52 protein-coding genes (2 of these 52 cut by a window edge) are annotated in these 57,671 nt (G+C 59.8%); 1 reads left to right on the forward strand and 51 read right to left on the reverse strand.

Annotated elements, in window-relative coordinates:
* From fliA to flhA, 4 genes are all read right to left on the reverse strand, one after another.
* Positions 1 to 492 carry the 5' portion of an RNA polymerase sigma factor FliA gene (gene fliA / locus AC1ROI_RS24330; RefSeq protein WP_007894214.1) on the reverse strand. 249 nt of this gene lie to the left of the window's left edge, so only the first 492 of its 741 coding nucleotides appear in the window; it begins with the start codon at positions 490 to 492; the stop codon falls past the left edge of the window.
* Complete coding sequence (gene fleN / locus AC1ROI_RS24335; RefSeq protein ID WP_003222917.1) at positions 489 to 1,319, reverse strand: flagellar synthesis regulator FleN; 831 nt, start codon at positions 1,317 to 1,319, stop codon at positions 489 to 491. The genes fliA and fleN overlap by 4 nt, the downstream gene beginning before the upstream one ends.
* Positions 1,320 to 1,435: 116 nt before the next feature.
* Positions 1,436 to 2,770, reverse strand: a complete 1,335-nt coding sequence (gene flhF, locus AC1ROI_RS24340) for a flagellar biosynthesis GTPase FlhF (protein WP_010456940.1) — start codon at positions 2,768 to 2,770, stop codon at positions 1,436 to 1,438.
* 11 nt (positions 2,771 to 2,781) lie between these two features.
* Complete coding sequence (flhA, locus tag AC1ROI_RS24345; protein WP_010456941.1) at positions 2,782 to 4,911, reverse strand: flagellar biosynthesis protein FlhA; 2,130 nt, start codon at positions 4,909 to 4,911, stop codon at positions 2,782 to 2,784.
* A gap of 231 nt (positions 4,912 to 5,142) precedes the next feature.
* Between flhA and AC1ROI_RS24350 the strand changes: the two genes are divergently transcribed.
* Entirely contained in the window at positions 5,143 to 6,489 is a 1,347-nt protein-coding gene (locus AC1ROI_RS24350) for a YncE family protein (protein WP_102593838.1), read from the forward strand.
* 139 nt (positions 6,490 to 6,628) lie between these two features.
* On the opposite strand, the gene AC1ROI_RS24355 is transcribed toward AC1ROI_RS24350, so the two are convergent.
* The 47 genes from AC1ROI_RS24355 to AC1ROI_RS24585 form a co-directional block, all read right to left on the reverse strand.
* Positions 6,629 to 7,291, reverse strand: a complete 663-nt coding sequence (locus AC1ROI_RS24355) for a hypothetical protein (RefSeq protein ID WP_042933033.1) — start codon at positions 7,289 to 7,291, stop codon at positions 6,629 to 6,631.
* A 175-nt stretch (positions 7,292 to 7,466) separates the two neighbouring features.
* Positions 7,467 to 8,606, reverse strand: coding sequence for a flagellar biosynthesis protein FlhB (gene flhB / locus AC1ROI_RS24360; RefSeq protein ID WP_083375988.1), 1,140 nt, complete (start codon positions 8,604 to 8,606; stop codon positions 7,467 to 7,469).
* A gap of 3 nt (positions 8,607 to 8,609) precedes the next feature.
* Entirely contained in the window at positions 8,610 to 9,395 is a 786-nt protein-coding gene (fliR, locus tag AC1ROI_RS24365; protein WP_077748632.1) for a flagellar biosynthetic protein FliR, read from the reverse strand.
* Between the two features lie 3 nt (positions 9,396 to 9,398).
* Positions 9,399 to 9,668, reverse strand: coding sequence for a flagellar biosynthesis protein FliQ (gene fliQ, locus AC1ROI_RS24370; protein ID WP_010456946.1), 270 nt, complete (start codon positions 9,666 to 9,668; stop codon positions 9,399 to 9,401).
* Positions 9,665 to 10,423, reverse strand: a complete 759-nt coding sequence (gene fliP / locus AC1ROI_RS24375) for a flagellar type III secretion system pore protein FliP (protein WP_010456947.1) — start codon at positions 10,421 to 10,423, stop codon at positions 9,665 to 9,667. The genes fliQ and fliP overlap by 4 nt, the downstream gene beginning before the upstream one ends.
* Positions 10,423 to 10,863, reverse strand: coding sequence for a flagellar biosynthetic protein FliO (gene fliO / locus AC1ROI_RS24380; RefSeq protein WP_010456948.1), 441 nt, complete (start codon positions 10,861 to 10,863; stop codon positions 10,423 to 10,425). Before fliO ends, fliP begins: the two co-directional genes overlap by 1 nt.
* A complete protein-coding gene (gene fliN / locus AC1ROI_RS24385) occupies positions 10,864 to 11,322 on the reverse strand; it encodes a flagellar motor switch protein FliN (RefSeq protein WP_042933032.1) in 459 nt (152 codons plus the stop codon).
* A gap of 65 nt (positions 11,323 to 11,387) precedes the next feature.
* On the reverse strand, positions 11,388 to 12,356 hold the full coding sequence (gene fliM / locus AC1ROI_RS24390; protein ID WP_010456950.1) for a flagellar motor switch protein FliM: 969 nt from the start codon (positions 12,354 to 12,356) through the stop codon (positions 11,388 to 11,390).
* A 9-nt stretch (positions 12,357 to 12,365) separates the two neighbouring features.
* The gene (gene fliL, locus AC1ROI_RS24395) at positions 12,366 to 12,863 is read right to left on the reverse strand and encodes a flagellar basal body-associated protein FliL (protein WP_077748629.1); all 498 of its coding nucleotides are present in this window, start codon (positions 12,861 to 12,863) and stop codon (positions 12,366 to 12,368) included.
* Between the two features lie 210 nt (positions 12,864 to 13,073).
* A complete protein-coding gene (locus tag AC1ROI_RS24400; RefSeq protein WP_102593839.1) occupies positions 13,074 to 14,450 on the reverse strand; it encodes a flagellar hook-length control protein FliK in 1,377 nt (458 codons plus the stop codon).
* A 105-nt stretch (positions 14,451 to 14,555) separates the two neighbouring features.
* Entirely contained in the window at positions 14,556 to 14,903 is a 348-nt protein-coding gene (locus tag AC1ROI_RS24405) for an Hpt domain-containing protein (RefSeq protein WP_010456953.1), read from the reverse strand.
* A gap of 30 nt (positions 14,904 to 14,933) precedes the next feature.
* Positions 14,934 to 16,640: an ATP-binding SpoIIE family protein phosphatase gene (locus tag AC1ROI_RS24410; protein WP_102593840.1), complete on the reverse strand. Its 1,707-nt coding sequence runs from the start codon at positions 16,638 to 16,640 to the stop codon at positions 14,934 to 14,936.
* A gap of 5 nt (positions 16,641 to 16,645) precedes the next feature.
* Complete coding sequence (locus tag AC1ROI_RS24415; RefSeq protein WP_010456955.1) at positions 16,646 to 16,951, reverse strand: STAS domain-containing protein; 306 nt, start codon at positions 16,949 to 16,951, stop codon at positions 16,646 to 16,648.
* A 211-nt stretch (positions 16,952 to 17,162) separates the two neighbouring features.
* Positions 17,163 to 17,612, reverse strand: coding sequence for a flagellar export protein FliJ (gene fliJ, locus AC1ROI_RS24420; protein ID WP_010456956.1), 450 nt, complete (start codon positions 17,610 to 17,612; stop codon positions 17,163 to 17,165).
* Between the two features lie 6 nt (positions 17,613 to 17,618).
* Complete coding sequence (gene fliI, locus AC1ROI_RS24425; RefSeq protein WP_077748627.1) at positions 17,619 to 18,977, reverse strand: flagellar protein export ATPase FliI; 1,359 nt, start codon at positions 18,975 to 18,977, stop codon at positions 17,619 to 17,621.
* Positions 18,967 to 19,767 carry a flagellar assembly protein FliH gene (gene fliH, locus AC1ROI_RS24430; RefSeq protein WP_010456958.1) on the reverse strand — a complete coding sequence of 267 codons (801 nt, stop codon included), beginning with the start codon at positions 19,765 to 19,767 and terminating at the stop codon, positions 18,967 to 18,969. The genes fliI and fliH overlap by 11 nt, the downstream gene beginning before the upstream one ends.
* Positions 19,768 to 19,774: 7 nt before the next feature.
* Positions 19,775 to 20,794: a flagellar motor switch protein FliG gene (fliG, locus tag AC1ROI_RS24435; protein WP_007894195.1), complete on the reverse strand. Its 1,020-nt coding sequence runs from the start codon at positions 20,792 to 20,794 to the stop codon at positions 19,775 to 19,777.
* Positions 20,787 to 22,574 (reverse strand): flagellar basal-body MS-ring/collar protein FliF, encoded by a 1,788-nt coding sequence (gene fliF, locus AC1ROI_RS24440; protein WP_010456960.1) that lies wholly within the window; start codon positions 22,572 to 22,574, stop codon positions 20,787 to 20,789. The genes fliG and fliF overlap by 8 nt, the downstream gene beginning before the upstream one ends.
* A 14-nt stretch (positions 22,575 to 22,588) precedes the next feature.
* Positions 22,589 to 22,918: a flagellar hook-basal body complex protein FliE gene (fliE, locus tag AC1ROI_RS24445; protein WP_010456962.1), complete on the reverse strand. Its 330-nt coding sequence runs from the start codon at positions 22,916 to 22,918 to the stop codon at positions 22,589 to 22,591.
* 130 nt (positions 22,919 to 23,048) lie between these two features.
* Entirely contained in the window at positions 23,049 to 24,428 is a 1,380-nt protein-coding gene (locus tag AC1ROI_RS24450) for a sigma-54-dependent transcriptional regulator (protein ID WP_010456964.1), read from the reverse strand.
* Between the two features lie 5 nt (positions 24,429 to 24,433).
* A complete protein-coding gene (locus tag AC1ROI_RS24455) occupies positions 24,434 to 25,639 on the reverse strand; it encodes a sensor histidine kinase (protein WP_172962161.1) in 1,206 nt (401 codons plus the stop codon).
* 128 nt (positions 25,640 to 25,767) lie between these two features.
* Complete coding sequence (locus tag AC1ROI_RS24460; protein WP_010456968.1) at positions 25,768 to 27,243, reverse strand: sigma-54 dependent transcriptional regulator; 1,476 nt, start codon at positions 27,241 to 27,243, stop codon at positions 25,768 to 25,770.
* Positions 27,244 to 27,416: 173 nt separating this feature from the next.
* A complete protein-coding gene (gene fliT, locus AC1ROI_RS24465) occupies positions 27,417 to 27,713 on the reverse strand; it encodes a flagellar protein FliT (protein ID WP_077748624.1) in 297 nt (98 codons plus the stop codon).
* A 10-nt stretch (positions 27,714 to 27,723) separates the two neighbouring features.
* On the reverse strand, positions 27,724 to 28,119 hold the full coding sequence (fliS, locus tag AC1ROI_RS24470) for a flagellar export chaperone FliS (RefSeq protein WP_010456972.1): 396 nt from the start codon (positions 28,117 to 28,119) through the stop codon (positions 27,724 to 27,726).
* 128 nt (positions 28,120 to 28,247) lie between these two features.
* Entirely contained in the window at positions 28,248 to 29,678 is a 1,431-nt protein-coding gene (gene fliD, locus AC1ROI_RS24475; protein WP_102593841.1) for a flagellar filament capping protein FliD, read from the reverse strand.
* Positions 29,679 to 29,760: 82 nt separating this feature from the next.
* Positions 29,761 to 30,126, reverse strand: a complete 366-nt coding sequence (locus AC1ROI_RS24480) for a flagellar protein FlaG (protein ID WP_010456977.1) — start codon at positions 30,124 to 30,126, stop codon at positions 29,761 to 29,763.
* Positions 30,127 to 30,199: 73 nt separating this feature from the next.
* Entirely contained in the window at positions 30,200 to 31,051 is an 852-nt protein-coding gene (locus tag AC1ROI_RS24485) for a flagellin domain-containing protein (RefSeq protein WP_008072599.1), read from the reverse strand.
* A gap of 253 nt (positions 31,052 to 31,304) precedes the next feature.
* Positions 31,305 to 31,574 (reverse strand): hypothetical protein, encoded by a 270-nt coding sequence (locus AC1ROI_RS24490; RefSeq protein ID WP_083375983.1) that lies wholly within the window; start codon positions 31,572 to 31,574, stop codon positions 31,305 to 31,307.
* Positions 31,571 to 32,863: a motility associated factor glycosyltransferase family protein gene (locus tag AC1ROI_RS24495; RefSeq protein ID WP_102593842.1), complete on the reverse strand. Its 1,293-nt coding sequence runs from the start codon at positions 32,861 to 32,863 to the stop codon at positions 31,571 to 31,573. The genes AC1ROI_RS24490 and AC1ROI_RS24495 overlap by 4 nt, the downstream gene beginning before the upstream one ends.
* 96 nt (positions 32,864 to 32,959) lie before the next feature.
* Positions 32,960 to 33,886: a ketoacyl-ACP synthase III gene (locus AC1ROI_RS24500; RefSeq protein ID WP_010456985.1), complete on the reverse strand. Its 927-nt coding sequence runs from the start codon at positions 33,884 to 33,886 to the stop codon at positions 32,960 to 32,962.
* A gap of 228 nt (positions 33,887 to 34,114) precedes the next feature.
* Complete coding sequence (gene pseI / locus AC1ROI_RS24505; RefSeq protein ID WP_083375981.1) at positions 34,115 to 35,167, reverse strand: pseudaminic acid synthase; 1,053 nt, start codon at positions 35,165 to 35,167, stop codon at positions 34,115 to 34,117.
* Entirely contained in the window at positions 35,160 to 36,665 is a 1,506-nt protein-coding gene (gene pseG, locus AC1ROI_RS24510) for a UDP-2,4-diacetamido-2,4,6-trideoxy-beta-L-altropyranose hydrolase (protein ID WP_102593843.1), read from the reverse strand. Before pseG ends, pseI begins: the two co-directional genes overlap by 8 nt.
* Positions 36,662 to 37,357, reverse strand: coding sequence for a pseudaminic acid cytidylyltransferase (pseF, locus tag AC1ROI_RS24515; RefSeq protein ID WP_010456991.1), 696 nt, complete (start codon positions 37,355 to 37,357; stop codon positions 36,662 to 36,664). The genes pseG and pseF overlap by 4 nt, the downstream gene beginning before the upstream one ends.
* Before the next feature lie 37 nt (positions 37,358 to 37,394).
* Positions 37,395 to 38,564 (reverse strand): UDP-4-amino-4,6-dideoxy-N-acetyl-beta-L-altrosamine transaminase, encoded by a 1,170-nt coding sequence (gene pseC / locus AC1ROI_RS24520; RefSeq protein ID WP_102593844.1) that lies wholly within the window; start codon positions 38,562 to 38,564, stop codon positions 37,395 to 37,397.
* Between the two features lie 103 nt (positions 38,565 to 38,667).
* The gene (locus tag AC1ROI_RS24525; RefSeq protein WP_102593845.1) at positions 38,668 to 41,601 is read right to left on the reverse strand and encodes a TIGR00180 family glycosyltransferase; all 2,934 of its coding nucleotides are present in this window, start codon (positions 41,599 to 41,601) and stop codon (positions 38,668 to 38,670) included.
* Positions 41,602 to 41,652: 51 nt separating this feature from the next.
* On the reverse strand, positions 41,653 to 42,390 hold the full coding sequence (locus AC1ROI_RS24530; protein ID WP_010456998.1) for a cephalosporin hydroxylase family protein: 738 nt from the start codon (positions 42,388 to 42,390) through the stop codon (positions 41,653 to 41,655).
* 17 nt (positions 42,391 to 42,407) lie between these two features.
* A complete protein-coding gene (locus tag AC1ROI_RS24535) occupies positions 42,408 to 43,478 on the reverse strand; it encodes a class I SAM-dependent methyltransferase (RefSeq protein ID WP_102593846.1) in 1,071 nt (356 codons plus the stop codon).
* A complete protein-coding gene (locus AC1ROI_RS24540) occupies positions 43,468 to 44,325 on the reverse strand; it encodes an NAD-dependent epimerase/dehydratase family protein (RefSeq protein WP_010457003.1) in 858 nt (285 codons plus the stop codon). The genes AC1ROI_RS24535 and AC1ROI_RS24540 overlap by 11 nt, the downstream gene beginning before the upstream one ends.
* Positions 44,322 to 45,548 carry a class I SAM-dependent methyltransferase gene (locus tag AC1ROI_RS24545; protein ID WP_102593847.1) on the reverse strand — a complete coding sequence of 409 codons (1,227 nt, stop codon included), beginning with the start codon at positions 45,546 to 45,548 and terminating at the stop codon, positions 44,322 to 44,324. The genes AC1ROI_RS24540 and AC1ROI_RS24545 overlap by 4 nt, the downstream gene beginning before the upstream one ends.
* Positions 45,545 to 46,105, reverse strand: a complete 561-nt coding sequence (locus AC1ROI_RS24550) for a dTDP-4-dehydrorhamnose 3,5-epimerase family protein (RefSeq protein ID WP_010457005.1) — start codon at positions 46,103 to 46,105, stop codon at positions 45,545 to 45,547. The genes AC1ROI_RS24545 and AC1ROI_RS24550 overlap by 4 nt, the downstream gene beginning before the upstream one ends.
* Positions 46,102 to 47,184 carry a CDP-glucose 4,6-dehydratase gene (rfbG, locus tag AC1ROI_RS24555; protein ID WP_042932659.1) on the reverse strand — a complete coding sequence of 361 codons (1,083 nt, stop codon included), beginning with the start codon at positions 47,182 to 47,184 and terminating at the stop codon, positions 46,102 to 46,104. The genes AC1ROI_RS24550 and rfbG overlap by 4 nt, the downstream gene beginning before the upstream one ends.
* Positions 47,166 to 47,939 carry a glucose-1-phosphate cytidylyltransferase gene (rfbF, locus tag AC1ROI_RS24560; protein ID WP_008072576.1) on the reverse strand — a complete coding sequence of 258 codons (774 nt, stop codon included), beginning with the start codon at positions 47,937 to 47,939 and terminating at the stop codon, positions 47,166 to 47,168. Before rfbF ends, rfbG begins: the two co-directional genes overlap by 19 nt.
* 265 nt (positions 47,940 to 48,204) lie before the next feature.
* Positions 48,205 to 51,777: a glycosyltransferase gene (locus tag AC1ROI_RS24565; RefSeq protein ID WP_102593848.1), complete on the reverse strand. Its 3,573-nt coding sequence runs from the start codon at positions 51,775 to 51,777 to the stop codon at positions 48,205 to 48,207.
* 95 nt (positions 51,778 to 51,872) lie between these two features.
* Entirely contained in the window at positions 51,873 to 53,438 is a 1,566-nt protein-coding gene (locus AC1ROI_RS24570; RefSeq protein WP_010457009.1) for a flagellar hook-associated protein 3, read from the reverse strand.
* A 13-nt stretch (positions 53,439 to 53,451) separates the two neighbouring features.
* Positions 53,452 to 55,512: a flagellar hook-associated protein FlgK gene (flgK, locus tag AC1ROI_RS24575; protein WP_010457010.1), complete on the reverse strand. Its 2,061-nt coding sequence runs from the start codon at positions 55,510 to 55,512 to the stop codon at positions 53,452 to 53,454.
* Positions 55,513 to 55,535: 23 nt separating this feature from the next.
* A complete protein-coding gene (flgJ, locus tag AC1ROI_RS24580) occupies positions 55,536 to 56,831 on the reverse strand; it encodes a flagellar assembly peptidoglycan hydrolase FlgJ (RefSeq protein ID WP_077748611.1) in 1,296 nt (431 codons plus the stop codon).
* Between the two features lie 11 nt (positions 56,832 to 56,842).
* Positions 56,843 to 57,671, reverse strand: partial view of a flagellar basal body P-ring protein FlgI gene (locus AC1ROI_RS24585; protein ID WP_010457013.1) — the 3' portion only. Its footprint extends 260 nt past the window's final position; 829 of the gene's 1,089 nt are visible here — the last part of the coding sequence; its start codon lies beyond the right edge, outside the window — the gene reads right to left on this strand; its stop codon occupies positions 56,843 to 56,845.

Raw genomic sequence — 57,671 nt, forward strand, 5'->3', positions numbered from 1 at the left:
CTCGTGCAGCCCTTCGTGTTCGCCGTCCTGCAACAGATCGTCGAAACTGAATAACCGGCTGCCCAGGGTGTCGTTCAAAATCCCGTAATAATCGTCGAGACTCAATTGGAGTTCGGCCGCAACTTCATGATCTTTAGCGTCACGACCGGTTTTAGCTTCAATCGAGCGAATTGCGTCACTGACCATGCGGGTATTGCGGTGAACCGAGCGTGGCGCCCAGTCACCCTTGCGCACTTCATCGAGCATCGCGCCGCGGATTCGAATGCCCGCGTACGTCTCGAAACTCGCGCCTTTGCTGGCGTCATATTTGGTCGATACTTCCAGCAGGCCGATCATCCCGGCCTGGATCAGGTCTTCAACCTGAACACTGGCCGGCAGACGCGCCAGCAAGTGGTAAGCAATGCGTTTGACCAGTGGCGCGTAACGCTCGATCAGCTCGTACTGCGCGTCACGTGCCGACTTCTTGTAGAGGTTGTAGCCACTGGCTGTCATAGGACGGGTCCTGCGGTCTGTTGCACGAGGCGCTCGACGAAAAACTCCAGGTGCCCACGCGGGTTGGCAGGCAGCGGCCAGGTGTCGACCTTCTGCGCGATGGCCTTGAACGCCAGGGCGCACTTGGAACGCGGGAAGGCTTCGTAGACGGCACGCTGTTTCTGCACGGCCTTGCGCACGCTTTCGTCGTAAGGCACCGCGCCGACGTATTGTAAGGCGACGTCAAGGAAGCGGTCCGTGACCTTGGTCAACTTGGCGAACAGGTTGCGACCTTCCTGCGGGCTCTGGGCCATGTTGGCCAGGACGCGGAAGCGGTTCATGCCGTAATCGCGGTTCAGCAGTTTGATCAGCGCGTAGGCGTCGGTGATCGAGGTCGGCTCGTCGCACACCACCAGCAAGACCTCTTGCGCTGCGCGGACGAAACTGACTACCGAGTCACCAATACCTGCAGCGGTGTCGATCACCAAGACATCGAGGTTGTCGCCGATATCGCTGAAGGCCTGGATCAGACCGGCGTGTTGAGCCGGGCTCAGATGAACCATGCTCTGTGTGCCGGACGCGGCCGGGACAATGCGAATACCGCCAGGGCCCTGCAACAGAACGTCGCGCAGCTCACAGCGGCCTTCGATCACGTCGGCCAGGGTACGTTTGGGTGTCAGCCCCAAGAGGACGTCGACGTTCGCCAGCCCCAGATCGGCGTCCAGCAGCATGACGCGCCGGCCGAGCTCAGCTAGAGCCAGGGACAAGTTCACTGACACGTTAGTCTTCCCGACGCCACCTTTGCCGCCGGTCACCGCGATCACCTGTACGGGATGCATGCTGCCCATGTTATTTCTTTACCTTGTCTTGCATAGACGGAGGCCACATTACTGGCTGCGCGCTCAATAACTGAACAATGCATGGCAGACCATCGATGTAGGTACAAAAACGGTTCATTAGCACCTCAGCCAACCTGCTTGGTCGGGCTGTGGTAAATATCAGCGAACATGTCAGCCATGGCTTCTTCGCTGGGTTCTTCTTGCATTTGCACGCTGACGGCACGACTGACCAACTGATGACGACGCGGCAGATGCAAATCATCCGGAATACGCGGGCCATCGGTCAGGTAAGCCACCGGCAATTCATGACTGATCGCCAGGCTCAACACCTCGCCCAGACTTGCCGTTTCATCCAGTTTAGTCAGGATGCAGCCAGCGAGCCCGCAGCGCTTGTAACTGTGATAAGCGGCCGTTAGAACCTGTTTCTGGCTGGTGGTTGCCAGAACCAGATAATTTTTTGACTTGATGCCCCGTCCGGCCAGGCTTTCGAGCTGCATGCGCAGGGCTGGATCGCTGGCCTGGAGGCCGGCGGTATCGATCAGCACCACGCGCTTGCGCAGCAAGGGGTCCAGCGCCTGCACCAGAGATTGGCCCGGATCGACGTGGGTTACCGACACGTTGAGAATCCGGCCCAGGGTCTTCAATTGTTCCTGAGCACCGATACGGTAGCTGTCCATGCTCACCAGCGCGATGTTTTGCGCGCCGTATTTGAGCACGTAGCGAGCCGCGAGCTTGGCCAGGGTGGTGGTCTTGCCCATGCCGGCAGGGCCGACCATGGCAATCACGCCGCCCTCTTCCAGTGGTTCGACTTCCGGTGTGGCAATCATCCGTGCCAAGTGCGCCAGTAACATGCGCCAGGCCTGACGGGGTTCGTCAATGTCGGTAATCATCGCCAGCAAGTCGCGGGACAACGGGCCGGACAGGCCGATGCGTTGCAGGCGACGCCAAAGATTGGCCTGGGCTGGACGGCTGCCTTGCAGCTGATTCCAGGCCAGGGAGCCGAGTTGTACTTCCATCAATTCGCGCAGGCTGTTGAGTTCGAAACGCATCGAATCGAACGCCCGCGGATCGACGCCGCCAGCGGCAGGTGCCGGGGCTGGTGCCGAGCGACGAGGTTCGGCATACGTCGGCTCGATCAGCGGCTCGGCGGCGGTCAACGGCAGGCCGGCGAACAATTGGCGATTGGTGGTCTTGTCGCCTTCGGTTTCGCCTTCGCCACGCAGGCTCAATTCGGCCTGGGCGGTGACGATCCGCGACTGGGTCTTGCGCAGCTCATCCTCGAGTTCCATGTTCGGAACACGCGGGGCCAGCGCCGACAATTTGTAATCCAGGGCAGCCGTCAGCTCGACACCACCGGCGATCCGGCGATTGCCAATAATGGCGGCATCAGCGCCCAGCTCATCACGAACCAGTTTCATGGCCTGACGCATATCGGCGGCGAAAAAACGCTTAACTTGCATAAACCACTACCTCAGCCGTTGGGCCCTACTGTCGCAACGATGGTCACTTGCTTGTTGTCAGGAATTTCCTGGTAAGCCAACACATGCAAACCCGGCACTGCCAGTCGGCCGAATCGCGACAGCATCGCGCGAACCGGACCGGCTACCAGCAGAATCACCGGTTGACCTTGCATTTCCTGACGCTGCGCCGCATCGATCAACGAACGTTGCAGTTTCTCAGCCATGCTTGGCTCCAGCAGAACACCCTCTTCCGAGCCTTGTCCTGCCTTCTGAAGACTATTGAGCAATATCTGTTCCAACCTTGGCTCCAGCGTGATAACTGGTAGCTCGGAGTCAGTCCCTACAATGCTTTGGACGATTGCGCGGGATACGCCGACGCGCACCGCGGCCACCAAAGCGGCAGTATCTTGACTCTTGGCAGCATTGTTGGCGATGGCCTCGGCGATGCTGCGAATGTCCCGCACCGGCACCTGTTCGGCCAACAACGCTTGAAGCACCTTGAGCAACTGCGACAGCGAGACCACACCCGGCACCAGCTCTTCGGCCAGCTTCGGCGAGCTTTTGGCCAGCAATTGCATGAGTTGCTGGACTTCTTCGTGACCGATCAGTTCGCTGGAGTGCTTGTACAGAATCTGGTTCAAGTGCGTCGCCACGACCGTACTGGCGTCCACCACGGTGTAACCCAGCGATTGCGCCTGGGCACGCTGGCTGATTTCGATCCAGACCGCTTCCAGGCCAAAAGCCGGATCTTTGGCGGTTATGCCGTTGAGCGTGCCGTAGACCTGCCCCGGGTTGATCGCCAGTTCGCGATCCGGGTAAATCTCGGCTTCTGCCAGGATCACGCCCATCAGGGTCAGGCGGTAAGCACTCGGGGCCAGGTCGAGGTTGTCACGAATGTGCACAGTCGGCATCAGGAAGCCCAGGTCCTGGGACAGCTTCTTGCGCACGCCCTTGATCCGCGCCAACAACTGACCACCCTGATTGCGATCCACCAGCGGAATCAGGCGATAGCCGACTTCCAGCCCGATCATGTCGATCGGTGTCACGTCGTCCCAACCCAGCTCCTTGGTTTCCATCGCGCGAGCTGGCGATGGCAGCAGCTCCTGTTGACGCTTGACCTCTTGCAGGGCCTGAACCTTGACCACGTTCTGCTTCTTCCAGAACAGGTACGCGCCGCCAGCAGCCAGGGCCGCCATGCTGAGAAAGGAGAAGTGCGGCATGCCGGGCACCAGGCCCATCACTGCCATCAAACCCGCCGCCACGGCCAACGCTTTCGGCGAGGCGAACATCTGGCGATTGATCTGTTTGCCCATGTCTTCCGAACCGGAAGCACGGGTCACCATGATTGCCGCCGCTGTCGACAACAGCAGTGATGGCAATTGCGCCACCAAACCGTCACCGATGGTCAACAAGGCGTAAACCCGGCCGGCATCACCAAAGGTCATGCCGTGCTGGAAGATACCGACCGCCATGCCGCCGATCAGGTTGATGAACAGAATCAGCAGGCCGGCGATGGCGTCACCGCGCACGAATTTGCTGGCACCGTCCATCGAACCGTAGAACTCGGCTTCCTGGGCGACTTCCATCCGGCGCAGTTTGGCCTGGTTCTGGTCGATCAGGCCGGCGTTCAAGTCGGCGTCGATTGCCATTTGTTTGCCGGGCATCGCATCGAGGGTGAAACGTGCGCTCACCTCGGAAATCCGCCCGGCGCCCTTGGTCACCACGACGAAGTTGATGATCATCAAGATCGCGAAAACTACGATACCAACCACGTAGTTACCGCCGATCACCACCTCGCCGAAGGCCTGGATCACCTTACCGGCGGAAGCGTGACCGTCCTGTCCGTGGAGCATCACCACTCGGGTGGAGGCCACGTTCAGCGCCAGTCGCAACAACGTTGCCACCAGCAGAATGGTTGGGAACACTGCAAAATCCAGCGGCCGCAAGGCGTAGACGCAAACCAGCAAGACGACAATCGACAACGCGATGTTGAACGTGAAAAACACGTCCAGCAGGAACGGCGGGATCGGCAACATCATCATTGCCAACATGACCAGCAGCAACAACGGCACACCCAGATTGCCCCGACTTAAGTCGGCAACGTTTGTGCGTGCGGTGCTGAGTAACTGAGAGCGATCCACCGGTTTTCCCCGTTCCTTTAAAGCAAACTTTTGACGCCTGAAGCAGGCGCAGAGCGGCTACTGCAAGAAGCCTTCCAACTTTTGCCGGAGCGGGGAATACGTAGTGGATTGCAGGCGCAACCTTTGTGACCACTGATCCAAAAAGCATTCGTACCTGTTAGTTCTGACAGTAGCCGTGTGCCGCGCATTGACCTTCAATGAAAGACCAATCGCAGCGACAGGAATTGCCCCATGAACAGCACACGCACGCCACTGACTGCACCGTCGGTGAAAGTTAATCTCGACACTCTCGACTGGAAAGACACCGGAATCAGGCTTGCCTCCCGCGAAGACTTCTTTCCCTACAATGGGGTGAACGTAACCATTGCCGACCCGTGTTTAGCCTCAGACAACGAACTGGAGCTACTGCTCGACGACAAAGTCATTGCTCGACACATCATCACAACTGCGGATGCGGGGTCGCCTTTGACGATCCATGTGAAGCCCGAGGACCTCACCGAAGGCCGACATGAACTGAGCTATCGAGTAAAAATCAACAACCAGCCATTTCAAACATGCGAGCAACGCGCAGAGATTCACGTTGCACTCAGGTCTCTGACAGACCTGCGCCTGGAAAAGGCGACCTCCCGTCACCACGGCCCATTTGCGCAGATCCAGATAAGCTACCCGCACGCTGCCCCCCTGGCGACGCGGGCGAACGACAATATACAGATGGTCCAGGGCATCCACGGCCTCACCCTCAACCGGGATGCTTCACGGCTGTATTTCGTTCAATCCCCGGATGGCAGCGTCAGTTATGTCCGCGCAATGGATACCCGTACTCAGACAATCGTTCATAGCTACTCACCTGAAACGGGAGGCGAAACGTTAGGTGGCCTAAGCCCGAACGGTGACCATGCTTACGTCAACAGTCGTTACTCGAATTACATTTGGGAGATCGACACTAAAACTCACGACATCAAGAAAGGCGCCGACCTCGAATCCGGCTCACCTTATATGGTGGTGAGTTCAAGCGGCGAACGTCTCTATGCCTGTAACACACTGGGAATCAATGGGTACTTGAAAGCAGTCGATACAAGCACTCAGTCCATTGTCCTGTCGCTGCCGATCAATCCGTGGCCTTTTGGCCTCGCTATCAATTCCAGCGGTTCGCGTGTGTACCTTGCCCACGGGGGCGACGCGGAGTCGGACTCCGATCCAACCGCTATTGACGTCATTGACACTGAAAAATTAAAAACTGTCGCAAGAATACCGATCACTGGATCTGCCTACTCGATGGCCCTGAACCAGGACAGTACTCGCCTTTATGTGGCCGATATCAGTGCTAGCGAAATTGCGGTAATTGATACGGCTACCAACAAAATCATCAATGTTGCCTGGAGCGAAAAATCGCCGAGACATGTGTCGGTGAGCGCCGACGGTAAGCACCTCTATGTCGTTACGTTTACCTCCGCGTTCATCTGGGTTCTGGATGCTGTAAGCCTGGAGGTTATCCAGAAAATCGATACAGGAAAGAACAACCTGAGAGAGGTGCTTGCGCGGCCTGACAACGGCATCTTTGTGCTTTATTTCTATTAGAACCCCAGGATAAAAGCCTACTCACCTGCAGTTTTCCAACTGCAGGTCTCCCTTCGCAACTTTTGCGTAGGGAGGTTCGAAACAGAAGGGCTCACGTCAGCGGTCGTCAGGCACAAAAACATCACACACCAGCGCTCAATCATCCCGCCGTCAGAATCTGCGCCTCACGGATGGCACCGAAATCAAGCGTTCTGCCAACCATGTACCGTGTACCTTTATTCATCTGCAATCCCTCCGCCTCCACCAACTCCTCCAAGGCATAGCCAAGTATGACGACTGTCCCCGGCGCAAGGGAATCACCCGCCATGTTGTGCCCCAGCAACAGGTCTAATGCCCATTGAAATTTAATGACCGGCAAATCACTCACCAGAATCGGGCGTTTTTTCGAATGGCGATAATCTACTGTGGCGACCACTTGCAGTTGCCCATCGACAAATGAGAATTCAGGTTTGTGAGGGCGTCGCTGCAAGACCCCGGCGGACCACTGATCGTTGTAGTTTTCTGGATCCGTAAAAAGGCGGCACAACTCCTCTGTGCTACCGATTTTTCCGGCCGAATCTTCTAAATAGTTGAAGCTGTCATGGCTGGCGAACCCTTCCAACGAGGGCCTGATGGCATTTTTTGGAAAGTTTAAATATCCAGGTATATGAGCATTGGCCATCTGCACAAAACACGCGAAATCCAGCGACATTCTGAATGTGACCGAATAACCGATAGCGCTTTCTGTCGGCTTATCCTTCAGAACACCCGAAACAAACTTCAACTCCATACCCTGCAGTTTTCGATAGAGACGCTCGGTCATGATTATTCCCTCTAGAACAGACGCAAACACCAATCCTTGGCGCTCCAGTCGAATGATCAGAACACCACTGCAAGGACGTTGATCGGGAGAATTCCCACGGGTATGACAGCGCAAGCGGGTGCTGACCGTCTACTGTCAGAACTAACAGGGTTGCAGAGTTTTCAGATGAACGGGATCAGGAATCACGCCGCAGATCCGGTGGGATCGGCAAGTTGTCCTTGAGCGGATCCGGGCGCTTGCCCTTGCCCGCGCGGTACTGGCGGATCTGGTAGACGTAGGCCAGCACCTGAGCGACCGCCAGGTACAACCCACCGGGAATTTCCTGCTCCAGTTCCGTGGAGTAGTAGATCGAACGCGCCAGGGCCGGCGATTCGAGCAGCAGCACATTATTGGCTACAGCGATCTCACGAATTTTCAAGGCCAGAAAGTCACTGCCCTTGGCCAGCAGCACCGGCGCGCTGCCCTTGTCGGGATCGTACTTGAGAGCGACGGCGTAGTGAGTCGGGTTGGTAATCACCACGTCGGCCTCAGGGATGGCCGCCATCATCCGCCGCTGCGACATCTCGCGCTGCAACTGGCGAATGCGCTGTTTGACCTCCGGCCGCCCTTCCTGATCCTTGTGTTCGTCACGCACTTCCTGCTTGGTCATCAGCAGTTTCTTGTGGCTTTCCCACAGCTGCACCGGCACGTCGACGGCAGCGATGATGATCAGCCCGCAAGCCATCCACAAAGTGCTCCAGCCGACCACTTGCAGGCTGTGAATGATCGCCATGTCCAACGGCTCATGAGCAATGCGCATCAGGTCGTCGATGTCGGCAGACAACACCGCCAGCGCCACGAACAGCACGATGAAAAACTTCGCCAGGGCCTTGAGCAGTTCGACCAGCGCCTTGGCCGAGAACATCCGCTTGAGCCCCGCACCGGGGTTCATGCGACTGAATTTCGGTGCCAGGGAGCCTGCCGCGAACAGCCAGCCACCGAGGGAAATCGGGCCGATCAACGCGGCCAGCAACAAGGTGATCATCACCGGCTGAATCGCCAGCAGGGCGATCTGCCCCGAGTGCAGCAGGAAGGCGCCCATGTTGCGCTGATCCAGAATCACCTCCCGCGACAGCGTGAAGTTCATGCGCATCAGCTCCATCATGTCCTGCGCCAGGGCTCCACCGAAAATCAGCAGCCCGCCAGCGCCGGCGAGCATGACAGCCAGGGTGTTGAGCTCCTTGGAGCGCGCAATCTCGCCCTTTTCCCGGGAGTCCTTTTTACGTTTCTCCGTGGGGTCTTCTGTTTTGTCCTGACCGCTTTCGCTCTCAGCCATGACTCAGCGTGCCCGTGCCAGTTCGCGTAACAACTGCAAGGCCTCGGAGGCCAGCGGTTGATACTGATTGATGATGTCCGCCAACCCGACCCAGACGATGAACAGCCCGAGCACCAGGGTCAGCGGGAAACCGATGGAAAAAATGTTCAGTTGCGGCGCGGCCCGGGTCATCACGCCGAACGCAATGTTGACCACCAGCAACGCGGTGATCGCCGGCAGTACCAGCAACAGTGCAGCACCCAGAACCCAGCCCAGCTTACCGGCCAGCTCCCAGAAATGATTGACCATCAAGCCACTGCCCACCGGCATCGTGGTGAAGCTTTCGGTCAGGACTTCGAAGACCACCAGATGGCCATTCATGGACAGGAACAACAGCGTCACCAGCATGGTGAAGAACTGCCCGATCACCGCCACCGAGACGCCGTTGGTGGGGTCGATCATCGACGCGAAGCCCATGCCCATCTGAATGGAGACGATCTGCCCCGCCACCACGAACGCCTGGAAGAACAGCTGCAAGGAGAAACCCAGCAACGCACCGATGAGGATCTGCTCGGCGATTAGCAGCAGCGCACTCAGATCCAGCGCATTGATCGGCGGCATCGGCGGAAGGCCCGGCGCAATCACCACTGTGATCGCCAGGGCGAAATACAGGCGCACGCGAGTGGGCACCAGGGTTGTGCCGAACACCGGCATGACCATCAGCAAGGCGCCGATGCGAAACAGCGGCAACATGAACGTCGCCACCCAGGTACTGATCTGGGTATCGGTCAGCTGCAGCAGCGACGGCATGGTTTAGCCGATGACCTGAGGAATATTGCCGTACAGCTGCAGGATGTATTCCATGAACGTCTGCACCAGCCACGGGCCGGCGACGATCAGCGTGACCAGCATGACCAGCAAGCGCGGCAGGAAGCTCAGGGTTTGTTCGTTGATCTGCGTGGCGGCCTGGAACATTGCCACCAGCAGGCCCACCAGCAGACTCGGAATCACCAGCACAGCCACCATCATGGTGGTCAGCCACAGCGCTTCGCGAAAAATGTCTACCGCCACTTCCGGCGTCATGGCGACACACCGCCGAAGCTGCTTGCCAGGGTGCCGATGATCAACGCCCAGCCATCCACCAGCACGAACAGCATGATCTTGAACGGCAGGGAAATGATCAGCGGCGAGAGCATCATCATCCCCATGGCCATCAGCACACTGGCCACGACCAGGTCGATGATCAGGAACGGAATGAAGATCATGAAGCCGATCTGGAACGCGGTTTTAAGCTCGGAGGTGACGAAGGCCGGCACCAGAATAGTCAGCGGTGCCTGATCCGGCGAAGCGATGTCGGTGCGCTTGGACAGGCGCATGAAGAGCTCGAGATCGCTGCTGCGCGTCTGCGCCAGCATGAAGTCCTTGATCGGCACCTGGGCCTTGGCCACGGCATCCTGAGCGGTGAGTTTCTCCGCCAGGTACGGTTGCAAGGCGTCCTGATTCACCCGGTCAAACACCGGTGCCATGATAAACAGGGTCAGGAACAGCGCCATGCCGGTGAGGATCTGGTTCGACGGCGTCTGCTGCAGGCCCAGGGCCTGACGCAGGATCGAGAACACAATGATGATCCGGGTGAAACTGGTCATCAGCATGACGAACGCCGGGATGAAACTCAGCGCGGTCATGATCAGCAATATTTGCAGGCTGACCGAGTATTCCTGAGCGCCATTGGCGTTGGTACCCAGGGTGATCGCCGGGATCGACAACGGATCGGCGGCGAACGCCAGCGGCGCGACCAGCATCAGAGCCAGCGTCAAGACGATGCGTAACGCACCCATTACTTCTTATCCTTCTGATCCTTGCCGAGTATCTTCAACAGATGCTGGGCAAACTCCGGGGTCGCTTTCTCGGTGGTGGTCGGCACTTCAATCGGCTCTTTAAGCACATGCAGTGCAGTGATCGTGCCGGGGCTCAGGCCAAGCAAGATCTGCTCATTGCCGACTTGCACCAGCATCAAACGGTCGCGGGGGCCCAAGGCACGGGAACCGACAATCTCGATCACCTGCCCCTTACCGGCCGGCCCGGCCTGCTGGACCCGGCGCAGCAGCCAGGCGAGGAAGAAGATCAACCCCAGCACCAACAGCAAGCCGAAGACCAACTGCGTCAGTTGCCCGGCCACACCGCTACTGACTGCCGGCGCGGCCGCCGCCGTCGCAACCGGCTCGGCGGCCAGAACGCTGAACGGCAACGCCAATAAAAACCCCAGAACCCTCTTCACTTAGCGCAGCTTCTTGATACGTTCGCTTGGGCTGATCACGTCGGTCAGGCGGATGCCGAACTTCTCGTTGACCACAACCACTTCGCCGTGGGCGATCAGCGTGCCGTTGACCAGCACGTCCAGCGGCTCACCGGCCAGTCGGTCCAGCTCGATCACCGAACCCTGGTTGAGTTGCAGCAGGTTGCGGATGTTGATGTCAGTGCTGCCCACTTCCATGGAAATCGACACCGGAATGTCGAGGATCACGTCGAGGTTCGGACCGTCCAGGGTGACCGGATCGTGGTTCTTCGGCACGCTGCCGAACTCTTCCATCGGCAGACGGTTAGACGACGAGCTGCCGACGTCAGCGGCCAGCAAGGCGTCGATATCGGCCTGGCCGGCATCACCGGTTTCTTCCAGGGCGGCAGCCCATTCGTCAGCCAGTGCCTGGTCGTCCTGGGCGTTCATATCGTCGTTCATCATTTGTCCTCGGCGGGCAACTGCTCAATCAAGAGCAGCCAATTAATAGGGGGTTGGAGCGCCAATCAGCGACGCTCGATCGGCTCGATCACCTGCAACGCGAGGTTGCCTTTATGTGAGCCCATCTTGACCTTGAAGGCCGGCACGCCGTTGGCGCGCATGATCATCTCTTCCGGCATCTCGACCGGGATCACGTCACCCGGCTGCATGTGCAGGATGTCGCGCAAACGCAACTGGCGACGGGCAACCGTGGCACCAATCGGCACGTCGACGTCCAGGACGTCCTGGCGCAGGGCGTTGACCCAGCGCTCGTCCTGATCGTCCAGATCCGACTGGAAGCCGGCGTCGAGCATTTCGCGCACCGGCTCGATCATCGAGTACGGCATGGTCACGTGCAGGTCGCCGCCACCCCCATCGAGTTCGATGTGGAAAGTGGACACCACCACCGCTTCGCTCGGGCCGACGATATTGGCCATGGCCGGGTTCACTTCCGAGTTGATGTACTCGAAGTTCACTTCCATGATCGCCTGCCAGGCTTCCTTCAAATCGACGAAGGCCTGCTCCAGCACCATGCGCACCACACGCAGCTCGGTGGGGGTGAATTCACGCCCTTCGATCTTCGCGTGACGGCCGTCGCCGCCGAAGAAGTTGTCCACCAGCTTGAACACCAGTTTGGCGTCGAGGATGAACAGCGCGGTGCCGCGCAACGGCTTGATCTTGACCAGGTTGAGGCTGGTCGGCACGTACAGCGAGTGCACGTATTCGCCGAACTTCATCACCTGCACACCACCGACGGCAACGTCCGCCGAGCGGCGCAGCATGTTGAACATGCTGATGCGGGTGTAGCGGGCGAAACGCTCGTTGATCATTTCCAGGGTCGGCATGCGTCCACGGACGATGCGATCCTGGCTGGTCAGGTCGTAGCTTTTGACGCTGCCGGGTTCGGCAGCGTTATCGGTCTGTACCAGACCATCGTCGACGCCATGCAACAGCGCATCGATCTCATCCTGGGACAGCAGGTCCTGCACGGCCATGTCGTGTTCCTACTGCAGTACGAAATTAGTAAAAAGCAGCTGTTCGATAACCACTTTGCCGAGTTCTTTCTGCGCCACTTCCTGGACGCTGGCCGTGGCCTTCTGACGCAACATCTCCTGGCCAACCGGGGTCGCCAGCGTGGCGAAGTCCTGGCCAGAGAACAGCATGACCAGGTTGTTGCGGATCACCGGCATGTGCACTTTGAGCGCTTCCAGATCAACCTGATTGCGGCCTTGCAGGGTGATGCTCACCTGCATGTAGCGCTGGCGACCGTTCACGTTGTAGTTGGCCACGAAAGCCGGGGCCATGGGCTCGAAAATCGCTGGCTGCTTGCCGACCACAGCGGTTTCGGCGGCGACAGGCTTGCTCTGGGCACTGTGCATGAAGAACCAGGTCGCCCCCACGGACATGCCGACCGCCAGCAACAGGGCCACCACGATCGCAATGATCAGCTTGACCTTGCCTTTGGTTGCGGGTTCTTTTACTACTGCGTCGCTCTTCGCCATGCCAATAATCCGTCACTATTCGGGTTTTCACAGTCGCACGGCAAGGCAAGAGCAAGTGTTATGCCAGAAGTGTCGAGGAGGTATGGGAGACAGCGAAAGGCAATCAATTGTAGAAGCGAGGCTTGCCCGCGAAACAGGCGCCGCGGTTTATCAGCCATACCGCGTCATTGTTCTTCGCGGACAAGCCTCGCTCCTACAGGAGAGGTGTGATCAGGCGTAGTAGTCGACCGCGCTGGAGCCGATCACGCTGGTAGCGGTTGCCGCCACTTCGGCGACGGCGGTTGCGACCTCTTCATCCATGGAGTCAAGACGACCTCCATTGGCGCTGGTCCGACCACCCTGCCCCTGCTGAGCCTGATCCTGGCCCTGGCCTTGCCAGCCACGAGACTGGTCGGACACATTGACGTCGACCTGGCCCATGCCCTGTTGCGCGAACATGTCACGCAGGCGTTGCATCTGACTGTCCAGCGCTTCACGAACGCTTGGATGGGCGCTCATGAAGGTAACCTGGGTCTGCTGGTCGGGAACCATGTTCACCCGGATATCGAGACGCCCCAGTTCAGCCGGTTGCAACTGGATGTCGGCCGCCTTGAGGTTGGCGCTGGAAAGGTACATGACGCGGTTGACCACTTCCTCGGTCCAGCCGCTCTGATGCATGGCGATCGGTTGGTTGACCGGCAAGGCATTCGCGGTTTTCGGGGTGGCCGCCTGGGTCAGTGCCGCCAGACGGTTGGCGAAGTCATCGACACGGGTATCGCTGCTGGCGGACGTCAAATCCTTGAGGCCGCTATCAATCAGACCGCTGAAGGCTTTCTCGCCACCCTGACTGGTGCTGTCCTTGTCGGCTTGCACGTCGAGCATGCTGGCCATGCCGGCGGCAAAGTTCTGCGCCGCCGTCAGCTCACCGTCAGCCTGGGTCTGGGCAGCCGTGGCTTTGGACTGGGCCTGGCTGCTGGCGGATACGTGGCCGCTCTGCTCCATGGCCATGCGCACGGCGGGCAATGCGTCGAGCGGATCAGCTTCGGGATCAAAATCGCCGTCAGTGGCCGTCTCCACTGGCACAGACGCGGCAACAACGGCGGCGGCAACCGGCGCTTCAGCCTGCGGCTGTGCGGTCGTGACAACTGGCGCAGCTGTTTGCGCGGCCGGTACGGTTACCGACGGCTGCACTGCCTGCATCAACGCAGGATCAAGGGCCGGGTCGAGGCTCGGATCGACAGGCGCCGTATCGGCGACCGGCGTTTCAGCCGTCTCGGGTTGGTTGTCGCTGGCAGCTGTGTCATCGCTCGGCGCCGGTTTATCGGCGGGCAAGGAATTGCCGCTATCGGCAACCGCCCGTTCCGGGGCGGCAGGCTTGTCAGTGCTGACATCCGGTTTGCCGTGGGTTTTCGAGGCATTTTCGGTAGCCGGTTTAGCCGCTTTATCGGCGACCACAGAAGGCTTGTTCCGGGCTTGATCGGCGTAAACATCAGCGAAGCTGGACGCCTTGCCCCCTGGCTCAGCGGCCAGCGCCGGGGTATTGGCGGAGGCGACTTGAGTCTTGGCCGTCGCGGCGGCCTGAAGAAGCGAATGGGGGGTAACGGGCATAAAACGGTCTCCGCTGCACTGGGATCGTAGGTACAGTTGAGTGAGTTGATTGCAAAGGTCGAGCCAGTTCGGCTCGACAAAGGTTAAAAGCGCCGGACGGTTGCGTCAGTCCGCTAGAGAGCGCTGTCGCTCCGCCTCATACAGCGGTCGGACAATGGCGAATTCGCCGTCGATTTCCCCGACCAGCTTTTCAATACCGGCGAGGCTTTTTTGCTTGGCGCGTTGCTCAAGCTCATTGCACAGCTCAGCGAGACGAACGGCCCCCATATTGCTGCTGCTGCCCTTGAAACTATGGGCGGTGCTCATGAGTTGCGCGGCATCTTCAGCCTCTCGCAACACGCACAAGCGCTTTTCGGAATCGGCAATGAAGGTATCCAGCAACATCGGATAATCACCCTCCATGACTTCTTGCAGCGCGCTCAGCACGGCACGGTCCAGATGTGTGTCAGCCACTTGCTCACTCCTTGATCAAGAATGGGTGAATTATGCCAGAGCCTCCCAGAAAAACTCTACGCGAGCACTACGACCATCGTCGGACCAGCTCGCGCTACGGCTCAATTGACGGATCAGACTGACGCCGCGCCCCGACAGACGGCCACCGTCGACGGGACGCTCCATTACCCGCGCCACATCGAAACCTTTGCCACTGTCTTCGACCCGCACAATCAGGCTGCCGCCCTTGCCCGTCGGCACGATCTGCAAATGCACCCGCACAAAGCCGTCCTGCAACGCCTCCAGCCGCTCATTGCGCGTTTGATAATAGCGCGCAAAACCCGAAGCATCGCGCTTGAGGCTTGAATCCAGACCCAGCACGCCGTGTTCAAGGGCGTTGGAATACAGTTCAGCCAACACGCTGTGGAGCGCCCCACTCTGAGCCCGCAGACCATGGACCTCAAGCAACAATTGCAACAGGTACGGCAGCGGATTGAATCGTTTGAGTGTCGCGGCGCGAAACTCGAAACTCACCGACCAGTCCAGCGGACACGACTGGCCGCTGTCGGAATACACCGGCGCCGGAGGGCTCAATTGCTCGGCCTCCAGCAGACTGATCTCGACCATGCTCACATCATCGCGGGCCTCGCCACGAAAATCTCGCAGTGCCTGCTCGATGTCCTCGAACAGCGCGTCTGGCTGACGATTGGCCGCAAACACCTGATGCAAGCGCTCTACACCGAACAACTGATCGTTGGCATCGCAGGTATCGATGACCCCGTCGGACAGCAAGAAAACCCGATCGCCAACGGCCATCGGAAACACTTCGGTGCGGTCATTGAAGGTTTGCGGGCTCAATATGCCCAACGGCAAATGCCGCGCCGTCAACGGCGTGCGCTCACCGCTGACGATGTTGTGCAGATAACCGTCCGGCATCCCGCCGTTCCAGACTTCCACCGAGCGCCGCTGAAAGCTCAGGCACAGCAAGGTGGCACAGCAGAACATGTCCACCGGCAGAATGCGCTTGAGCTTGGCGTTCATCTCACGCAGGGTTTCAGCCAGGCCATACCCTTTGGCAGTCATGCCATAGAAGACTTCAGCCAAGGGCATCGCGCCCACCGCGGCCGGCAGCCCGTGACCGGTGAAATCACCCAGTAGCACATGCATGTCGCCGGCCGGGGTGAACGCCGCCAGCAGCAGATCGCCGTTGAACAGCGCATAAGGCGATTGCAAGTAGCGGATGTTTGGCGCACTCAGGCAGCCCGAATGCGCCACCTTGTCGAATACGGCCTTGGCCACCCGCTGCTCGTTGAGCAAGTAGTCATGATGTTTGGCGATCAGGTCACGCTGCTGTAGCACCGTGGCCTGCAACCGTCGCAAGCGATCCATGGCCTTGATCTTGGCGGCAAGGATCACCTGGTTGTAGGGCTTTGCCAGAAAGTCGTCACCACCGGCCTCCAGACACCGGGCCAGGGCCTCGCTTTCGGTCAGCGAGGTCAGGAAGATGATCGGCACCAGGGTTTCCCCGGCCAACGCCTTGATCTGTCTGGCCGCTTCGAAACCGTCCATGACCGGCATCATCGCGTCCATCAGAACCAGGTGCGGCCGCTGCTGGCGAAACGCTTCGACGGCTTCGGCGCCGTTGGCGGCCGTCAATACCTGGTGGCCCTGACGACGGACGATACTCGACAGCAGCATGCGATCGGCCGCGCTGTCTTCGGCGATGAGGATGGTCAGCGGTTCAAGCGCCGGCTGCATGGCGGTCAAGTGATGTCGAACAGCTTGTCGAAATTGGAGATGGCGAGGATCTTGCGCACATCTGAATTGCTGTTAACGACGCGAATATCGGAACTGTCGCCACCGGCGTGATCACGGAGCAGAAGCAGCATCCCCAGCGCCGAGCTATCGAGATACGTGGCCTTCCTTAAGTCCACCACAACAGATTCCGGTTTTTTTTCGAGTTTCTCGTAAGACTCGCGAAACTCCTGATGCCGACCAAAATCGAATCGTCCCTCGATCGAAATCGTCAGCTTTTTCCCATCCGGAGATACATCTGTAACAACTGACATTTATCGGCTTCCTTGTCATGGGTAAACGTACGTGTACAAGGTTTAGCACTTGGCGGAGATGGGAGCAAGGCGGGAAGTTGTCGCGCCTGTCAGACCGCCTTCGCGGGCAAGCCTCGCTCCTACAGGTTATGCGTCCACATTACTCGCAAACGACACAAAACCTGTAGGAGCGAGGCTTGCCCGCGAAGAACGGTCACGCGATCCCACTGATTCAATACGGATCATGCCGCGGCAACCGCTGGGACAATTCGTCCAGCAGCTTCTGCTCGCGCTTGTCTTCGAGCTTGCGCGCCTCGTCCATGTAGCGTTGTACAAGTTTGCGCAAACCTTCGACCCGGGCAAACGCCTGCTGCCAGGACTCGCGCGCCTTGTTCAGGTTGTTCTGGTGCCAGTTCAGGCTTTGGCGCTGCTGATCGATGGCGGTGCCCAATTGCGCAAGAAATCCCTGATAGCCAAGCAACCACTGGCCGGAAACGCCAGTGCTACCGCGCACAATCCATTGCTCCTGGTATTCGAGGCGGAAGTTTTCGAGGTCGGCGAGCTTGCTTTCCGCCACACGAACCTGGCCCTGGAAGTGCCCGAGGCGCATGACCGCGGTTTTTTCGGCCTTTTCGGCCATTTCCACCACGGGTGCCAGGCGTGCCGCGCGGCTCAGGGCCATGGCCGGTTAGCCGCCCGCTGCCGGAGCGAAGATCGAGGCGAGGTGGTTTTCGCTGGCGCCCATGCCGATGTTGTCGTTCAAGCCCTGACGCAGATAAGTGGTCATGGCGGGCTGCAAGGAAATCGCGACGTCGGTTTCACGATCACCGCCCGGCACGTAGGCACCGACGCTGATCAAGTCGCGGCTCTGCTGATAGCGCGACCAGTATTGTTTGAACATCTGCGCCCGCGCCATGTGCTCGGGGCTGACCACCGACGGCATGACCCGGCTGATGGAGGCTTCGATATCGATGGCCGGGTAATGACCTTCTTCGGCCAGGCGCCGGGACAGCACGATGTGCCCGTCGAGCACGCCTCGCGCCGAGTCGGCAATCGGGTCCTGCTGGTCATCGCCTTCGGACAACACGGTGTAGAACGCGGTGATCGAACCGCCGCCCTTCTCGGCGTTACCGGCCCGCTCCACCAGTTTCGGCAACTTGGCGAACACCGACGGCGGATAGCCTTTGGTTGCGGGCGGCTCGCCAATGGCCAGGGCGATTTCCCGCTGGGCCTGGGCGAAACGGGTCAGCGAGTCCATGAGCAACAGGACGTTCTTGCCCTTGTCGCGGAAATACTCGGCGATGCGCGTGCAGTACATCGCGGCGCGCAGACGCATCAGCGGTGCATCGTCCGCCGGCGAGGCGACGACCACCGAACGCTTGAGCCCTTCTTCACCGAGGATGTGCTCGATGAATTCTTTAACTTCACGACCACGCTCACCGATCAGCCCGACCACGATAATGTCGGCCTCGGTAAAGCGGGTCATCATGCCCAGCAGCACGGATTTACCGACGCCGGTACCGGCGAACAGACCGAGACGCTGACCGCGACCGACCGTCAACAAACCGTTGATGGTGCGAATGCCCACATCGAGCGGTTCACTGATCGGTTCACGCTTGAGCGGGTTAATGGTCGGGCCGTCCATCGGCACCCAGTCTTCGGCTTTCATGCCGCCCTTGCCATCCAGCGCACGGCCGGCGCCGTCCAGCACCCGCCCGAGCATGCTCATGCCCATCGGCAAGCGGCCAGTGTCTGCCATAGGCACCACACGGGCACCGGGCGCAATGCCGGCGACGCTGCCGACCGGCATCAGGAACACCTTGCTGCCGGAGAAACCCATGACTTCGGCTTCGACCTGCACCGGTTGATAACTGTCGTCGTTGATGACCATGCAGCGGCTGCCCATTGCTGCGCGCAAACCTTCGGCTTCGAGGGTCAGGCCCACCATGCGCAGCAGACGGCCTTCGAGGATCGGCGCCCCCGCCAGCGTAGTGACCTCGGCGTAACTGCCCAGGCGCTTGGCGAAGCTGGTGCGATCAAGGCGCATCAGGTTCGTCCAGCGTCGGCTCGACCGCAGGTTTTTCGTCGACCGGCAGTTCCAGGCTCAGATCCGGAGCGGCCGGGTGCAAGGCCTGGTCATGCAACTGATCGAACAGCTTGGCCATGACTTGGGCGACGCGGGTTTCAACGGTGGCGTCAATGCGACTGTGTTCGGTCTCGACCCGGCAACCGCCGGGCAGCAGGGATTCGTCTTCGACGATACGCCAGGTTTCTTCATGGCGCTCGCGCAGGGCTTTGACCTGTTCGAAGTCCTGCGGATTGATGTGCAGCCGCACGTTACCCACGCCCAGCGGCAAGAGCTTGAGGGCTTCGCGCATGACGTGTTCGATTTGCGTCGAATCGATGGCCAGTTCGCGCTGAATCACCTGTTTGGTGATGTGCTGCACGAGGTCGACCAGGGATTTCTCGATCTGGGTGTCCTGCTCGGCAATGGGCTCGAACAGGTTGGCCATCAGCTGTTCCAGGCCGGCAACCTTCGGCGCCAGGACGGCTTCAGCTTCCTGACGGACCTTGAGCGTGGTGCTGTGGAAGCCTTCTTTCTCGCCGATGGCGAAGCCTTCGTTGTAAGCCTCCTGACGGATGCTTTCGAGTTCTTCGAGGGTCAGTGGCTGGACTTCATCCAGCGGCACCTCTTCCATTTCCGGCGGTTCAGGCTCGGGTTCCGGCTCGGGCTCCGGCACAAACGGATCAAAACTGGGCAACGCCCAGACATCGAAACCGGCGACGGCCTTGCCTCGGATCAGGTCGGTCTGGGACTCATCATGTTTGGACGACATAGTGACCTTAGATCATCTCTTCGCCGCCCTTCCCGCCGAGAACGATTTCTCCGGCTTCGGCCATACGGCGGGCAATGGTGAGGATTTCTTTCTGCGCGGTTTCCACGTCGCTGACGCGCACCGGGCCCTTGGCCTCGAGGTCGTCGCGCAACAGTTCGGCCGCTCGTTTGGACATGTTCTTGAAGATCTTTTCCTTGACGCCTTCGTCCGAACCCTTGAGGGCCAGCACCAGCACGTCGGAGGACACTTCGCGCAGCAACGCCTGAATCCCGCGGTCGTCGACATCGGACAGGTTGTTGAACACGAACATGAGGTCTTCGATCTGACCGGACAGGTCTTCGTCGACTTCGCGGATCGAGTCCATCAGCTGGCCTTCGATCGAGCTGTCGAGGAAGTTCATGATGTCGGCCGCACGCTTGATGCCACCCAGGGTGGTGCGCGAGGCATTCGAGTTGCCGGAGAACTGCTTCTCGAGAATCTGGTTGAGTTCTTTCAGGGCCGCTGGCTGCACGGTGTTCAGCGAGGAGACCCGCAGAATGATGTCCAGACGCACCTTGTGGTCGAAGTTGCCAAGCACTTCACCAGCCTGATCCGGGTCGAGGTAGGCCACGACGATCGCCTGGATCTGCGGGTGCTCGTAACGGATCACATCGGCGACGGCGCGTGGTTCCATCCACTTCAGGCTGTCGAGGCCGCTGGTGTTGCCGCCCAGCAGGATGCGGTCGATCAGGCCGTTGGCCTTGTCTTCGCCCAGTGCCTGGGTGAGCATTTTGCGCACGTAGTCGTCGGAGCCGACGCCCAGGCTGGTCTGGTCGCCGACGATGTCGACGAACTCGCTCATGACCTGTTCGACCTGCTCGCGATGGACGTTGCCCATCTGCGCCATGGCCACGCCGACGCGCTGGACCTCTTTGGGCCCCATGTGGCGCAACACCTGGGCAGCATCGGTCGAACCCAGGGACAGCAGCAGAATCGCGGCTTTGTCGACCTTGGTCAGTTTGGCGGCAACGGCTCGGTTATCACTCATCTGCGTTAATCCACTCTTTCACGACCTGGGCCACGCGACCCGGATCTTCTGCCACCAGACTCTTGATTGCATTCAACTGTGCGTCATAGCCTTCGCTCGGGCTCGGCAGCAGGATGCTTTGCGGACCACCGAGGCTGACGCGGTCGTTGCCCAGTTCGCCGTCCAGGCCGCCCATGCCACCGAGTTCCACGTCGCTGCCAATGCCGGCCAGTTGCTTGCCTTTGCCGCCACCGGTGATGTTGTTGAGCACCGGACGCAGCACACCGAACACCAGCACCAGGATGAACAAGACACCCAGCACTTGCTTGACGATGTCCCAGAACCAAGGCTGGGAGTAGAACGGAATATCGGCAATCACTTCACCGCGCTCGGCGGAGAATGGCATGTTGATCACGCTGACGCTGTCACCCCGGCTCGCGTCGAAACCGACGGCGTCCTGCACCAGGCGAGTGAAGCGCGCCAATTCATCGGCGCTCCACGGCGCACGGGTGGTCTCGCCATTGGCGGCGTTGATCTTGACCTGATCATCCACCACCACCGACACCGACAGGCGATTCAAACGGCCCTGCTGTTGTTTGGTGTGGCTGATCGAACGGTCGAGTTCGAAGTTCTTGGTGGATTGTTGACGCTTGTCCGCCGGATACGGTGCCAGCATCGGCTGACCGGTGGCCGGGTCCATGATTTGCTGACCGTTGGCATCGATCAACGGCTGGCCTGGCTGAACCATGCCGGCTGCCGCGGTGCTGCCACCGGTGGTCTGCGGCGCGGAAGCTGGCGATGGCGGCTGGTTGCTCAGGGCACCCGGCACACCTTGCGGGCCATTGCTGGCAGTGCGTTGTTCGTTGACCGACTGCTCGCTGCGCAACGCCGGCTGATCCGGGTTGAACTGCTCGGAGGTCGACTCGACAGCGCTGAAGTCCACGTCGGCCGAGACTTCGGCTTTGTAGCGGTCGTTGCCCAGCACCGGTTGCAAGATGTTGTGCACGCGCTGGGTCAGCATGCTTTCCATGCGACGGCTGTAGTCAAATTGCTTGCCGGCCATGGTCAGTTCGGAATTTTCCGCCTGATCCGACAGCAGGTTGCCCTTCTGGTCGACCACGGTGATCTGGGATTTGCTGAGTTCGGGAACGCTGGTCGCGACCAGATTGATGATCGCCACCACCTGACCCGGCTCCAGCGAGCGGCCGGAATACAGTTCAACCAGCACCGAAGCGCTTGGCTTGCGTTCGTCACGCACGAACACCGAGCTTTTCGGAATCGCCAGGTGCACGCGAGCGCCCTTGACGTTGTTCAGGCTGGAAATGGTCCGCGCCAGTTCGCCTTCGAGGCCGCGACGATAACGGGTCGCTTCCATGAACTGGCTGGTCCCCAGGCCCTGGTCCTTGTCGAGGATTTCAAAACCGATGTTGCCATCGCTGGGAGTGACACCAGCGCCCGCGAGCTTGAGCCGTGCACGGGACAGGTCATCGGCCTTGACCAGCAAGGCACCGGAGTTGGGTTCAACGGTGTAGGGAATATCGGCGGCGGCCAGAGTATCCATGACCTGCTTGGCGTCCATACCGGCGAGGCTGCCGTACAGAGGCCGGTAGTCCGGCTGCTGCGACCACAGCACCACGGCAAAACCAATCGCCACGCTCGCAGCCAGGCCGACCAACAGGCCCACCTGACGCAACATGGTCATCTCGGAGAGGTTTTCCAGGAAGGACAACCCGAACAGCGGCGGTTTGCCGTCTACTGGGGTGGCCTTGGCCGGAACGTTATCGGCGACTGCTTCTGCCATGACTCAATTCGTCCTTAAACCGGCATCTGCATGATGTCTTGGTATGCCTGAACCAGCTTGTTTCGCACTTGGGTCAACGCTTGAAAAGACACGCTGGCCTTCTGCGAGGAAATCATGACATCCGTCAGGTCGACGCCACTTTTGCCGATCTCGAAGGCACTGGCCAACTGACTGGACGCTTGCTGGGTGTCGTTCACTTTATTGACAGCCTGACCGAGCATGTCGGAAAAGCTGCTGCCACCCAGTTCAGGGACTGCGGCAGTCGATTTAGGCGCAGACATGGCATCCATTTGCATGGAGCGCATGTCCAGCATCAACCGATTAAATTCAATACCTTGGCTCATGGTCTACTCTCGTTGGCGACCCGCAATTTTTTGACACTCACTCGGCGGGTAGTGAGGTGTTAGCAACAAGGGTGCCAGCTCCGTGGCTGCTCTGAACAAAAGCGTTTCCCGGGCTTTGTTGGCGAACGAATCAAGTCGCGAACAAATAAGCTTCCACATCCATCCCGGCATCGCGCATCTGCGCCAGCTTGTATCGCAAGGTGCGTGGACTGATGCCCAATCGCTCAGCCGCTTCTTTGCGACGGCCGCGCTCGGAACGCAAGGTGTCGATGATCATCTGGAATTCACGGCGACGCAGATCATCACCCAACGCCCCGGCCGATTCAGCCTCGACCTCCACGACCCGCACCGGCGCCAACGCCGGCAACGGCGCACAAGCCACCGGTCCGGACAGGCAGAAATCCTGGGGCTGGATCAAACCACCCTGCTGCAGAATCAAGGCGCGCTGGATCGCGTTATCCAGTTCACGCACGTTGCCCGGCCACGGATAACCGATCAGGCACGCCTGTGCCTCGGGCGACAGTTTCGCAGCGGCATGCTTCATTTTATTGACGTGTTTGGCCAGCAGACGCTCGGCCAGCGGCAGGATGTCGGCGGTACGCTCGCGCAGCGGACGCCAGGCCAGCGGAAATACCGACAATCGATAGAAGAGGTCTTCACGGAACCGCCCCGCCGACACCTCACCGGACAGGTCACGGTTGGTGGTCGCCACGACCCGTATATCCAGGGAGATCGGCTTGCGTGCGCCGACCCGTTCGACTTCACGCTCCTGCAACACCCGCAGCAATTTGGCCTGGAGCCCGAGGGGCATTTCAGAAATTTCGTCGAGCAGGATCGTTCCGCCATCGGCCTGCTCGAACTTGCCGGCCTGCGCCGCGATGGCGCCGGTGAATGAACCTTTTTCGTGACCGAACAAAGTGGCTTCGAGCATGTTGTCGGGGATCGCCGCGCAGTTGATCGCAATGAACGGCTGACTGGCGCGATGGGAGTGCTGATGGATATAACGCGCCAACACTTCTTTACCGGTCCCGGACTCGCCGGAGATCAATACCGTCGAATCGCTGCGCGCGACCCGCGCGGCCAGTTCCAGCAATTGCACACTGGCCGGCTCGAAGGCGATCGGCCCTTCGCTCTCGGTCGCACCGAGCGTGCCCAGTGCGTGCCGCGCCACGAGGTCGAGCAAGGCTTTGGGCTCGAACGGCTTGACCAGATAATCCGCCGCGCCTTGGCGCATCGCATCGACGGCCCGCTCGACCGCACCATGAGCGGTCATCAGCAACACCGGCAATTGCGGCTGACGCGTTCGCAGCAAACCGAGCAGTTGATGGCCGTCCATGCCTGGCATATTGACGTCGCTGATCACCAGGCTGAAGGCCTCATTGCCGACCGTCGCGAGCGCCTCTTCCGCCGAACCGACGGCCGTGTAATCGTGCCCCGCGAGCAGCAGCGTATCGGCCAGTGCTTCGCGTAGCGCGCGGTCGTCCTCGACCAGTAAAACCTTGATTGCCATGTCCTTCACTCCGCTCCCTGAGCGTTAGGCTGTTCACCGGAAAAAAGCGGCAGGATGACCTGCGCGCAGGTGCCGCGACCCGGCCGCGAGCGCAACTGCAATTCTCCCTGATGAGCACGGGCCACGGCCTTGACCACGGTCAGGCCCAGGCCAGTCCCGGTGGTTTTAGTGGTGAAAAACGGCTCACCCAAGCGCGCCAGTACTTTGCCGTCGATGCCGCTGCCGCTGTCACTGATGCACACCCGCAGGTTGTTTCCCCTGGCATAGAAATGCACTTTCAAGCGGACATTACCGGCACTGGCCTGAACGGCGTTCTCGATCAGATTAAGGATTGCGCCGACCAAGGTGTCGCGGTTGCACAGCAGTTCACCGGCATGACTGTCGCACTGCCAGCGAATCGGCAAATCCTGAACATGAGTCAGTGCAGCCGATTGCAGCGACTGCATCAATTGCTTGGGCGTGACGCGGTCGGTCAACGGCAGCTCGCCCCGCGCGAACACCAACATGTCGCGAACCTGATGTTCCAGCTCATGCAACCGCTCTTTCAGGCGCCCGGCAAAACGTTGCTGCGTGGCGACCGGCAATTCCTGCTCAGTCAAATGACTGGCGTAGAGCAACGCGGCGGACAACGGCGTCCGAATCTGATGGGCCAGCGAGGCGACCATTCGGCCGAGAGACGACAGGCGTTCGTGGCGAGCCAGTTGATCTTGCAGATGACGGGTTTCGGTCAGGTCGTTGAGCAACACCAACTGCCCGGGCTCGGCATCCAGCGAACGAGTGGCGATCGACAGACGTCGACCGTCCTTCAGAGAGATTTCGTGACCGTCGTCTTCGCGAGGAGCAAAGCAACGGGCAATGACATGGCGCCAGAGCTCGCCTTCGAGGGGCAGGCCGAGCAACTCGCAGGCCGCCGGGTTGGCTTCACGCACAATGCCCTGGGCATCGATGACGATGACGCCGCCAGGCAACAGATCGAGGAGGTTTTGCAGACGGTTGGCCAGACGTTCCTTTTCCGCCAGCTCTTGCATGCGCTGAGCGCTGACCACCGCCAGCTCACCCTTGAGCTCGGTGACCCGGGCTTCCAGCATGCTGTAGGAATCAGTCAGCTGGCTCGACATCTGGTTGAACAGCGAGAACGCCTGCTCAAGGCCAAGCCGGCTTGCCTGCTCTACGGACGACGGTTGCCCCGAAGCATCAGGGACAGGAGACATCTGGGCGGCTTGGGGCATCGTGCTCTCTCGCTAGGCTGACCGTCAGTTAAACGGAACGTTGCGAGGGATGTAGCAATACCCGTGCCTAAAAAAAACCGCCTACAAATGAACGACTTGAAAAACAGGCGTCAATCATCCGCCTGTTCATCACCGTCGCGACGGCTCATGCCGTACTTGCGCATCTTCTCCACCAGCGTGGTACGACGAATACGCAGGCGTTCTGCGGCACGCGCCACGATCCCATTGGCATCATCCAGCGCCTGCTGAATCAAGCCCTGTTCCAGACCACCGAGGTAGTCTTTGAGGTCCAGGCCTTCCGGCGGCAGCATGGCGTTGGCGGTGAAGTCCGGGGTATGACCGTTGATGGCCACCCGCTCTTCAAGATCGCTGCGCAGGCTGTCGACCAGTTGCTCGTCTTCATCATCGACGTAGCGGAATTTCTTCGGCAGTTCGACCACGCCGATCACCCCGTAGGGGTGCATGATCGCCATGCGTTCCACCAGGTTGGCGAGTTCGCGAACGTTGCCCGGCCAACCGTGACGGCACAGCGACATGATCGCCGCCGAGTTGAAGCGGATCGAACCGCGCTTCTCGTGCTCCATGCGCGAGATCAACTCGTTCATCAGCAACGGGATGTCTTCGACACGTTCGCGCAGCGGCGCCATCTCGATCGGGAACACGTTCAGGCGGTAGTACAAGTCTTCGCGGAACGTACCGATCTCGATCATGCTTTCGAGATTCTTGTGAGTCGCCGCAATGATGCGCACGTCGACACTCTGGGTCTTGTTGCTGCCCACGCGCTCGAAGGTGCGTTCCTGCAACACGCGCAGTAACTTGACCTGCATCGGCAACGGCATGTCGCCAATTTCGTCGAGGAACAGGGTGCCGCCATTGGCCAACTCAAAACGCCCGGCGCGGCTGGTGATCGCCCCGGTGAAAGCGCCTTTCTCGTGGCCGAACAATTCGCTTTCCAGCAACTCGGCCGGGATCGCCCCGCAGTTGACCGGAACGAACGGCGCGTCACGACGCTTGGAGTGGTAGTGCAGGTTGCGCGCGACCACTTCCTTGCCGGTGCCGGACTCGCCAAGGATCAGCACACTGGCGTCGGTATCGGCCACTTGCTGCATCATCTGACGGACGTGCTGAATCGCCCGGCTGGTGCCGACAAGGCTACGGAAAAGGTTGGGTTCGCGATGACGACCGCGCTCGCGGGCCTGGTCGTACATCTCGCGATAGACCTGCGCACGGTGCAGCGAGTCGAGCAATTTGCTGTAGCTGGGTGGCATTTCGAGGGTCGAAAGCACTCGGCGACGCTGGTCTTCAGGCAAGTCAATGGAAGAATTATCGCCCATTAACAAAACCGGAAGGAACTCATCCCAGGTTGCGAGTGTCTTTAACAGGCCCGGAAGTGCGCCAGGAGCATTGACCGTCCCGATGAGGACACAGATCACTTCACGACTTGAGGACAAAGAGCCGACAGCCTGCTGCCAGTCATGGCTACCGCAGGGTAAATTTTCTTCGCCAAGAAAATTTAAAATCACCGCCAAATCGCGGCGGCGGACGCTATCGTCGTCAATCAGCAGAATTTTGGTTTCACGCCACATGCAATAGCAACTTCCCTAGTCAACTCAATGCCCAAAATGAGGGGGCAAGCTAGACGCTTGCAGACACGTTATGCCTGTAGACGACTGAAATCTGGTACCAGCCACTAGTTAAGTCAAAAAACCGTGCACAGTCAAATTTATGGCGCACTATGTTTGGATTAACTGAGGGTTAATTAACCAAACAGATGGTAAACCTTTGCCGCGCTCTGTGCTTGATGGATCTGCGACATCTCGTCGACTATCGCCTGGCGCTCCCCTGTCGCCGCCTCCAGAAGCTGTTTATACACGCCCAGCAACTCCTCAAGGTTGTCGCGCAACGCGACCTCATCCACCGAAGCTTCACTCAAGACGTCTTCCATGCAGCAACGGCAAGCCAGGTCCAATTCACTAATGGCCTCCCAGTTGCGCTCGGCCAATGCACCGACGAGGGCATCGCGGGTTAGTTCGATTCGCTGCAAGACAAGACTCATGGTGATCTCCTTAAAACTGCGGACCCGGCGCGGCAATGGCATCCCAACCGTCTTTGACCGTGCGAAGCAGGTCGGCGACTTCGTCGAGGATTTTTGGATCGGTCTTGATATTGGCTTCAGCCAGACGCTTCATCATGTAGGTATAGAGATTATCCAGCTCGCCTACCGATTCAGCCTGATTTTCCAGATCCAGACCTTCACGCAGACCGCCGATGATGCCGATGGCCTTGCCGATCAGAACGCCCTTGTTCGGAATGTCTTTGCGTTCCATCGCGCCCCTGGCTTGGGCTATGCGATCCAGTCCGCCTTCCATAAGCATCTGAACCAGACGATGCGGGCTGGCTTCGGAAGTCTGCGCCTGAGCGCCAATCTTCTGGTATTGGCGAAGGGCTAACATTGGATTCATGTTGTACCTCATCAGAAATCTGTGGTTCGTATAACCAGTGTATCGACGACGCGTCAAAAAACTTTAGATCCAAAAACAAAAAGCCCGGAGCGCTCTAAAACGCTGCCGGGCTTTTGGCGGTTCGGGTGTTACGAGTTCTTCTGCTGCGCTGTCATCGCCTCAAACATCGAGGTGATGTTACTGGCTGTCGCTTTCAGCTTGCCGACCAGAGTATCCATGTCGTTGTACTTTTTGGTCAGCACCGCCGTCAGGGTCTCGATTCGGCGATCCAGGGCCGCCTGGTCATTGGACAGCTTTTTCTTGGTTGAATCCAGACTCTTGGCGCGCGCGTCCAGGATAGAGTCGACTGCTTTGCCATTGACGGTTTTACCTTCGGTGTAAGGCTTGATCGCGTTGTTCATACGCTCAATCAGACCGTTGGTACCCGTGAACAGTGTCTGAACCTCACCGCCCAGCTTCTTGTCGTTCATTGCAGTGTTGAACTTGGTGCTGTCAAAGTCCAGTGCGCCGGTCTTCTGGTTGGTGGTGATACCCAACTGGGAAAGCACAGTCAGCTTGTCGCCGGCACCGGTCTGTGACAGCGGGCCCCGCAAGGAATCCAGAATCGAACGTGGCAGCGGGTCACCGGTCAGCGCCGCGGAAACGGTCAGCTTGCCATCGTCATCCAGGGACGGCTTGGTCAACGAAGTCACAGCGTTGGCGACGGCGTTGTACGCATCGACGAATTTCTGGATCGACGCCTTCAGACCATCATTGTTGGGCGCAACGGTGACGGTCGACTTGCCGGTGGTGAGCAAATTCAGGCTCAACCCGGAGATCGTCTTGTCGATGGTGTTGGACTTGCTGGTCATCGCCAGACCGTCGACGCTAAACACCGCATCCTGGGCCGGAGCACCAATAGCCCCCGAAGAAGTGGCCGTCGGCGGTGTGACCATCGGGGCGGTCCCATCGATTTCCAGACCGGCAATACCGCTGGCGGAAATGTCGGAACCCGCACCAGTCGTCGTGGAACCCAACACCAGACGCGAGCCGAAACTGTCGGTCACAATGTTGGCGCTCAAGCCACTGGACTGGTATTGGCTGTTGATCGAATCACGCACCGATTGCAACGTGGCGCCTGCACCCACAGTTACCGGATAGCTTTTGCCATTTTGGGTGATGGTCAGCGTGCCAGCAGGGATCGCACTGGTTGTACCACCGGCAAATGCAGCGGAAGCCACTTTCGATGAGGTGGCCAGGCTAGTGATGTCGACCACGTAGTTACCGGCGACAGCCGCGTTACCGGACGTAGCGGTCAGCACTTTTACATCGGACGACGTCGCGGCAAAACCCGTGAACTGAGGGGTTGTCGTACTACCCAGATCGGTAAGCGCTTTCTGGAACGTGGCCAACAGCGACTTCAAGGTACCAATCCCGGAAATACTCGCCGAGTTAGTGGCGGTTCCACGATCGATCTGACCTTGCTTGGCCGCTTTGTCAGCGTTCACCAAGGCTTTGACGATAGCACCAGTATCAAGGCCGGAACCTAAACCTGTGCCCGGTAGAATTGGACTTGCCATGTGAAACTCCCTTCAGTGTGTCGCCGGCCTTTTGACCACTACAACGCCCAAAAGAACATAGCAACAAAATTCGTGCCAGTTGTCAGGCTTTAGCGCTGAACAACAGGCTGCTTGCATCATTCAAACTATTGGCCAGTTTCAAGACCTCTTCGTTGGGGATCTGACGGATCACCTCACCAGAGTCGCTGGCAATCACTTTTACCACAACCTTGCCTGAAGGCTCGTCAATCGAGAACTCCAGATTACGCTTGACCGACTGAACGAACTTTTCGATTTCCTGAACGGCCATCTTCAGTTTTTCCTGCTCGGTTAAGCCGCTTTTACCTTCATCCTTGACAGCAACCACTGACGCAGCGACCGCTTGAGGCTTTTCCGCAGGCTTCTCGGCAACAGCCGTCGCCTTTGGGGCCGCAGGATAAGACAAGTTCAGCTTCACGCTCATATCCATGTCCATCACCTCTTAAACCAAAAAAGCGAGAGAGCGCGACATGCACACTCCCCCGCCAAAACTCACTCAGCTATTACTGAAGCAGTTTCAGTACAGCGGATGGCAGTTGGTTGGCCTGAGCCAGAACTGCGGTGGAAGCTTGTTGCAGAGTTTGTTGCTTGGTCAGCTGTGCAGTTTCAGCAGCGAAGTCGGTATCTTGTACGCGACCCAGTGCAGCACTGGCGTTTTCGTTGATGTTTTGCAGGTTGGAAATGGTGCTGGACAGACGGTTTTGTGCAGCACCGAGGTCAGCACGGCTGGAGTTGATCTTGGCCAGAGCGGCGTCGATTTTGGTCAGCGCGTTGTTCATCGAAGCTTCGGCGGTTGCCGAGTTGTTACCAGTGATCTGAACGGTAGCCGAGTCAACCGACAGGGTAGCTGCGTCGAAGCCGCTGTCCAGGGTCAGGGTGATCTGGTTGGTAGCGCCAGTGTTGGAACCAACCTGGAAGGTCATGGTGCCAGCGGTGCCGTCGATCAGGTTCTTGCCGTTCAGGTTGGTCGACTTGGCGATACGAGTCAGTTCGTCCGACATCGAAGCGAATTCTTTGTTCAGAGCAGCGCGGTCAGCGGTGCCGTTCGAGTCGTTTCGGGATTGAACAGCCAGTTCACGCATACGCTGCAGAATGTTGGTCGATTCTTGCATCGCGCCTTCAGCGGTCTGAGCGATCGAGATACCGTCGTTGGCGTTTTTGATAGCCATGGTCTGACCGCGGATCTGCGAAGTCATACGGGTAGCGATTTGCAGGCCGGCGGCGTCGTCTTTAGCGCTGTTGATTTTCAGGCCGGAAGACAGGCGAGTCATCGATGTCGACAGAGCGTCGGAAGCGCGGTTCAGGTTTTTCTGAACGTTCAACGATGTGACGTTGGTGTTTACTGTTAAAGCCATGACGAATTCCTCGTTGGTTGGGTACTGCGGCTTCCGGCCCTGGCAACCGCCGGGTATGGCCTAGAGAACCTTCGTAATAGTTATCGTCGCCAATGCAACTTGCTTTAGGGGATTTTCAAAATTATTTGCCATCACGTTGCCACCCCCCGTAAATCAAGGGGTTGGCGATGATCCGGCAGCGAAAAAATGACGCCAGGGAAATGTCGGCGACAGGTTGGCGAGGACTCGCCGGCACCGACAGAAGGGATATTGCTTAAACAGACAGGCTTTCGGTCAGCAACTCGACCAGTTCATATTCCAGGTAATCAGCCAATGCGAGCCAGTTCTGCGCTTCCTGACACGCGAACATTTTGCTGAGCAAAAATGCCCATTGCTGTTGCGATGCCTGCGGCGTGGAATCAAATGCCGAATGCACTTCACCGACCAGCTCGATCATTACCAGGCTGGCTTCGACATCACGCCCCAGACGGAACAAGGCTGCACAGTGCTGCGCATCGGCAACGAAGGTTTCAAGCGCGCTCATGACGCAAACTCCGGATGAAAAACCGTACCGGCGATCATCGCCCCTGCCCGACTGCTGTTATGGAAACGCACCTGTGGGTGGCCCGCAATAAAACGCTCCAGCTCACACAGATAGCTGCGGAAGTTGAGTTGAGTCTTGATGCGCTGGCCGTGGCCATCCAGCACCCAGTGCTTGGCAGCCCCCATCTGCGGCCCCAGATCACCATCGCTCCACCCTGCGTGGGTCTTGTCACCCGGGAAGGCAAAGTCGGCGCCGAACAGCGTGATTTGCACAGCGCCCATCTTCACCGCCAGGTCGACCGCCGGGTGAATCACGCTACCGCCAACATACAGCTCGCCCCTGGGCAATTGCCGACGCAGCTGCTGGTAGATCGGGCTCGCGGAATAACCGGCATAACGCGGCCCCTGCCAGGCCTGGATCACTGCCGGATCAAGCATGGGCATGTACACCAGCTTGATGTCGGCCGTGCCTTCAGACGGCAGGTGCCGCTGCGAAATGCGCTGGTCGATGCTGACGACAATGTCAGGACGAATACCGTGCTTGAGCAGCGGACGATAGGCTGTGTCGACGCAGATGAACAACGGTCGCTCGGCTTCATTGCGAATGGCGCGCAAGGTCGCAAAGTGCTGTTCCAGGCTTGGCCCGGTGGCGATGACAAACACCTCCCGCCCCGGCTGTGAACCGAACAACTCGGCCACGTCGCGATCGCCCAGCAACCATTTGAGACTGACCTGCAAGCGCTCCACGATTTCAGGCGACTGCGGATCGAACTCACGATTGTTGAAGGTCAGATGGGTTTCACTGATCAGGCGATCACGGATCTTTGCGCTGAAATCGTCGGCCAGTACCAGCTCGGAGGGCAAGGCAAAAAACGGCAGCTGGATTTCTCCCAGATCGCCGGCATACAACAGCTCGACCCTGGGATCGCTGAGCCACGGCTGTTGATCGAGCAGTTGCAGCACCAGGGCAAACACGGCGCCGTTGAGGATGTGCACGTACAAATGCTCAAGACCGGCGCGTTGCAGCAACTCCATTTGCAGATCGCCGAGCCCGGTGCCGTAGACGTGCGCCACCGGACTGTCGAGCGGCAAACTGTCGGCCTGAAGCACGGCCTCGCGACTGCGATCATGGCGGCTGGTCAGCTGAATGCCATTGATGCTCAGCGTCGAGCCCAGGCCTTCCACCAGATCAGCCTGTAGCAGGCTCGTGTCTTCGACCAGCAAGCGCACAGCCAACGCCGGCCAGCGTTGCTGGATGACGTCGACGTTGTGCTCAAAGAACTCGCTCATGGCGCCTCGCATTGTGTTCGGGCAAAAAAATAGCGCTCAAGATTACACCTTGAGCGCTTTTTTTGTGTCTGGCTTTCTTTGACTAAGACGCCTTGTTCAAGGGCGGTAGAGGATCGCCGAGCCCCAGGACAGGCCAACGCCGAAACCGCTGAGCGCAACGCGCTTCCAGTCGGAGTCCAGCACGTGTTTTTCCAACAGCAGCGGAATGCTCGACGACACGGTGTTGCCGGTCTCGACCATGTCCTTGATGAACTTCTCCGGCTCACCTTCGAAGCGGCGCGCCACGGCGTCGACAATCGCGGCGCTGCCTTGGTGAATGCAGAAGGCGTCGATGTCATCAGCGGTCAGTTGCGAGTCAGCCAGCAGCTCATGCAAGTGCGCCGGGACTTTGAGCAGTGCAAAGTTGAACACCTGGCGACCGTTCATGTAGAACACGCCGTCGGTGACTTTCAAGTGCGGCGCACCGGAACCGTCGGTGCCGAACTTGGCTTTGCCCAGCTGCCAGGGCGCGTTTTCGCCCATCCAGGTCGCGGTGGCGGCGTCGCCGAAGAGCATGGTGGTGTTGCGGTCTTCCGGGTCGACGATCTTCGAATAAGGGTCGGCGGTGATCAGCAAGCCATTCTTCAGGCCAGCGGCTTCCATGAAGCCCTTGATCGCGTAGATGCCGTAGACGTAGCCGGAGCAGCCCAGGGAAATATCGAACGCCGCCACGGTAGTCGGCAGGCCCAGCTTGTCCTGAACGATGGCGGCCGTGTGTGGCAAACCTTCTTCGTCGCCGTTCTGGGTGACGACGATCAGCACATCGACGGATTCACGCTTCAAGTCAGGGTTGTTGGCGAACAGCGCGTTGGCTGCTTCGACACACAGGTCCGACGTTTCCTGCCCGGCGTCTTTACGCGGCAGGAAGGCCGAACCGATTTTGCCCAGGATGAACTCTTCATCCTTTTCGAATTTTGCACCTTGTGCGTAATTGTCCACGCCGGCTACAGGAACGTAGCTCGCAATGCTTTTTATGCCAATCATTACGGCTTCCCAATAATAAACAGCCCAATACCACCGCTCGTAATGATTCGAGGGGCGCCGACAAACAGTGAAAAACGTCGCCCCATGGAGGCGACAACGGGAAGAATAAAAGGCTATCACTGGGCCAAACAGAGACCAGGCGCCACCTCCCCGATTTATACAATACAGTGAAGATGCGCGTTATGACTCGCAGGTCACGCTATTTTGCCGAAACAGACCGACAAGGCGTTATTCGACCAACGACCAGTCCAGCGCGGTTCCACGCTGGATGGCGTGGCGGGCGCGGCGGCCCAGAAGGGTTTCAGCGTGTTTGGGCGCCAGCCCCAGGCCAGGACGGATGGCACGCAGATTGGCGACGGTAAACGGCTCTCCGGCCGCCATATCTTGCGTGACATAGAGCGAGCGTCGGTACACCAGGGACTTGCGCTCGGCCTCGGTCACGCCGTAATGCACCTTGCCCATAGCCTGCCAGGCACGCTCGGTTTCGATCACCAGGCTTTCCAGTTCGGCCGGCTCCAGGGAGAAACTGGCGTCCACCCCTCCGGCCGCACGGTCGAGGGTGAAGTGCTTTTCGATCACAGTCGCTCCCAGCGCCACGGCGGCCACAGACACGCCGACGCCCATGGAGTGATCGGACAGGCCGACCTCGCAGCCAAACAATTCACGCAAATGTGGAATCGTGCGCACATTGCTATTGGCCGGTGTTGCCGGGTACGTGCTGGTGCATTTGAGCAGCACCAGGTCCTTGCATCCCGCCTCACGGGCAGCGCGCACGGTTTCGTCGAGCTCGGCGATGCTGGCCATGCCGGTGGAGATAATCAATGGCTTGCCGGTGGCCGCGACCCGACGAATCAGCGGCAGGTCGGTGTTTTCAAAACTGGCGATCTTGTACGCCGGCACATCGAGGCTTTCGAGGAAATCGACGGCGCTGTCATCAAACGGCGTGGAGAACGCCAGCATGCCCAGTTCATTGGCCCGGGCGAAAATCGGCGCGTGCCATTCCCACGGCGTATGCGCTTTCTCGTACAACGCATATAACGAGGTTCCGGCCCACAGACTCTTTGGGTCCTTGATGAAGAACTCACCTTCGGCCAGGTCCAGGGTCATGGTGTCCGCGGTGTAGGTTTGCAGCTTCAAGGCATGCGCGCCGGCTTTGGCCGCCGCTTCGACGATTTGCAGCGCCATGTCCAGCGACTGGTTATGGTTGCCGCTCATCTCGGCGATGATGAACGGCGGCGCGTCGGCACCGATGGAGCGGTTGCCGATCTTGAAGCTAGTCATTGCTGCGTTCCTTTAATACGCGCGTGAACGCGCAAGCACTCTGAGTAAAACCGGCTTCGCGAAACACCTTCAGCGAAGGCTGGTTGTCCGGCAACACCTGGGCGGTGATGGCCGTCAGTTGCGGCCAGTGGGCCGTCACGAACGTCTCGCCGCGGACCAGCAGCGCCCTGCCCCAGCCCAGGCCGATGCGATCTTCAAACAGATAAATCGAGACTTCGGCTTCAAAACCGCGCACGTCGTAACGCAACACCCCCACCGGACCGTCATCGGTTTCGGCGATCAATAGCAAGCGCCGCGCATTATTCAAACTGGCGGCCAGCCAATGTTGATGCGACGACCATTCAATCGCCCCGGCGTCCAGCGACCAGCGCCGAACCGCCTCGGCGTTGCGTCCGTGGAACAGAAGCCGTGCATCGTCTGCGGTCGCGAGACGGATCTGCAACACCGCACCGGCCAACGCTGCCGCCACCCGCTGCGCCCCCCGACCATCCACCAATTGCCGCGAATGATCGGCCAGGCTCTGGCGTATCCCCTGATTGCCCGCGACAAAACCGATGGCCTGGCGCAGTTGCTCGATGCTCACCTGCTCACGAGGGCCCAGGTAGACATGGGCACCCGAGGCGGCCATGACCTCGCCATTGGCCTGCTGATTGTTCGAGACCGCAATGCAAATCGTCGGCAGCCCCATGGCCGCCCGCTCCCAACTTGTCCCGCCACCGGCACCGACAAACAGGTCGGCCTCGGTCATCAACCGGTAGAAGTCACTGACAAAACTGTGCAAGCGCCAGTTCGGCCGAGTCGCCGCCATGGCCTGCATATCGTCCCAGGCCGGGTTGTCGGCTCCGGCAACGAAATCGACTTCCAGCGCATCAAAATCCGCCATGGCCAGCATCGCGTGATGAGTCTGCATCGCCGCATCGAAGCCGCCGAAATTCACCAACACCCGCTGGGCCTGCGGTTTGATCGGGATCGCCGGGCAACGGAACTCATCGCGCAGCATCGCGAAACGTGGGCCGAACAACGTATGGCAGCCAGGCGTGAGCAGTGAGTCATAGGCCGCTGGTGTGCCCGACAGGTTCTGGTTGAGCAGCAGGTCGACGGCGTACTGGCGAGTGGCAAGATCATCCACCGCAGCGATCCGTAGCGCCCAGCGCCGGGCCGCCGTTTGCCAGTGATGGTCGAGGCCGTAGTGATCGACGATGATCCAGTCGAACGGCGGATGGTTTTCCAATGCCTGCGCCAACGCGTCGATGTCCGCCTGCCACGGCAGCATGGATTCGATGCCTTGCTGCGGGTCTTCATCGGGATAACGCCCCGGCAGCGCGAAGGTTTCAAAACCTTCGGCCGCCAGACTGTCCAACCGATGGCCCGGCAGCAGGCGACAGCCAAAGGCAACATGTGAACCCTGCTTGCGCAAGGTTCTGGCCAGGGGCAACAAGCGAGCGATATGCCCGCTGCCAATGGTCGGCGATGCGTCGGAGCGAATCAGCACCCTCATTGCAGTTCGCCTCCAGCCTTCAACGCGGCGTAAAGGTATTCAGCGCGTTTCCAGTCTTCGAGGGTATCGATGTCCTGCACCAGATGCCGCGGCAGAATCACCGGCAGGCTCGCCGGGGAAAACAATACATCGCCGCGCAACCAGGCCTCGCTGCGCCCCCAGTAGAACTGCCCCGCATCTTGAAAGGCTTCGGCCAGGTCCTGCGAGCGGGTGTTGCGAAATTCCGGGTACAACGACGTCAACGCGCCGTGTTCGTCGAGGGTCAAGGCACGCTGCACGGGAAAGCCGAAACCGGCCACGGAAAACGCGAAGGATTTATCCGGGTTCTGCTCCAGCAATTCAAAGCCCTGACGCAGAAACCGTGCCTGCAAGAGGGGTGCGGTCGCGTAGATACAACAGGCATAGTCGAACGCCGCAAGCTCATTCAAGGCATGCACCATCACCGCCGCCGTGCCGGTGAAATCGTCGGCCAACGACGCCGGACGCATGAACGGCACCTGAGCACCGTGCACCCGCGCGACCTCGGCGATGTCTTCATCGTCGGTGCTGACGACCACCTGATCGAACAGCTGCGAATCCAGCGCCGTACAGATCGAGCGGACGATCATCGGCACGCCGTCGAACGGTTTGAGGTTCTTGCGCGGGATTCGCTTGCTGCCGCCCCGGGCCGGAATGATGGCTACGCAGCTCACAACCAGCCCCCCGCCGCCCGACGATACATCATGATGTTCAACCCAGAATTCGCCTCAAATGCCCCACCACTTCATCCTGCTCCTCATCCGTCAGATCCGGGTACAACGGCAAGCTGATGGCTTCGGAAAAATAACGTTCGGCCTCAGGGAAGTCGCCGTCCTTGAAACCCTGCTCACGGTAATACGGCTGCAAATGCACTGGAATGTAATGCAGGTTCACCCCCAGCCCGGCAGCCCGTAACGCTTCGAACACCTGAGTCTGGCTGAGTTTGATCTGTTCCAGCTGCAACCGGACAACGTACAGGTGCCAGGCCGATTCGGCACCTGACTGAACGGCCGGCAATGTCACCGCAATACCCGCCAGCAGTGTTTCATAACGCGCGGCCAATTGACGACGTCGGGCGACAAACGCATCAAGCCGCGCCATTTGCGACAGGCCCAAGGCGGCATGCAGGTCGGTCATGCGGTAATTGAAGCCAAGCTCCAATTGCTGGTAGTACCACAACCCTGTGTCCGGCACGCTCATCTGAGCCGGATCACCGGTAATACCGTGACTGCGCAAACGGCGCAAACGGTCGGCGAATTCCGGGCGATTGGTCAGCACCATGCCACCTTCGGCGCTGGTGATGATCTTCACCGGGTGAAAGCTGAAAATTGTCATCGCCGCGTATTGGCCACACCCCACCGGCCGCCCCAGATACGAAGCGCCCACCGCATGGGAAGCATCCTCGATCAAGGTGAAGCCATAGCGTTCGGACAACTGCGAGATCGCGCGCATATCGCAACTCTGCCCCGCGAACGCGACCGCCACCACCACTTTGGGCAACTTCCCGGCCGCTTCGGCGATCTCCAGTTTCTCTGCGAGTAACCGTGCATCCAGGTTCAAGGTGTACGGGTCGATGTCGACGAAATCGACGTCGGCGCCGCAGTATCGACCGCAGTTGGCCGAAGCGACAAACGTGTTGGGACTGGTCCAGAGGTAATCGCCCGGACCAAGCCCTGCGACCCGACAGGCAATGTGCAACGCCGCCGTGGCATTGCACACGGCTACCGCATATTCAGCCTGGCAGTGTTCGGCCAGGGTTTTTTCAAAGCGCTCGATCGTCGGCCCCTGAGTCAGCCAGGGCGAGTTGAGTACCTCAATGACAGCGTCGATGTCTGACTGATCAATGTTTTGTCGGCCGTAGGGAATCCGGTACGGCATCATGACCGTGACTCAACACAATGCCCAACCAGCAGGCGGCCACAAGCGTCCTTGAACTTCATTTTGCCGTTGCACATGTGCTGAGTCCTTTTGCTGATCAGGTAGCTTATGCGAGCAACTGCGTCCAATTCACGCTGGAAGCATCGCCGAGGGTAAAGCCCTTGCCGGTCAAGGCCAGGTTCTGGTTGTAGGCTGAATCCTGTTCGAAGCGTGCTTGCCACTTGTCGCGCAGAGCGGCGCGAGCCTGGGTTGCCTCAGGCAGCACGCCCGGATGCAACAGTTGCGCTTGTGGTGTCCAGACAGTCAGGTAACCGGCATCGGCGACTTTCAGGCACAGGTCGATATCGCCAAACACTTCGTCGAAATGCTCCTCGTCCAGACCACCTACCGCTTCGAACACGTCCTTGCGAATCATCAGACAGGCACCGGACACTGCCGAGTAGTTCTGCTCGACCTGATGGCCGTTCATGTAGCCCTTGGCGTCCTTACGTTCATCGACAAAGACCGAGCCGATATCGCCATTCAAACCCAGGACCAGACCGGCCTGAGTGGTGACGCCACGAATGTCCATCAGTTTGGCGCCAACGATGCCGACTTCCGGACGCTGGGCCTGGTTGAGCATGGCGTCGAGCCAATTGGCATTGACCACTTCGGATTCTGCCGACAGCAATACCAGGTAGTTCCCCTTGGCCTCGCCACAGGCAAAATTGTTCAGCGCCGAGGCGCTCAGGCGCTGACCGCTGCGCAGTACACGAAGGCGATCGCCCTTGCCTTCCAGGCTGCTCAGCCAGGTTGCGAGTTCTTCGGATTGGCTGTGGTTGTCAGCAATCAGCACTTCGTGACGCTGATAACGGGTACGTTGCAGCACACTGACCAGCGCCCGTTGCAGCGACTCAAGGTTGTCCTGGCTCTGGAGGATGATCGACACCAGCGGCCGTTCAGCGTGTTGATAGTCGATCTGGTACGTCAGCGGCAGTGCCGAGCTGACCTGAGCGCGATAACCGCGCGCCGCCAGCGAGCGGGTCAGCACCTGACGTTCCTGAGCGCTGGATTCTTCTACCGGGGCATTGCAAATCAGCAAGGGTTCGGCCAGATGCGCCAGCCCTGCCAGGCCACCGTCCTCGATCAGGCGCAGCAACAGATCGAACTCCAGAGCCTGGGGGTACTCGGTCGAGAAACCTTTGGCCTGAGCCAACACATCACGCTGGATCAACCAGTGCCGCGCCATCAACGACGGCACGGTTTGCAGCAGGTCGAGGTTGACCCCGGGACGGAATACATCCGCCAGAGCGCCGTTGGCCTGACGCTGAAGCTCATCCATCGCCACCGCACGCACACCCTCGGCACCGGCCAGCTCAAGGCTGGCGCGCAGCAAACCGCTGGCAGTGAACTGATCTCCGGCCTCGGCCAGCAACAGCCAATCGGCGGTGGACTGGGCGACGATCTGGTTGATGCGCTCCACATAATTGATTGTGCTGACTTTGACGAAGTGCACGGTGTCGCGCACGGTCGTGGTCGCCGGTAAATCACCGGTGGTGAACACCACCAGGTTGAACGCCCTGCAGTGACCAGCGACCAAGCTATCGAAGGTCGCCTGCAACTTGACCATGTCGGCGTCCAGATCCAGCAACAGAATGCCGAACTGAGGACCGCCATTGTGCCTGGCCAACTGTGCGGCGATCGCCTTGAGCTGCGCGGCATCCGGGTTACGCGCTTCGAGCCAGTTCAGCAACCGGCCGGACGGCATGTTCTCGAACAATCGACGGTCTTGCTGACCCGGTAAAGCGTTCAGTCGCTCGGCCCAGGCTTGCAGCTTGAGGCCTTCTTCCGGCTCTTCGCTGTCCTTCAACGACTCCGCCAGGCGCTTGACCACCGCCCGGTTGAACACGTTCAGGCTCAAGGCCTCCCACAACCGGCTACGCACAGTGCGGTCAGTGTCATTGGGGTGAATTTGCATCAACTCATGCTGCTTGAGCAGGATGCCTTCCAGTTCCTGAAGTTGCAGGCGTCCGGCAGGCATGGCATGCAGCAGGAATTCGAACTCGGTCAGCAGGTCGAACACCGGTTTGTTGTAGAACGGCATTTCGACGAATTGCTCGGGGCCGAACGAACGAATCGGCTCTTCCCCCGCCTCGCGCCAGGCCGAGCGAATAATCATGGTGCCTTTGAGCGAGCGACCTTCGATCAGGCAATCGGCCATGGCGGTAAAACTGTCCAGGGCGATCTGCTTGGCCTGGACCGCCCCCTTGGCGCTGAGTGGCGTCGGGATCGAGGCCAGGAATTCGGCAAACTGCTCGCGCTCGGCAACGCTTTTGGCGTCTTTGAAGGTCAGCACCGTCAACACGTTGGTGTTGTGGTCCGAGGCGCCATAGTTCATTTCCCGCACGGCGAACGGAATCGGCAGGATCCGTGCCTTCGCACAGGCCAGCAGGTAGAAGGTGTGGCCGATTTCCTGCCATTCGAAACCGGTGCCCGGTGGCAGCAGGCTGTACCACTGTTGCAGCAGATCGGTACGGGTGACCGCATAGAACGGCGGCAGGAAATTATCCATGAACCGCACGACACGGTCTTCAGCCTGCTCCGAGTTGTAATCCTCATGAACCTTGCGATCGCGGCGGAAGTAGTTCACTTCAGTGGCGCGGGTCAGGTACATGATCCCGTAGCCATGGCACACGCCGTAGTCGGGGTTGGCTTCGAGAAACTCCACCGACTCGGTCAGTGCGCGGTGCAGCAGGAAGTCGTCATCGGCAGCAAACACCATGTAAGGCGTGGTGACCTGATTGACGCCGTAGGTGAGTTTTTCCTGCAGCCCCTTGTAGGTGTATTGCGGCAAGTGGCGATAGTCGACCGACGGGAAGTCCCGGGCCATGTTCTCGTCACCCTCAGCAGAGGAGTCCAGAACCAGAACCGTGCAGGGATAGCTGCTGTAGTACTGCAAAGTGCGCCGCAGGAACGCGTTCCGGTTGTGAGAAATCACCACCACCGTAAACCGCTCGTTCAGCGGTGCAACGTTGTTTTGAGCACTGTTTTGAACCTGCATCTTCCTATCCCCACAACCGGCCAATCGCCAAGAACCTGAAACCACTTTTGATTAACGAACGCGACGCAGATAGCCGTCTGGCGCCACGGTGATCAGCAGTTTGTTTTGCATCTGCTGGTCGATCTCGAAGTCCTTGTTTTCTTCCAGGTACTTCCACACTGCGGTTTTCGGGTTATCGCCCGGGCCCCAAGGACGATCCGGGAAGAAGTCCGCCGGCATGTCTTCAACCACGGTGTCCATCACCACGCAGTAGCTGTCCACCGAGACCAACGGCGCGTAAAGACGCAGTTCTTCGAGCACGTGATCGTGAGTGTGGTTAGAGTCCAGCACCAGAATGACTTTCTTGCCTTCGGCCGCGGCGCGCACTTGTGCAGCGATTGCAGGATCAATGCTCGAACCTTCGATCATCTTGATGCGCTTGCTCATCGGGTGGCTTTCGATGGCTTCGCGGTTGTGCGGACGGATGTCGAGGTCAATACCCAGCACTTCGCCGTGGCCTTGCAGCTCAAGCAACGATGCGTAGTAGATGATCGAACCGCCGTGGGCGATGCCGCACTCGATGACCAGATCCGGCTTGACCTGCCAGATGATCTCTTGCATGGCCATCATGTCTTGCGGCAGCTGGATGATCGGACGGCCCATCCACGAGAAGTGGTAGCTGTATTTGTGCTTGGCCGATTCGTTGAAGAAGTCCCGGGCCAGGCCGGTGAGTTTCTGGTCATCACCTTGCTGGGCGATCTGTTCCCGGCATTCGGCTTCGAAGGCTTTATTGATGCTGTTGTCGGTCATTTCAAAATTCTCAATGGTCACTGGAACGAAGCGCTGTCGACGGCGTGATAGACGTAGCGTCCATCGGTCATCCGCTTGATTTCTTCGAGGTAGTTGGAGTTCATCACAAACAGGTTGGCGCCTTCGGGTAACGCATCCATGGCTTCTTGTGGCGAGGACACCCGCACGCCACTCAGGGGCAGATACCGACCCTGTTTGGTCGGGTTGATATCCACCACACGATCCACCGCCACGCCGGCCCGTTGCAGGAACAGCGAATAGATCACGCCTTTGGACGACGCGCCCCAGATCGCCGAACCTTGCTCGGGCGCGGCCTGAATGATCTGCACGGCTCGGTCGAGGCTGGTGGTGAAATCTTCGGGCAGCGTCAGGCGCGACACCGGTTGATCCGGGGTCAGGCGCAACGTCGACAGGTCGGCGACGATGTACAGGTATTGGCCACCGAACAGGTGACCGGCCTCGTGGACGGTGCCGAACATCCGGCGCAGGTCGTCGAGGCGGAAATAATTGACGTGCTCGTAGAACAGGTCGAACCAGGCACGATGCTCGAGGATCCAGTCGAAGCACGGCACTTCGATGTAGATCTGCCCGCCCTGATTGGCGTCGGCCATTTCGGCGAGGAAACTCACCGGGTCCTGAATGTGCTCCAGCACATGGCGCAGAACAATGGCGTCCGCCGCCAGCCCCAGGCCGCGGGTGAACGGCGCCTTGATCACGTCAGCGTTGTTGCCTTCGTAGGCCGGGTCAATGCCGGTGATGGCGTAGCCCAGGCTTTTCAGCAGCTCGAGAAAGTAGCCTTTGCCGCAGCCGACTTCGATCAGTTCCTGACCCTTGAAGTGACGGGCAATGATGCCTTCGACATCGCTCAAGTGCTTCTGGAACTGACCCGAGTGCGCCTGTTCGTTCTGGTAGTCAGCGTCGTAGCTGAGCTTGTCGGCATCGAAGGCCTGGTTGAAGATCAACCCGCTCTTTTCGTCCTGCACCAAGACCATGTCGGCGCACGCCGACGCTTTCGCCGACGCAGGGTCGGCAAAGGTGCGGTTCTGCAACACCGGCAGGTCGGCGACCCGATACAACTCATGCCTCATGCTCTGCTCCCAGTAGCTGTTGCAAACGGTCCGCCACGCCCCAGAACGCCATCGGTTCGTGGGTCGGGTATGGGTAGTGACCGAGGTTCAGGCGGATCGCCGCGCCACGCTCGCGCAGGCGCTGCTCGACCAGCGCCCGAACCGAAACCGGTTGGCCGCTGGAACAATTGATCACGCCGTCGAATTCACGCTGTTGCACGATGGCGGCGAGGTAGCCGGCGGCCGTGTCGATGGCCAGGTAATCGCGCAGCTGCTCGCCGGCCGACATGTTGAAACTGGCATCGCCGGCATCGATGGCCCGGTCCAGCGCCGCCAGCAAACTGTTCGGGTTTTGCCCCTCGCCGTGCAGGTAAAACAGCCGCGCCCATTGCAGCTTGAACGGTTGAACCCGCTGCAGATTTTCGAGGAACAGGCGCAAGGTGTTCTTCGCAAGGCCGTAAGGATTACTCGGCAGAGGCGCGGTCTGCTCGCTGAGCGGTCCGCTCTGCAAGCCATATTCAAAACAGGTGCCGGTGACCAGCACTTGCGAGACGCCCGCCTCCACCGCGCCCTTGATGAACCGATAGTCGGCCATCAGGTTGTGCTCGAAGTGAAACAGCGCCTGATAGTTCGGCAACCCTGGCCAGGCCAGGTGCGCCAAGGCATCGATGCCATCGGTCAGCGCGGCAATGTCGAGGTCGGCGGCGTGAATATCCGCCGCAACGAATTCCACGGCCTTGATCCACGGCAAGTTCGCGGCGGTCTCGGCGTTACGCGCTACGGCGCGGACTTCGCAGCCACGGGCGAGCAAGGCCTCGACCAGATGCCTGCCGACGAACCCGGTCGCCCCGGTGACCAGGACTTTCACAGGACGGTCAACTCAGGCACGGCGATGACAAAGCGGCCGTCCCACTCGCGCACCTGGGCCAGTTGCTGACTGACTTCGTGCAGCAAGTTCCACGGCAGCACCAGGACGTAATCCGGCTTTTCCAGATCGATCTGCGCGGGCGAAACAATCGGGATGCGGCTGCCCGGCAGGTACTTGCCCTGTTTGTGAGGATTGGCGTCGGCCACCCAGGCCAGCAGGTCCGGCTTGACCCCGGCGTAGTTGAGCAAGGTGTTGCCCTTGGCCGCCGCACCGTAACCGACCACGCGCTTGCCATCGGCCTTGGCCTGCAACAGGAAACGCAGCAATTCGTGCTTGATGCGTTCGGCAGCGGGCGCGAGGGTCGCGTAGTACTCGGGCGTTTTCACCCCGGCGGCGAGTTCGGCTTGCAGCTGCTGAGCCACCGCTGGCTGCACCTCGCGGCGCACACCATCGGCGCGCTGGACAAAGACCCGCAGCGATCCGCCATGGGTCGACAGCTGGCTGACGTCGAACACTTCCAGACCGTTGCGCGCGCACAGGGTCTGGACAGCGGTCAGCGACAGATAGGAATAGTGCTCATGGTACAGCGTATCGAACTGCTGCCCGGCCATCAGGGTCAGCAACTGCGGAAACTCGAACGTCGCCACGCCGGTCGGCTTCAGCAATGTCGCAAAACCGCCGAGGAAATCATTGATGTCGGGCACGTGGGCCAGCACGTTATTGGCCGCCATCAGGTCGGCGGACCAACCGTCGGCGATCAGTTGCGATGCCGTGTCGCGGCCGAAGAACAGCTCGCGGATATCCAGGCCTTTTTCCCGCGCCGCTTGTGCGGTGCTGCGGGTCGGCTCGACGCCCAGGCATGGGATGCCGCGCCCGGCCACGTACTGCAACAGGTAACCGTCGTTGGCCGCAATTTCCACCACGCGGCTGTCGGCGGTCAGACCGAAACGCTCGACCATTTCGGCGACGTATTTGTCGGCATGGGCCAGCCAGGTGCTGGAGAACGAACTGAAATACGCATACTCGGCGTCGAACAGGCTGTCGGCGCTGGTGTAATCCTCGGTCTGCACCAGCCAGCATTGCTGACACACCGCCACTTTCAGCGGTACCCATTGCTCGGCTTGTTCCAGCTGATCGGCGCGCACATACGCGTTGGACGGCGGCGAGGTGCCGAGATCGATCAGCGGCAAGGCCAGAGAAGTCCCGCAACCACGGCAGTTCATACACGTACTCCAGCGAAGTGTTCATCAAGCAAAGGATGGCTGGAATCCCGTGCCGACAGATTATTGACAGGTAACGGCCAGGCAATCGCCAGCCGTGGATCGTTCACGCTCAAACCACCCTCGTGCACCGGCGTGTAATCCGCGCTGTGCAGGTAGAGCAATTCAGCGTCGTCGGTCAGGGTCTGGAAGCCATGGGCGAACCCGGCCGGGATCAACAGGCTGCGACCGTCGCCGGCCCGCAGGTGTTCGGCGTGCCAGTGCAGAAAGGTGTCGGAGTCGGGGCGAAGATCCACCGCGACGTCCCAGACTTCACCGCGCAGGCAAGTGATCATTTTGGCTTCCGGCGCGCTGGCGTTCTGGTAATGCAGACCGCGCACACTGCCGCGTTCGCGGGTGCAGGAATGGTTGATCTGGCGGATATGAAACGGCTCACCGAATGCACTCAGGCTGCCTTCACAAAACAGCCGCGCAAAGTGCCCGCGCTCATCTTCGAAGCGTTTGTGCTGCACGCTGAACAGTCCGGCGAGCGGCAATGGCTGCAACAGAAACTCGCTCACAGCGCGCCTCGGTACAGATTCAACTGGCTCAGCGTGATGGCGCGCATGTCGTCACCGTTCTGCCACGCCAAATGCCAGTCGAGGGTCTGGGTCAGGCACTGCTGCAACGACCAGCGTGGCTGCCACGCCAAGAGTTGACGGGCGCGGCTGCTGTCCAGGCGCAGCAGACCGGCCTCATGCAAATCACTTGGTTCGATGCGCAGGCCACGGGCTTGCGGCCAGCGGCTGGCAAGCAATTCGACAACTTCGCCGACGCTGCACATATCCGCTTCGCTCGGGCCGAAGTTCCAGGCACCGGCAAATGCCGGCCCCTTTTCGTAGAGCCCGGCGGCCAGTTGCAGGTAACCGGCCAACGGCTCCAGCGCGTGCTGCCACGGGCGTACGGCTTGTGGGTAACGCAGGGTCACCGGTTCGTCGGCGGACCAGGCTTTAAGCACATCGGGGATCAAACGCTCTGGTGCAAAATCACCACCGCCCAACACATTGCCGGCACGCGCAGTGGCCAGGGCCAGACCGTGTTCGGCATGTTTGTCGGCCGGGAAGAACGACGCCGCGTAAGACTGCGCCAGCAACTCGCAGCAGGCTTTGCTGCTGCTGTAAGGATCGTGTCCGCCGAGGGCTTCGTTTTCGCGGTACGGCCACAGCCATTCCTGATTGGCGTAGACCTTATCGGTCGTCACCAGCACACAGGCGCGCACGCCACCGACCTGGCGGATCGCTTCGAGCAAATTGAGGGTGCCCATGACGTTGCTGGAGTATGTCCCCAGCGGGTCGCGATAACCCTCGCGCACCAGCGGCTGGGCTGCCAGGTGCAGGACGATTTCCGGTTGGGTTTCGGCGATCAGCTCCAGCAGCGCGCCGAGGTCACGCAGGTCGCCGCGCTGATCGTTGATGCCTTCGTGCACCCGCGCCAGCTCGAACAGGCTCGGCTCGGTCGACGGGTCCAGCGAAAAACCGCTGACCTCGGCCCCCAGGCTTTGCAGCCACAACGTCAGCCAACTGCCTTTGAAACCGGTATGGCCGGTCAGCAGGACCCGCTTGCCGCGCCAGAACTCCGGACTCAGTCCCATTGTTTCCATGGGGCCTCCCCGCTCTGCCACAACGCTTCGAGGTGGTTCTTGTCACGCAGGGTGTCCATCGGATGCCAGAAACCTTCGTGCTCGAAGGCCTTCAACTGTTCATCCTGGGCCAGACGGGCCAAGGGCTCGGCTTCCCAGGTGGTCTCGTCACCGCCGATGTACGACAGCACTTTCGGTGAAAGCACAAAGAAGCCGCCATTGATCCAGCCACCGTCGCCACGGGGCTTCTCGGTGAAACCGAGCACCTGATCGCCGTGACGCTCCAGGGCACCGTAACGGCCCGGCGGTTGTACGGCAGTGACGGTCGCCAGGCGACCGTGGGCGCTGTGGTAGTCCACCAGTTGACGGATATTGATATCGGAGACGCCGTCGCCGTAGGTAAAGCAGAAGGCTTCTTCATCCTTGAGGTAACGGCCGGCGCGCAGCAAGCGGCCACCGGTCATGGTTTCTTCACCGGTGTCGATGAGGGTGACGCTCCACGGCTCGCTGTAGTTCTGGTGCACGTCCATGCGGTTGTTGCGCATGTCGAAAGTGACGTCGGAAGTGTGCAAGAAGTAGTTGGCGAAGAAGTCCTTGATCGCATAGCCCTTGTAGCCAAGGCAGATCACGAAGTCATGAATTCCGTGGGCGGAGTACTGTTTCATGATGTGCCAAAGAATTGGCTTGCCGCCGATCTCGATCATTGGCTTTGGCTTGAGGTGCGACTCTTCGCTGATCCGCGTACCGAGACCACCTGCCAGAATTACTGCCTTCATCGCTGTCCTCTTGCTCTTCGCGCGGCCTGGGCACCCTCGCGAGGGTGGGCGGACCGTCAGATGCACATCATTTACCCGCAGCCATTGAGCCGTTCACACCCATTGGGGTGAAGGTTTTATGGCGATATACGGGGGACTTGCAGGAAGTGAGCCAATTGCGCAGGACAAAAAAGATCGCAGCCTTGGACAACTGCTGCAGGTATCAATACATCCCTGTAGCGGCCCAAGGCTGCGATCTTTTGACGTTTAGAGGGTAATCACGGGATCAGTCAGGCAACCAACCCCACAACCAGTGATTGAGGTTGTCGCCCCGCAGCATGAAATCGCGGTGAACCGCTTCACGCAATTCATCGCCCATACGGTAGCTGGCGTCCGGGTCGGCCAGGTGCATGCGGATCGCCTGCAGCCATTCGTCCGTGCTGTTGCTATAGACCCTGGTACACGGCAGATGGCCGCGATAGGCCTCGGTGTCGGTGCAGATCACCGGGTATCCACAGGCGCCGTACTCCAGCAAGCGCAGGTTGCTTTTGCAGTCGTTGAAGATATGGAATTCCAGCGGTGCCAGCGCCAGGTCGAGGTTCAGGCTGGCCAGTTTGAACGGGTAGCTCTGCAAGCCGATGGTGGAGTGAAACTCGTGGACATACGGACGCAAGGCATCAGGGCACATGCCGAAGAACACCCACTCGACTTGGTCCGCCAGTTCGCGCACAACCTCGGCAATGATCTCCAGGTCACCGGTGTGGCTGGTGCCGCCGCCCCAACCGACTCGCGGCTTGCTGGAGGTGCGCCGATGGCTGGTCAGCGTCGCCCATGGTGCCGGCGATAGCATGTTCGGCACTACGCGGATTTCGCTGTGCATGCTCGACAAGGCATCGGCCAGCGGCTGAGTGGTGACCACTACGCGATCGCACAGGCCAATGCCTTCGCGCAACAGCTGCTCGGTATTGACCGGTTTGTTGCGGGCGTGGGTGTTTTTCTTCGGCGCACTGACGATGTAGTCGTCGAGTTCGAAAATTCGTAGCGCACTGGAGTACTTTTTCATCCGCAGAATGTCACCCGCAGCGCCTTCGCTGTAACGCCCTTGCAGAATGATCGTGTCTGGTGACAGACGCTCGATCTCCACGGTCGACGGCGACTCATAGGCCACCCGCGCGATCACCCGACCGGCTGCTTCGAGCTCAGCCAGTGGCGCGGTTACCCGGTAATGGCCAACGGCGGTGCTGTTAACCGGCAGACCGAGAATCAACGGCAAGGCACGGGTGCAGAACGGGTTCCAGTTATTGCGCAGTGACGGCTCCAGACTGAAGCTGGAAATCCCAAGGCTCAGCGCCGGGCTGTAGGCCGGATCCTTGGCGATCTTCGGCAGCCATTTGCGATAGAAATCCTCCTGTTCACGCTCGCGCAGTGCCAGTGTCGAAAGCCCTGCCGGCGACACATCTTGCTGCACCCATACCACGCTGGCGTAAGGCGTCCAGACCACCAGATAACCATCGTTGCCTGCCCGCAAACACAAGTCGACGTCGCTGAGGCCCTGGGTGAAGGTCACCTCATCGAACTGCTCGAGTTCATCAAACACTTGCTTGCGCACCATCAGGCAGAGATTGCTCACCGCACTCCAATTCTGGGTTACGTGTAATCGCTGCATGTAGCCACGAGAACCGGCCGCTTCGCCATAAAATGGCGAACCGACCGGCCCGGCCAGGCCAAGAATCAACCCGGCACTGATGATCGAGCCCTCGGGGCTGAGGATACGAGCACCGACCACACCCACTTCGGGGCGCTGGGCGTGATTGAGCATTTCATCCAGCCAGTCGCTGTCGCAGATCACTGTCTGCGCGCTGAGCAGCAGCAAATATTCGCCATGCGCCAGGCTCGCGGCAAAGTTACGGATCGCCGCGTCGTTGGCATCACCGGCGTAACGCAATACTCGCAGCATTGCGGCGCCCAGCTGCGCCATCGCCTCCAGCCAGTCGAGCATCGCCGGGTCGTCCGTGCCGCTGTCGACGATCAGGATTTCGTATTGGCTGTAAGCCTTGCGCTCGATCAGACCTTCGATGCACCGCTGCAACGCGTACAGCGAATCGCCGGTCTGGATGATGATCGACACCAAAGGGCGCGCCCCATGGAGGTAGTCGATGCGGTTGATCAACGGCAACTCTTCCTGCCGGATCGAGTGCGCCACACCAATACGATCCAGGTGTGCGCTGACCATCCCGGCATTGTTCTCGATCACCTCCGGCAACGACAGCCAGGCGGCGAAAGACTGACTCGACTCAATCTGGATTTCGGCGATGTGCTCAATGGTTTGCGGCCCGGCCTCTTCCACCAGACGCCATAACAAATCGTGCGGCGCCAGCTCACCGTGAGCCGAATCGAAGCCGCCCAGCGTCATGAAGCGCTGCCGCTCGAAGGCCAGGGTTCGGCCGACGTAGGGATAAGCACGCATCAGATCGAGATTGAAATCGGGTTTGAACACCGGGTCGATCGACTCGCCATCGACCAGCGCGCCCTCATCGCTGTAGGCACAGAGAATGCCCGCCGAACCCGCAATGCGTTCAGCCAGGATCAGCAGGGCCGACTCGCGCAAAGTGTCGCCAGCATGCAGCAGATAAAACCAGTGAGCGCCTTCCAGCTGCGGCACCACCGCATTGAGTTGTTGCGCCCAATCCGCCTGGAACGGCAACTGCACCACACGATCGTCGGTCGCGCAAAAGGCATCAGAAAGCACCACCACCGCCTGCGGCGTGTAAAGCTGTCGGCTGATGCTTTGCAACGTAGTGTTCAACGCTGCACTGTCAGCGCCGCTGTCGATCACAATCGGCACGATCTGCGGACGGAACGCCCAGCTGTCGAGGCGTTGCGGCATGAGCTGCTGCTCGACATCGGAGAACCTGCGGATCGCCAGCCATTCGCGATAGAAATCGGCGTAGCTTTCGCTCTCCCCGCCCACCCGACCATTCACCACTGTGTTGCGGTTGCCCAAAATGCGCACCACGCACAATTCTTCCCAGGCGTGGGGCTGGTCGGTGATTTTAGTCAGCTCGATGTAGCGCACCCAACCCGATGCCGGTGCCGATTCACCGCTGCGTGCCGCGAGCATCTGCGAAAGCCAGCTCCACTCCACCGCTGCGGCCTTGACCATTTCCGGGGTTTTGCTCAGACGCTCCGGGTACAAACGTTCGGTACTCAGCACAGTGCTCAGCGACACCAGATTGCCGCGACGCATCAAGCACACGAACAAGGCGAAATCGAGCATGGCGACGAAACCGGCGCCTTCCTGAATCAGCGCCGGCAACAGCTCCAGTACATCGACGCGACGCATCAGGGTCGAACTGAAGTTGCCGAGGAAATTCTTCGGCGTACCTTCGAAGATCGCCAGCATGTCATCGCCCTTGAGCAAGGCGTCGTTCGGTGAGAACCGGCAATTGTCGACCCGTGGCGGCAGGATGAAATTGCCGGCGTCGCTGAGCATCCGCAGGGCAAAGACCACATTCACGTCCGCGTGGTCGATCAACACCTGCGCCTGCAAGGCTACGCTGGGTGAAAACAGACGGTCGTCATCACACAGCACTTTGATGAATTCGCCACGGGCTTCTTCGACGCAACGCAATACGTTCTTCTGCAAGCCCAGACGCTGCGGATTACGCAAGTAGCGAACCGGGTGAGCCGGCTCGATGAAGGCCTCGACAATGTCGCGGATATCGTCGCCGGACGAATCGTCACAAATGACGATCTCGATGTGCTCGTAGGTCTGGGCGAGCGCACTTTCCAATGCCTGACTGAAGAAGCGCGGGTTGAAGGCTGGGATGACGATACTGACGAGGGGGCGTTGATTCACGGCAGGAAACTCTCGAGCGGCGGGCCTCTACCCTTTCAGGCAGAGGCCCCGGAACCGCTTACAAAAAGACGGTTGGCAGCTCGGCAGGCGCTGGCTCAGACCTTGTTGAACAGGCCCAACTGAGCGATCTTGCTGAAGGCCAGTTGCGAGGCCTGCAACATGGTTTGTTGCAAGGTCAGACGGGTCATCACTTCAGCCGGATCGGAATCGCGGATTGACGATTGGGTCTGGGCATTGGCCAGCGTCAGGCTCTGGTTGGTATCGTTCTGGGTCTCCAGAGCAGCACCGCGACCACCCACCGAACTCAAGGCGCTGGACAGCTGATCGGTGCCGCTGGCCAGGTTGGCAATACCGGAAGCCAGTGACGCTTGCAGCTTTTGAGTAGCGATCGGGTCACCATTGGTTGGTGTATTCAGAGCGGTTTTCAGTTGGCTCACGGTGTCCAGGATGTTCTGGGTTTCGTGAGTGTTGACCGCGATGCTGAACTGATCGTTGGCAGCCGGCGCACCGCTCAACGTGAAACTCACACCCGATGCAGTGGCGACGCTGCCGGCCATGGTTCCGCTAGACACAGGCTTACTGCTGGCCGTCAAAGGCGCCGCATACAGGTCGAAGGCGGTGGCGCTGGTGAACTTGAGGATCGCCGAACCGGTAGGGAAACTGGCGTGGTAATCCACCGGGTTGGTGATGCTGCTGGTGGTGACCTGCGCCGCCGAAGCGTTGCCCGGGCTGCCGGTTGCACTGAAGGTGTCCGGCTTGGCCGCCAGGGTAAACGTGTGGCCAGGCAGCACGGTCGCCGCCGTATCGCCGGCACTCAGGTTGATGTTCAGGGTCAGCTCGACGCCACGGAAAGTGACGGCCTGGCCGTTCTTGCTGGCAGGGTCGAACGCACCGCCCTGACTGGCTTCGGCAGTCACGTCATTACCGCCCGAGTCGGTGATTTTCAGCTGGGTGCCGCTGACGAAGTCCACGGTATACGGCTCGCCGCTGCGGAATTTGGCGTTGTAGGTGACGTTCGACGACACCTGGCCGTTGGACAGGGTCACGCGGCCGTCATCCACGACCGGCGCGGTCCGGGTGACCTCGCTACGGCTGGTGTTGATCGCCTGCTGGAACGCTTCCCAACCGGTGCTGTTGGTGGCCATCGACATGGTGTCGCCGATCGCCAGGTCAAGCGTCACCTGGTCGCCGTTGTAGCTGTAGGTGCCATCGTTGTTACGCGTGAACGGAATTGTATCGCCCTTGGAACCGGCGAAGATGTATTTGCCGTTCTCGTCCTTGCTATTCATCAGGCTCAGCAACTGCTCTTCGATCTGCCCCAACTCAGATGCGTTGGCCTGGCGATCGGCATCGGTGTAACCGGCGTTGCCGGCGCCCACAGCCAATTCCTTGGCGCGCTGCAACACGCTATTGATGCTGGTCATCACCGCTTCGGTCGTGCCCAGGGTCGCCTTGATGGTGGTGGTATTGGCCTTGTACTGATCAAGCATCGACGCCTGTTGACCCAATTGCAGCAGACGCGAGGCGCCAACCGGATCATCGGCGGCGGTGTTGACGCGAACCAGGCTGCTGGCCTCTTCGCTGCTTTTGACTACGTTGGCGAAATTTTTCTGGTAGTTCGCAGCAGAGGACTCGTAAAACTGGGCGGTAGAAATGCGCATGGGCTACGACTCCTTAAAGACTGTTGATCAGTGTGCTGAAGATTTCCTGCGCAGCCTTGATGATCTGCGAAGACGCGGTGTAGTACTGCTGATATTTGACCAGGTTGCCGGTTTCCTCATCGAGGTCGACACCCGACAGCGAATCGCGAGCGCCCTTGGCGTTGGCCAGGATAGCGGTGGTCGCGGCACTGTCGAGCTTGCCTTGCGCGGCCTTGGCGCCGACGCCTTCGACCAGTTTGCCGTAGGCGTCGGTCAGGGAAATGCCTTTACTGGCCGAACCGGTATCCACGGTCTGCTTGGTCTGCAAGCCGGCCAGTGCGGTACCGTTACGGTTGTCCAGCGTACCCGGTTGACTGAGCGTGACGTTAATTGCACTGCCTTGACCTGGCGAACCGGCCACGGTCATATCAAAGGTCGCCGTACGCTGCACGGCGGGTGGCCCCGGATCCATGATCGCGGCGCCGCTGGCGTCGACCAGTGGAATGCTCAGGCTGAGCGTATTGTTCTGGCCCGGCACAATGGTGCCGCTGCTGAGTGCATTGCCTTTGGCATCGAGCAATTGGTAAGTCTGGGTGGTGCCACCGCCGGCACCGAAAACCACTTTGACCGGAGTCGAATTCTGCAGCCCGTTCTGAATGGCCAGAGTGGTCGCCGAGTCATAAATATCAAACTGCGTGGTCAGGGTCGGTTGACCACTGGCCGGGATCGTCAAGGTGCCGCTACCGCCCGGTGCGATGGACGCGCTCAACGGTGCCGCGATGGCCAGACGCTTGCTGTCGGTCATCTCGGTCTTGATGTTCGCCGCCGCGTTGCGGGTCGGCGTGATCTTGAACGTGTCGCCCGCCGCGGCGGTGCCGCCGGAAAGCTTCAGCGAGAAACCGTCGATTACCGGCGGCGGCGTGGTCAGGGTGCTGAAAGCGCCCATGGACGTGCCATCTGGCAGACGCGACACGGTGTAGTTGGTGCCGCTGGTGAAGGTGACCTTGTAGTCGTTGATGGTCAGCTTGCCGCTGTCTTCGATACTCACATCAAAGTTACCCGAGCCGGCACTGTTGCCGACGGTGGCAACACTGCGGCTGGCCATCTGCGCGGCACTGTTGATGCTGTTGAACAGGTTCGAGCCGAACGCACCGTTTTTGTCGATGCCCTGAGCCTGGAGGCTGTTCATCTGATCGGCGACAACCAGCGCCACGCGGCCCAGTTCGTTCATCGCCGGGTCCAGTACGGTGCTGCGATAGCGCAGCAAACCACCCATTTCACCACCGGTCATCACCGACGTGATGTCAACGGTGCTACCGGCGCGATTGAGCTGAATGCCCATGCGCGAAGGGTCGTTCAGGCTTGACGCCACGGACAGGGTGCTGGCGGTGCCGCCGATGACCAGCGGCTGGCCGCTGCCCAGATAAACGTCAAGGTTACCGTCGCGTTCGATGACCTGCGCACCGGTGAAGGTGGAGAGCTGACGCACGGTTTCGTTACGCGCATCGAGCAGCTCGTTCGGCATGCCGCCGGATTTGGAAATCTCGGAAATCTTCTGGTTCAACTGCGCCACGGTGGCGGCCAGTTTGTTGACCTGATCGGCCATGTTCGCCAGGTTGCCGTTGACGTTGGCGTTCTGCTGCGTCAACTGGCTGGAGATCGAGTTGAAACGATTGCTCAAGGCCTGGGCATCGCTGAGCAGCAGCTGGCGCGACGCGTCATCACCCGGCTTGGCGTTGACGTTCTGCACCGAGGCGAAGAACTTGGTCAGGGCGCCGTTGAGGCCGGTGCCGCTGTCCGAGAGCAAGGCGTCGAGCGGGCTGATCTGCCCGGCATACGCAGCCGCATCGCTGTTGAGCGAGGTGGTGGTCTGCAGTTGTGCATCGAGGTAGCTGTTGTAGACGCGACGCACATCGGCCAGGGTCGTACCGGTGCCGATGTAGACATTGCCGAACTGATTCGAGGCTTTGGTGCCCTGCACGGTTTGCTGGCGTGAATAACCGGCGGTGTCGGCGTTGGCAATGTTATTGCCGGTAGTCATCAACGAGGATTGGCTAGCAGCCAGACCCGACATCCCGATATTGAGCAAACTCATGGTTCAGACCTTATGCCTTGTGCCTATAGAGGCGTAGTAGAAGCGCCCGCCGCAGCGTAGTTTTGGTAACTCGTCATCTGCTTGGCTATCTGCGAAATCTTGCTTGCGTAGGCCGGGTCTGTCGCATACCCGGCTTTCTGCAGCTCGCGTACAAACTGTTCTGGGTTATCGGCAGACTTCAGAACATCTTGATAGCGATTATTGGTTTGCAGCAAAGTCACCAGGTCATGGAAGCTGTCTTTGTACGAATCGTAGGAGCGGAACTCTGCCGTCTCCTTGACCATCTCGCCATTCCTGAATTCGCTGGTGATCGCTCGCGCCGATTCACCCTTCCAACTGCTGCTGGCCTTGATGCCAAACAGGTTGTGACTGCTGCTGCCATCCTGGGCACGCATGACCGATTTGCCCCAACCGGTTTCCAGGGCCGCCTGGGCCACCAGGTAACGCGGATCGACGCCGATACGGTCGGCGGCTTCCTTGGCCATCGGCAGCATGGTGTTGACGAATTCGTCGGCGGAACTGAAGGCTTTCTTCGGTGGCGCCAGCGGAATCTGCGCCATCGCACGGCCGTAAACCTGCAGACGTCCGCTCGACTTGTTATCGGTTGGCGAGGGCAGCCAGTCGCCATTGAACAGCGGGCCGGCACCGGTCACGACCGGAGTCGCGGCGCGCTCAGGCAGCAAGGCTTTGTTCGGGGTTGTAGCGGCAGTCGTTGCCGAAGGCACCAGGCCGGCGAGCAAGCGATCGGCCAGTTTCGGCGGCAAGGCCAGACGGCGCTGATTGATCAGCGCCATGTCATTGTGATGCGTGCCCTCGCCTGTTGGCGCTTTCACCGAACGCGAGGCCCACAACGGACGCTGACCATTGAGCCGCGACAGCGGACCGTCGGTGGCCGCGGTGCCTGCGGCAACCGGTGTCGGCACGGCCGCTTTCGCCGCTTCCTGCTTGGCGGCGGACGCGGCTGCGGCCTCGCCCGGCGCCAGCGGTTTGTTCTTCGACATCTGGCGCATCAGCACGTCCGCCAGACCGATACCGCCGCCCTCGCGGGACATGGAAACGGCCAACTGCTGGTCGTACATTTCCTGGTATTGCTTGGCCGCCGGCGTGTTGAGCGGATTGTCCTTGCCCAGCGCATCGGTGGCCGAGCGCATGGACTTGAGCATTTCACCGAGGAACAGCGACTCGAATTCCTGCGCCACTTTGCGCATGTTCGCGTCACTGTCCTTGTCGCCGACCTTGAGCTGGTTCAAACGATTCAAGTCCGAATAGGAGCCCGAATCGTTGCTGCTGACACCCAGGCCGCCCTTGCGCATATCCATGGTCGCTGTCCTCAGATCACAATCAGGTCGGCTTGCAACGCGCCAGCCTGTTTCAATGCTTCGAGGATCGCCATCAAGTCACCCGGTGCCGCGCCGACCTGGTTCACCGCACGCACAATTTCGTCGAGGGTGGTGCCCGGGCCGAACTTGAACATCGGCTTGGCTTCTTGCTGGGCGTTGACCCGCGAGCGCGGCACGACGGCGGTCTGGCCATTGGACAGAGGGCCGGGCTGGCTGACAATCGGGTCTTCGGTGATGGTCACCGTCAGGCTGCCGTGAGTCACGGCGGCCGGTGAAACCTTGACGTTCTGGCCGATCACGATGGTGCCGGTGCGCGAGTTGATGATGACTTTCGCCACCGCCTGACCCGGATCGACTTCAAGGTTTTCGATGATCGACAGATAGTCGACGCGCTGACTTGGATCGAGCGGCGCGCTGACCCGAATCGAACCACCGTCGATGGCCTGGGCAACGCCAGGGCCGAGCATGTCGTTGATCTTGTCGACGATGCGCTTGGCGGTGGTGAAGTCCGAACGGTTGAGGTTCAGGGTCAGGCTGTTGCCCTGGTTGAAACCGCTCGGCACCGAACGCTCGACCGATGCACCGCCCGGGATACGACCGGCCGACGGAACGTTGACGGTGATCTTCGAACCGTCGCGGCCTTCGGCATCAAAACCGCCGACCACCAGGTTGCCTTGGGCGATTGCATAGACGTTGCCGTCGATACCCTTGAGGGGTGTCAGCAGCAAGGTGCCGCCGCGCAGGCTCTTGGAGTTGCCGATGGACGAAACGGTGATGTCGACCTGCTGACCCGGCTTGGCGAACGCCGGCAGATCAGCA

The organism is Pseudomonas sp. GW823-FHT02C02 (assembly GCF_058797635.1).

Coding starts and splice junctions, on each gene's coding strand:
- AC1ROI_RS24535 (WP_102593846.1), bottom strand. CDS start 43,478: ATGAGGCATGAGTTGTATCGGGTCGCCGACCTGCCGGTGTTGCAGAAC.
- fliE (WP_010456962.1), bottom strand. CDS start 22,918: ATGAGCCAAGGTATTGAATTTAATCGGTTGATGCTGGACATGCGCTCC.
- flhB (WP_083375988.1), bottom strand. CDS start 8,606: ATGGCTGAGAGCGAAAGCGGTCAGGACAAAACAGAAGACCCCACGGAG.
- fliN (WP_042933032.1), bottom strand. CDS start 11,322: ATGAACGACGATATGAACGCCCAGGACGACCAGGCACTGGCTGACGAA.
- AC1ROI_RS24455 (WP_172962161.1), bottom strand. CDS start 25,639: ATGTCTCCTGTCCCTGATGCTTCGGGGCAACCGTCGTCCGTAGAGCAG.
- AC1ROI_RS24355 (WP_042933033.1), bottom strand. CDS start 7,291: ATGACCGAGCGTCTCTATCGAAAACTGCAGGGTATGGAGTTGAAGTTT.
- flgJ (WP_077748611.1), bottom strand. CDS start 56,831: ATGGATATGCGCAAGGGCGGCCTGGGTGTCAGCAGCAACGATTCGGGC.
- fliQ (WP_010456946.1), bottom strand. CDS start 9,668: ATGACGCCGGAAGTGGCGGTAGACATTTTTCGCGAAGCGCTGTGGCTG.
- AC1ROI_RS24545 (WP_102593847.1), bottom strand. CDS start 45,548: ATGAACTGCCGTGGTTGCGGGACTTCTCTGGCCTTGCCGCTGATCGAT.
- AC1ROI_RS24570 (WP_010457009.1), bottom strand. CDS start 53,438: ATGCGCATTTCTACCGCCCAGTTTTACGAGTCCTCTGCTGCGAACTAC.
- AC1ROI_RS24485 (WP_008072599.1), bottom strand. CDS start 31,051: ATGGCTTTAACAGTAAACACCAACGTCACATCGTTGAACGTTCAGAAA.
- AC1ROI_RS24500 (WP_010456985.1), bottom strand. CDS start 33,886: ATGATTGGCATAAAAAGCATTGCGAGCTACGTTCCTGTAGCCGGCGTG.
- pseC (WP_102593844.1), bottom strand. CDS start 38,564: ATGATGCCGTACCGGATTCCCTACGGCCGACAAAACATTGATCAGTCA.
- fleN (WP_003222917.1), bottom strand. CDS start 1,319: ATGGGCAGCATGCATCCCGTACAGGTGATCGCGGTGACCGGCGGCAAA.
- pseI (WP_083375981.1), bottom strand. CDS start 35,167: ATGACTAGCTTCAAGATCGGCAACCGCTCCATCGGTGCCGACGCGCCG.
- fliI (WP_077748627.1), bottom strand. CDS start 18,977: ATGCGCCTTGATCGCACCAGCTTCGCCAAGCGCCTGGGCAGTTACGCC.
- AC1ROI_RS24410 (WP_102593840.1), bottom strand. CDS start 16,640: ATGCAGCCGGCGCTTGAACCGCTGACCATCCTCATCGCCGAAGACAGC.
- AC1ROI_RS24495 (WP_102593842.1), bottom strand. CDS start 32,863: ATGAGCGAGTTCTTTGAGCACAACGTCGACGTCATCCAGCAACGCTGG.
- fliD (WP_102593841.1), bottom strand. CDS start 29,678: ATGGCAAGTCCAATTCTACCGGGCACAGGTTTAGGTTCCGGCCTTGAT.
- fliL (WP_077748629.1), bottom strand. CDS start 12,863: ATGGCGAAGAGCGACGCAGTAGTAAAAGAACCCGCAACCAAAGGCAAG.
- AC1ROI_RS24530 (WP_010456998.1), bottom strand. CDS start 42,390: ATGACCGACAACAGCATCAATAAAGCCTTCGAAGCCGAATGCCGGGAA.
- fliG (WP_007894195.1), bottom strand. CDS start 20,794: ATGAGTGATAACCGAGCCGTTGCCGCCAAACTGACCAAGGTCGACAAA.
- fliF (WP_010456960.1), bottom strand. CDS start 22,574: ATGGCAGAAGCAGTCGCCGATAACGTTCCGGCCAAGGCCACCCCAGTA.
- pseG (WP_102593843.1), bottom strand. CDS start 36,665: ATGAGGGTGCTGATTCGCTCCGACGCATCGCCGACCATTGGCAGCGGG.
- AC1ROI_RS24415 (WP_010456955.1), bottom strand. CDS start 16,951: ATGTCAGTTGTTACAGATGTATCTCCGGATGGGAAAAAGCTGACGATT.
- rfbF (WP_008072576.1), bottom strand. CDS start 47,939: ATGAAGGCAGTAATTCTGGCAGGTGGTCTCGGTACGCGGATCAGCGAA.
- fliS (WP_010456972.1), bottom strand. CDS start 28,119: ATGAATCCAATGTTAGCCCTTCGCCAATACCAGAAGATTGGCGCTCAG.
- AC1ROI_RS24400 (WP_102593839.1), bottom strand. CDS start 14,450: ATGCCCGTTACCCCCCATTCGCTTCTTCAGGCCGCCGCGACGGCCAAG.
- AC1ROI_RS24450 (WP_010456964.1), bottom strand. CDS start 24,428: ATGGCAATCAAGGTTTTACTGGTCGAGGACGACCGCGCGCTACGCGAA.
- AC1ROI_RS24490 (WP_083375983.1), bottom strand. CDS start 31,574: ATGAGCGCGCTTGAAACCTTCGTTGCCGATGCGCAGCACTGTGCAGCC.
- fliT (WP_077748624.1), bottom strand. CDS start 27,713: ATGAGTCTTGTCTTGCAGCGAATCGAACTAACCCGCGATGCCCTCGTC.
- fliM (WP_010456950.1), bottom strand. CDS start 12,356: ATGGCCGTGCAGGACCTGCTGTCCCAGGATGAGATCGATGCGCTGTTG.
- AC1ROI_RS24525 (WP_102593845.1), bottom strand. CDS start 41,601: ATGCAGGTTCAAAACAGTGCTCAAAACAACGTTGCACCGCTGAACGAG.
- fliR (WP_077748632.1), bottom strand. CDS start 9,395: ATGCCGTCGCTGCTGCAGCTGACCGATACCCAGATCAGTACCTGGGTG.
- AC1ROI_RS24350 (WP_102593838.1), top strand. CDS start 5,143: ATGAACAGCACACGCACGCCACTGACTGCACCGTCGGTGAAAGTTAAT.
- fliJ (WP_010456956.1), bottom strand. CDS start 17,612: ATGGCCCTGAGCCGCGCGGCACGCCTGGCACCCGTGGTGGAAATGGCC.
- flgK (WP_010457010.1), bottom strand. CDS start 55,512: ATGAGTTTGCTCAATATCGGGATGTCGGGTCTGGCTGCTAGCCAATCC.
- AC1ROI_RS24480 (WP_010456977.1), bottom strand. CDS start 30,126: ATGGATATGAGCGTGAAGCTGAACTTGTCTTATCCTGCGGCCCCAAAG.
- flhF (WP_010456940.1), bottom strand. CDS start 2,770: ATGCAAGTTAAGCGTTTTTTCGCCGCCGATATGCGTCAGGCCATGAAA.
- fliP (WP_010456947.1), bottom strand. CDS start 10,423: ATGGGTGCGTTACGCATCGTCTTGACGCTGGCTCTGATGCTGGTCGCG.
- fliH (WP_010456958.1), bottom strand. CDS start 19,767: ATGTCGTCCAAACATGATGAGTCCCAGACCGACCTGATCCGAGGCAAG.
- rfbG (WP_042932659.1), bottom strand. CDS start 47,184: ATGGAAACAATGGGACTGAGTCCGGAGTTCTGGCGCGGCAAGCGGGTC.
- AC1ROI_RS24460 (WP_010456968.1), bottom strand. CDS start 27,243: ATGTGGCGTGAAACCAAAATTCTGCTGATTGACGACGATAGCGTCCGC.